This window comes from Vallitalea okinawensis (assembly GCF_002964605.1).
In the GTDB taxonomy this organism is placed as follows: domain Bacteria; phylum Bacillota; class Clostridia; order Lachnospirales; family PQDH01; genus Vallitalea_A; species Vallitalea_A okinawensis.
This window is the reverse complement of sequence record NZ_PQDH01000016.1, coordinates 1-57671: the sequence shown is the minus strand read 5'-3', so window position 1 is coordinate 57671 and position 57671 is coordinate 1. Positions and strand designations below refer to the sequence as shown.

General features: G+C 33.4%; 54 protein-coding genes (1 of these 54 running past the window's edge). 18 read left to right on the top strand and 36 right to left on the bottom strand.

Annotated features, from left to right (window positions below):
• The 10 genes from C1Y58_RS24165 to C1Y58_RS24120 all read left to right on the top strand — a co-directional run.
• Positions 1-171 carry the 3' portion of an NUDIX hydrolase gene (locus tag C1Y58_RS24165; protein WP_105619656.1) on the top strand. Its footprint begins 318 nt before the window's first position, so the window shows 171 of its 489 coding nt (coding positions 319-489); its start codon lies beyond the left edge, outside the window; it ends in the stop codon at positions 169-171.
• 391 nt (positions 172-562) lie between these two features.
• On the top strand, positions 563-721 hold the full coding sequence (locus C1Y58_RS27155) for a hypothetical protein (protein WP_330404502.1): 159 nt from the start codon (positions 563-565) through the stop codon (positions 719-721).
• Between the two features lie 505 nt (positions 722-1226).
• On the top strand, positions 1227-1718 hold the full coding sequence (locus C1Y58_RS24155) for a pyridoxamine 5-phosphate oxidase (RefSeq protein WP_105619654.1): 492 nt from the start codon (positions 1227-1229) through the stop codon (positions 1716-1718).
• A 364-nt stretch (positions 1719-2082) separates the two neighbouring features.
• Entirely contained in the window at positions 2083-2928 is an 846-nt protein-coding gene (locus C1Y58_RS24150) for an AraC family transcriptional regulator (RefSeq protein WP_105619652.1), read from the top strand.
• A gap of 716 nt (positions 2929-3644) precedes the next feature.
• Positions 3645-4223: a TetR/AcrR family transcriptional regulator gene (locus C1Y58_RS24145; protein WP_105619650.1), complete on the top strand. Its 579-nt coding sequence runs from the start codon at positions 3645-3647 to the stop codon at positions 4221-4223.
• A gap of 168 nt (positions 4224-4391) precedes the next feature.
• Positions 4392-5777, top strand: a complete 1386-nt coding sequence (locus C1Y58_RS24140) for an aldehyde dehydrogenase family protein (RefSeq protein WP_330404501.1) — start codon at positions 4392-4394, stop codon at positions 5775-5777.
• Between the two features lie 13 nt (positions 5778-5790).
• Positions 5791-6987 (top strand): NADH:flavin oxidoreductase, encoded by a 1197-nt coding sequence (locus C1Y58_RS24135; protein ID WP_105619648.1) that lies wholly within the window; start codon positions 5791-5793, stop codon positions 6985-6987.
• 292 nt (positions 6988-7279) lie between these two features.
• Positions 7280-7831 (top strand): hypothetical protein, encoded by a 552-nt coding sequence (locus C1Y58_RS24130; protein WP_105619646.1) that lies wholly within the window; start codon positions 7280-7282, stop codon positions 7829-7831.
• Between the two features lie 415 nt (positions 7832-8246).
• Positions 8247-9062: an oxidoreductase gene (locus tag C1Y58_RS24125; RefSeq protein WP_105619644.1), complete on the top strand. Its 816-nt coding sequence runs from the start codon at positions 8247-8249 to the stop codon at positions 9060-9062.
• Between the two features lie 2 nt (positions 9063-9064).
• A complete protein-coding gene (locus C1Y58_RS24120; RefSeq protein ID WP_105619642.1) occupies positions 9065-9772 on the top strand; it encodes an AraC family transcriptional regulator ligand-binding domain-containing protein in 708 nt (235 codons plus the stop codon).
• 554 nt (positions 9773-10326) lie between these two features.
• Here the strand turns inward: C1Y58_RS24120 and C1Y58_RS24115 are convergent.
• The 15 genes from C1Y58_RS24115 to C1Y58_RS24045 all read right to left on the bottom strand — a co-directional run bounded on the left by C1Y58_RS24115 (position 10327) and on the right by C1Y58_RS24045 (position 24662).
• The gene (locus C1Y58_RS24115; RefSeq protein WP_105619640.1) at positions 10327-11208 is read right to left on the bottom strand and encodes a cation diffusion facilitator family transporter; all 882 of its coding nucleotides are present in this window, start codon (positions 11206-11208) and stop codon (positions 10327-10329) included.
• Positions 11209-11544: 336 nt separating this feature from the next.
• Positions 11545-13110: a P-loop ATPase, Sll1717 family gene (locus C1Y58_RS24110; RefSeq protein ID WP_105619638.1), complete on the bottom strand. Its 1566-nt coding sequence runs from the start codon at positions 13108-13110 to the stop codon at positions 11545-11547.
• Positions 13111-13337: 227 nt separating this feature from the next.
• Entirely contained in the window at positions 13338-14186 is an 849-nt protein-coding gene (speB, locus tag C1Y58_RS24105) for an agmatinase (protein WP_105619636.1), read from the bottom strand.
• Positions 14173-15027 carry a polyamine aminopropyltransferase gene (gene speE / locus C1Y58_RS24100; protein WP_105619634.1) on the bottom strand — a complete coding sequence of 285 codons (855 nt, stop codon included), beginning with the start codon at positions 15025-15027 and terminating at the stop codon, positions 14173-14175. The genes speB and speE overlap by 14 nt, the downstream gene beginning before the upstream one ends.
• 25 nt (positions 15028-15052) lie before the next feature.
• Positions 15053-16498, bottom strand: coding sequence for an aminotransferase class I/II-fold pyridoxal phosphate-dependent enzyme (locus tag C1Y58_RS24095; protein ID WP_105619632.1), 1446 nt, complete (start codon positions 16496-16498; stop codon positions 15053-15055).
• Positions 16499-16569: 71 nt separating this feature from the next.
• A complete protein-coding gene (gene speD, locus C1Y58_RS24090) occupies positions 16570-17373 on the bottom strand; it encodes an adenosylmethionine decarboxylase (RefSeq protein ID WP_105619630.1) in 804 nt (267 codons plus the stop codon).
• Between the two features lie 294 nt (positions 17374-17667).
• Positions 17668-18597 (bottom strand): RluA family pseudouridine synthase, encoded by a 930-nt coding sequence (locus tag C1Y58_RS24085; RefSeq protein ID WP_105619628.1) that lies wholly within the window; start codon positions 18595-18597, stop codon positions 17668-17670.
• 17 nt (positions 18598-18614) lie between these two features.
• On the bottom strand, positions 18615-19127 hold the full coding sequence (locus C1Y58_RS24080; protein ID WP_105619626.1) for a signal peptidase II: 513 nt from the start codon (positions 19125-19127) through the stop codon (positions 18615-18617).
• A 62-nt stretch (positions 19128-19189) separates the two neighbouring features.
• Positions 19190-20284 carry a 3-dehydroquinate synthase gene (gene aroB, locus C1Y58_RS24075; protein ID WP_105619624.1) on the bottom strand — a complete coding sequence of 365 codons (1095 nt, stop codon included), beginning with the start codon at positions 20282-20284 and terminating at the stop codon, positions 19190-19192.
• A complete protein-coding gene (locus C1Y58_RS24070) occupies positions 20281-20826 on the bottom strand; it encodes a DivIVA domain-containing protein (RefSeq protein WP_105619622.1) in 546 nt (181 codons plus the stop codon). Before C1Y58_RS24070 ends, aroB begins: the two co-directional genes overlap by 4 nt.
• A 10-nt stretch (positions 20827-20836) precedes the next feature.
• Positions 20837-21634: a YlmH family RNA-binding protein gene (locus tag C1Y58_RS24065; RefSeq protein ID WP_105619620.1), complete on the bottom strand. Its 798-nt coding sequence runs from the start codon at positions 21632-21634 to the stop codon at positions 20837-20839.
• Between the two features lie 5 nt (positions 21635-21639).
• Positions 21640-21927 (bottom strand): YggT family protein, encoded by a 288-nt coding sequence (locus C1Y58_RS24060; protein WP_105619618.1) that lies wholly within the window; start codon positions 21925-21927, stop codon positions 21640-21642.
• A gap of 21 nt (positions 21928-21948) precedes the next feature.
• Positions 21949-22449, bottom strand: a complete 501-nt coding sequence (locus C1Y58_RS24055; RefSeq protein ID WP_105619616.1) for a cell division protein SepF — start codon at positions 22447-22449, stop codon at positions 21949-21951.
• Between the two features lie 24 nt (positions 22450-22473).
• Entirely contained in the window at positions 22474-23178 is a 705-nt protein-coding gene (locus C1Y58_RS24050) for a YggS family pyridoxal phosphate-dependent enzyme (protein WP_105619614.1), read from the bottom strand.
• Between the two features lie 5 nt (positions 23179-23183).
• The gene (locus C1Y58_RS24045) at positions 23184-24662 is read right to left on the bottom strand and encodes a biotin/lipoyl attachment domain-containing protein (RefSeq protein ID WP_105619612.1); all 1479 of its coding nucleotides are present in this window, start codon (positions 24660-24662) and stop codon (positions 23184-23186) included.
• A gap of 336 nt (positions 24663-24998) precedes the next feature.
• Between C1Y58_RS24045 and C1Y58_RS27115 the strand changes: the two genes are divergently transcribed.
• Positions 24999-26789 (top strand): carbohydrate-binding protein, encoded by a 1791-nt coding sequence (locus C1Y58_RS27115; protein WP_105619610.1) that lies wholly within the window; start codon positions 24999-25001, stop codon positions 26787-26789.
• Between the two features lie 175 nt (positions 26790-26964).
• On the opposite strand, the gene spoIVA is transcribed toward C1Y58_RS27115, so the two are convergent.
• From spoIVA to C1Y58_RS24025, 3 genes are all read right to left on the bottom strand, one after another.
• Entirely contained in the window at positions 26965-28446 is a 1482-nt protein-coding gene (spoIVA, locus tag C1Y58_RS24035; protein WP_105619608.1) for a stage IV sporulation protein A, read from the bottom strand.
• 161 nt (positions 28447-28607) lie between these two features.
• Positions 28608-29360, bottom strand: coding sequence for a (S)-benzoin forming benzil reductase (locus C1Y58_RS24030; protein ID WP_105619606.1), 753 nt, complete (start codon positions 29358-29360; stop codon positions 28608-28610).
• Positions 29361-29507: 147 nt separating this feature from the next.
• Positions 29508-29945, bottom strand: coding sequence for a C-GCAxxG-C-C family protein (locus C1Y58_RS24025; RefSeq protein ID WP_157950268.1), 438 nt, complete (start codon positions 29943-29945; stop codon positions 29508-29510).
• Positions 29946-30196: 251 nt separating this feature from the next.
• Here C1Y58_RS24025 and C1Y58_RS24020 point away from each other — a divergent pair, with 251 nt between their 5' ends.
• The 6 genes from C1Y58_RS24020 to glgA all read left to right on the top strand — a co-directional run bounded on the left by C1Y58_RS24020 (position 30197) and on the right by glgA (position 39214).
• Positions 30197-30871, top strand: a complete 675-nt coding sequence (locus tag C1Y58_RS24020; RefSeq protein ID WP_330404500.1) for a SanA/YdcF family protein — start codon at positions 30197-30199, stop codon at positions 30869-30871.
• Between the two features lie 337 nt (positions 30872-31208).
• Positions 31209-33092, top strand: coding sequence for a 1,4-alpha-glucan branching protein GlgB (glgB, locus tag C1Y58_RS24015; RefSeq protein WP_105619602.1), 1884 nt, complete (start codon positions 31209-31211; stop codon positions 33090-33092).
• Positions 33082-35466: a glycogen/starch/alpha-glucan phosphorylase gene (locus tag C1Y58_RS24010; RefSeq protein ID WP_105619600.1), complete on the top strand. Its 2385-nt coding sequence runs from the start codon at positions 33082-33084 to the stop codon at positions 35464-35466. Before glgB ends, C1Y58_RS24010 begins: the two co-directional genes overlap by 11 nt.
• Positions 35467-35519: 53 nt before the next feature.
• The gene (locus C1Y58_RS24005) at positions 35520-36644 is read left to right on the top strand and encodes a glucose-1-phosphate adenylyltransferase (RefSeq protein WP_105619598.1); all 1125 of its coding nucleotides are present in this window, start codon (positions 35520-35522) and stop codon (positions 36642-36644) included.
• 37 nt (positions 36645-36681) lie between these two features.
• The gene (gene glgD, locus C1Y58_RS24000) at positions 36682-37800 is read left to right on the top strand and encodes a glucose-1-phosphate adenylyltransferase subunit GlgD (protein WP_105619596.1); all 1119 of its coding nucleotides are present in this window, start codon (positions 36682-36684) and stop codon (positions 37798-37800) included.
• A 16-nt stretch (positions 37801-37816) separates the two neighbouring features.
• On the top strand, positions 37817-39214 hold the full coding sequence (gene glgA, locus C1Y58_RS23995) for a glycogen synthase GlgA (protein ID WP_105619595.1): 1398 nt from the start codon (positions 37817-37819) through the stop codon (positions 39212-39214).
• A gap of 60 nt (positions 39215-39274) precedes the next feature.
• Here the strand turns inward: glgA and C1Y58_RS23990 are convergent, their stop codons facing one another.
• From C1Y58_RS23990 to pgeF, 8 genes are all read right to left on the bottom strand, one after another.
• On the bottom strand, positions 39275-40513 hold the full coding sequence (locus tag C1Y58_RS23990) for an LCP family protein (RefSeq protein ID WP_105619593.1): 1239 nt from the start codon (positions 40511-40513) through the stop codon (positions 39275-39277).
• 186 nt (positions 40514-40699) lie between these two features.
• The gene (locus C1Y58_RS23985) at positions 40700-42037 is read right to left on the bottom strand and encodes an effector binding domain-containing protein (RefSeq protein ID WP_157950267.1); all 1338 of its coding nucleotides are present in this window, start codon (positions 42035-42037) and stop codon (positions 40700-40702) included.
• 55 nt (positions 42038-42092) lie between these two features.
• The gene (locus C1Y58_RS23980; protein ID WP_105619590.1) at positions 42093-43640 is read right to left on the bottom strand and encodes a hypothetical protein; all 1548 of its coding nucleotides are present in this window, start codon (positions 43638-43640) and stop codon (positions 42093-42095) included.
• Positions 43641-43780: 140 nt separating this feature from the next.
• Positions 43781-44821: an NAD(P)H-dependent glycerol-3-phosphate dehydrogenase gene (locus tag C1Y58_RS23975; protein WP_105619588.1), complete on the bottom strand. Its 1041-nt coding sequence runs from the start codon at positions 44819-44821 to the stop codon at positions 43781-43783.
• A 2-nt stretch (positions 44822-44823) separates the two neighbouring features.
• Positions 44824-45453, bottom strand: a complete 630-nt coding sequence (gene plsY / locus C1Y58_RS23970) for a glycerol-3-phosphate 1-O-acyltransferase PlsY (RefSeq protein WP_105619586.1) — start codon at positions 45451-45453, stop codon at positions 44824-44826.
• A 2-nt stretch (positions 45454-45455) separates the two neighbouring features.
• Entirely contained in the window at positions 45456-46778 is a 1323-nt protein-coding gene (gene der, locus C1Y58_RS23965; RefSeq protein WP_105619584.1) for a ribosome biogenesis GTPase Der, read from the bottom strand.
• A 44-nt stretch (positions 46779-46822) separates the two neighbouring features.
• Positions 46823-48136, bottom strand: coding sequence for a DUF512 domain-containing protein (locus C1Y58_RS23960; RefSeq protein WP_105619582.1), 1314 nt, complete (start codon positions 48134-48136; stop codon positions 46823-46825).
• Between the two features lie 16 nt (positions 48137-48152).
• Positions 48153-48983, bottom strand: a complete 831-nt coding sequence (gene pgeF / locus C1Y58_RS23955) for a peptidoglycan editing factor PgeF (RefSeq protein ID WP_105619581.1) — start codon at positions 48981-48983, stop codon at positions 48153-48155.
• A 218-nt stretch (positions 48984-49201) separates the two neighbouring features.
• On the opposite strand from pgeF, the gene C1Y58_RS23950 reads away from it, so the two are divergent.
• Positions 49202-50191 carry a hypothetical protein gene (locus tag C1Y58_RS23950; RefSeq protein ID WP_105619580.1) on the top strand — a complete coding sequence of 330 codons (990 nt, stop codon included), beginning with the start codon at positions 49202-49204 and terminating at the stop codon, positions 50189-50191.
• Between the two features lie 45 nt (positions 50192-50236).
• On the opposite strand, the gene C1Y58_RS23945 is transcribed toward C1Y58_RS23950, so the two are convergent.
• From C1Y58_RS23945 to C1Y58_RS23900, 10 genes are all read right to left on the bottom strand, one after another.
• The gene (locus tag C1Y58_RS23945; RefSeq protein ID WP_105619578.1) at positions 50237-50584 is read right to left on the bottom strand and encodes a YraN family protein; all 348 of its coding nucleotides are present in this window, start codon (positions 50582-50584) and stop codon (positions 50237-50239) included.
• A complete protein-coding gene (locus C1Y58_RS23940; protein ID WP_105619576.1) occupies positions 50562-50852 on the bottom strand; it encodes an EscU/YscU/HrcU family type III secretion system export apparatus switch protein in 291 nt (96 codons plus the stop codon). The genes C1Y58_RS23945 and C1Y58_RS23940 overlap by 23 nt, the downstream gene beginning before the upstream one ends.
• Positions 50853-50856: 4 nt before the next feature.
• Complete coding sequence (gene fliK, locus C1Y58_RS23935; protein WP_105619574.1) at positions 50857-52263, bottom strand: flagellar hook-length control protein FliK; 1407 nt, start codon at positions 52261-52263, stop codon at positions 50857-50859.
• Between the two features lie 24 nt (positions 52264-52287).
• Positions 52288-53052 (bottom strand): ribonuclease HII, encoded by a 765-nt coding sequence (locus C1Y58_RS23930; protein WP_207655816.1) that lies wholly within the window; start codon positions 53050-53052, stop codon positions 52288-52290.
• Between the two features lie 92 nt (positions 53053-53144).
• On the bottom strand, positions 53145-53813 hold the full coding sequence (locus C1Y58_RS23925) for a DUF4332 domain-containing protein (protein WP_105619570.1): 669 nt from the start codon (positions 53811-53813) through the stop codon (positions 53145-53147).
• Positions 53814-53842: 29 nt separating this feature from the next.
• The gene (locus C1Y58_RS23920) at positions 53843-54475 is read right to left on the bottom strand and encodes a hypothetical protein (protein ID WP_105619568.1); all 633 of its coding nucleotides are present in this window, start codon (positions 54473-54475) and stop codon (positions 53843-53845) included.
• A gap of 85 nt (positions 54476-54560) precedes the next feature.
• The gene (locus tag C1Y58_RS23915) at positions 54561-55277 is read right to left on the bottom strand and encodes an SDR family NAD(P)-dependent oxidoreductase (RefSeq protein WP_105619566.1); all 717 of its coding nucleotides are present in this window, start codon (positions 55275-55277) and stop codon (positions 54561-54563) included.
• Positions 55278-55402: 125 nt separating this feature from the next.
• On the bottom strand, positions 55403-56338 hold the full coding sequence (locus C1Y58_RS23910) for a phosphotransferase enzyme family protein (RefSeq protein ID WP_170311683.1): 936 nt from the start codon (positions 56336-56338) through the stop codon (positions 55403-55405).
• 37 nt (positions 56339-56375) lie between these two features.
• A complete protein-coding gene (locus C1Y58_RS23905; RefSeq protein ID WP_105619562.1) occupies positions 56376-57107 on the bottom strand; it encodes a class I SAM-dependent methyltransferase in 732 nt (243 codons plus the stop codon).
• Positions 57108-57267: 160 nt separating this feature from the next.
• A complete protein-coding gene (locus C1Y58_RS23900; RefSeq protein ID WP_105619560.1) occupies positions 57268-57594 on the bottom strand; it encodes a TraR/DksA family transcriptional regulator in 327 nt (108 codons plus the stop codon).
• Positions 57595-57671 lie beyond the last annotated feature (77 nt).

The window sequence follows — 57671 nt, the reverse complement described above, 5'->3', positions numbered from 1 at the left end:
GAGGAGACATCTGAAAGTTGTTGGATACCAAAACATGAAGTTTTAAATTATATCAAAGTACCTAATCTAGTTGAAAGATTCAAAACTTATTTGAACTTTAGTAGTGATGTTAAATATTTAGAATATATTACTAAGCCAGAGTATAACTTAAGACTCAAACGTTTTATATAGCTGCACTTAGTGTAGATAAATAGAATTATGTTGAAGAGTGATATCACTCCATCATCTAACAATGTGTTACCGCAAGGTTCGGGCAGGGTCGAAAAAACTCATGGGACTGCCAAGGGGTATTCCTATTGTCTTATGCCCTCACACATTCCTCAACCTAAGTCCATAGGAGCACTTGGCACATTAGCCCTTATCAGGGCATGAGCACCTTCGTTCTAAGATTGAGAAACGTCGCAAGTCTGGAACGTTCTCCGAAACTACATGCAATGGTAGCGACGTCCTGTCACGGATTGCAATAGCGAAGTTACGGAGGTTTGACTTCATATTTGAAGAATAATGAGCACATGAATTACCATGAACAATTTGACAAACCAGAATTTGTTTTGGGGTGTCTTTGGAGAAAACGGCGAACAAGAGATTGATTAAATTAGGTATGGAGGTAAATATGCAAGTAGGAGAAGTGCTTGACATACAAAACAATGTGGCATTGATTATAACCGAACGTATTATAGAACAGCGTGCTTACCATGACGCTTATAAAGATATAACATGAACTGACCGTTCATTAAATATCTAAATAGTAAATTTTTAACAAATTAGACGCAATTGATATAGCAAGAGAAATACCAGTATTTAACAAAAAACCTCGACAATCAATGGTATGGTTCAAAAGGTGGGTAAAGTACACAAGACAGAATATTTTTATTAAGTATTGAGGAAGCAGTGTGCCAATATTTCGGTGATAGAAGTTCAAAACGGCTAAATCCGAGGGAAAAATCAAAGATAATGGTTCGAAAGAACATACCAAAATAATAGCAAGCGAGTTGCCATGTATAAGAGTGGAATATGGTGGTGGTGGCTCAGTCGCCTAGGCGCGTTAATATAAAGGCTGTATACATCCACGGTGACAGTAATATAGGTATCCAATGAATCAATATATTGAAATGCACACATCAGCGAAGTCATGTGTAGAGGCGGTGTTCGCCTTGCTTTGTGGCTGAAGCTGTAAAATAATTCGCCATGCTATAATGACGAAAAATTTAGAGGAGGAGTTTAAGATGAGCAGATACGAAGAAGGATTAAGATTAATCGAAGAAAGTTGCGGTAACGGAAAAGATAATGTCATTGCTCTCTCAACCATCGCAATGGAACCGAGTGCTGACGGAATCCCCTATCCTTATGTCCGTGAAGTGGACGCTTATTATGAAGACGGTGTGTTTTATGTTACTACTTGGGCAAAATCAAATAGGATGCAGCAGATAGCTCAAAACAAAGAGGTCGCATTTGCGGTTTGTTTCGAAGGGATTTCCGGAAGTGGAGTTGGCGAAAACCTCGGATGGGTTTTAGATCCGAAAAATACTGAAATAAGGGCTAAACTTCGTAAAGCATTTATCGATTGGTACGACCAGGCAAACAATGAACAGGATGAAAACTGCATTATTTTGGCAATCCGCATAACAAGAGGTACGATATTTAGAGACCACGGTGCTGTGCATTACAATATGGACTTTGTGAATAAGTTAGAGATTGAAGAATGTAAAATAAGGTAATGAATTAAACGATATCTAAATTTTTAATAATATAGAACTTCTATTAAGTTTTCTTATTTTCCTATTGAATTGAATGACAAGCTAATTGGTGTATTTAAAATCGATTCATCTAATACTGATGGACCTTATGTACATAAAACTAGAGGATGTAGGGTAAGAAGAGGAAGTAATAACTCATATCCAACTAGAAGAGATTTTGATAACCTTTACAGTACTCAAGAAAAAGTAGAGCTTGAATTAATGGAAAACAACTTAGGAGCAGTATATTTATACTTGAAACTAAATACTACAACCTATAAATTCTTGCAAAAATAATCGGGTATTAACAATAAGAATTTATTATAATATGATTGAGGAGGTAAGTATGAATACTCTTGAAAATATGAAAAATGCTATTGATTATATAGAAGATAATCTCGTAGGTGATATTGAATACAAAAGGATTGCTCAGATTGCATTATGCTCTGAATATCACTTCCAACGCATGTTTGCTTTCATTGTAGGTGTGCCATTAAATGAATATATACGACGTCGCAGATTGACACTTGCTGGTTTTGATTTGCAGAATAGTGAAGAAAAGATTATTGATCTTGCTTTGAAGTATGGTTATAAATCACCTGATTCGTTTTCTCGTGCTTTTGTGGCTTTACATGGAATTACGCCTTCTAAAGCCAGAGTAAAAGGTATATCCTTAAAAGCTTACCCTCGTATAACAATTTCATTATCGTTAAAAGGAGTAGTTGAGATGAATTACAGAATTGAACAAAAAAGTGCTTTTTCTATTGTAGGTATTAAACAGAGATTTTCAAATATCGATGGATTAGGAGAGAATGTTGGTAAGATGTGGACTGAGACACCACAAGAAACTATAGGACAAATAGCAGAACTGGGAAATGGTTTAGTAGGTGTATATAGTGGTATGTATAAGGATAATACAACCGACTACTATATTGCTGCAATTACTGAAAAAGATGCCCCAAAAACACTATGCGAACTTAAAATACCATCTCTTACATGGGCAATATTTGAAATAACAGGTCCCATGCCTACAGCAATGGCAGAGATTTGGGGGCGAATTTTTTCAGAATGGTTTCCTACGTCCGGTTACGAACATGCAGAAGCTCCAGAAGTGGAGTGGTATTCAAAAGGTGATTTAACTGCGTCTGATTACAAAAGTGAAATATGGATACCTATTGTTAAAAGTAAATAAGGGTGTGATATCATATATCTGTCACAACCAAACAACTAAATAAAAAAAACTATTGATATAATGTCAGTAGTTTTTTTTATTTTGCTAAAAAAAGACTTGATATTTCTTAGCAGGTTTGAAAAGAGTAAATTTATTTTATTGAAGGAATCTTGATTGAAGGAATGGATATTTCAGAGATTCTGTTTACTAACTTGACACAAACATATGTACATACTTTTGTGTCATAAGATAATGACATAAATATATGTACATAATAAAAATTTTATAAATTTACAAGCCCCCTAAATTATACTTAAAATGTTTATTTAAATATAGGAGTAGAAATAGGGGGGGCCGAAGATTTACTTCAATTCACAATCATAACAGAAAAAATATCAACAAAACTATCTAACCTTGATTAAGTACTATATATCAGTCGTTATAGAGGTTTTGTCCAAAAAAATAATAAGCGACATTTCTGCAAAAACAACATTTCTAATTTCATTAGTTTTGTTGTTTTTTTATAATAATATTTAGCTATTAGATATGTTGATTTTAATACTGGTAGAATACTAATGGATTTTATGTCTGGATTAGAGGGTTCATTGATAAGCATCATTTAATAGAGTTGGCATCGTACGCTTTTTCTCAATATATCAATACCAATTTATAAATAAACAATTGACATCAAGCAAAAATCAATATATACTATAGTAAGTATTCACTAACCCGAGGAGGTGTGCAAAATTAGTACACGCGATAAACTAATATATGCAACAATGGAACTTGTCAATGAATTTGGATTTCATAATACGCCTACTTCAAAAATTGCCAAAAAAGCAGGATTTTCTGAAGCGACGATATACAAACATTTTTCCAACAAAAATGAATTAATAATTGCAACTTACTTAAAAATAAAATCAGATTTAACCAATGAGGTTTTTAAAGATACTGAACTTATTGTAGATGATATAAGTAAAACTAAAAGAATTTTATATAATTACTTGGATTACTTTTTAATTAATACCAATCAGCTTAAGTACTATCTACAATTTATAAACTCAAGTTATATGAACCAAATTGCATATGAAAAAGGAAAACAGCAGTTAGGTAATCTCATTGACCATATTAATCACGGTATTGCAAATAAATACTTTAAGGATATGCCACTGGCTCTCTACTATGCCTTTGTACATGTACCAATATTAGAAATCACCAGACTTGCTATTACAGATGAGCTCATACTAACGGAGGAGCTTAAAGAGCAAGTTGTCTCAAATATACTGAACTCAATTTTAATCAATAAAAATGCGTAGCAAAGTCATATAAATACTTATTCTATAAAAGTAATAGTGATAAGTATTTATTACGACTTATTATTTTTTGTTTAGTAGTAAGTAATTAATCACTTACATGAGATTATTAGCTGCTTGTACTATACACTAAGAGTAGTAATTAAGTATATATTTGAAAGGATGAAAAATGTGAATCTAGATAAAGAATTAATGATATTAAGAGAAATGAATGACTATTTTCATACTGGTGAAACAAGGAGTATTGAATTTAGAATTAAGCAGTTAAAAATACTACGAGAAGCTGTTCGAAAATATGAAGATAGAATTACTACTGCCATACAAAAAGATTTAGGTCGACCTAAAATAGAAAGCTATGAGATTGAAGTCGGGTGTGTTCTGGATAGTTTAAATTACATCATAAAAAACTTAAAAAAATGGAGTAAAGTTAAAAAGGTAAAAACACCTCTTCACCTTTACAGGTCAAAAAGTTATATTAAACCTGAACCATATGGAATCGCTTATATTATTGGACCTTTTAACTATCCTTTTAACTTATGCATCGAACCTCTAATAGGCGCTATATCAGCAGGTAATTGCTCTGTTATTACACCTTCTGAACAAACACCCGCCATTACAAAGGTTATAAAAGAATTAATCTCTGAAAATTTTTCTAACCGCTATATTCGTGTTGTTGAAGGTGGAAAAGAAGAAATTACGCGACTTATCCACTCACCATTTGATTATATCTTTTTTACAGGTAGCGTACCTGTAGGAAAAATAATAATGGAGGCTGCAAGCAAAAACTTAATACCAGTAACACTAGAGCTTGGTGGTAAGAGTCCTTGTATTATAGATAAGGATGCTAATATAAAGGTTGCTGCTGAAAGAATAGCTTGGGGTAAATTCTTCAATGCAGGTCAAACTTGTGTAGCTCCAGATTACTTACTCGTTCATGAATCAATAAAGGCTGAATTTATAGATGAAATGAAAAAAACTATTAGAAGATTTTATGGATCAGATATAAAGAAATCAAAAGATTTAACACGAATAGTCAACGAAAGACATACGAACAGATTAATTTCTATTATTGATAAAGATAAAGATAAAATAATTTTTGGAGGTAACTATGATTTAAAAGATCATTATATTGAGCCAACTTTAATCGATAATGTATGTTGGGAAGACGAATCCATGCTAGATGAAATATTCGGACCTATACTACCTATTATGCCATTTACTAATATAGATTCTGTTATTAATATGCTACATGATAGACCAAAACCATTAGCTTTATATATCTTCACAGAAAACAAAAAACTCCAAACGAAAGTACTCGAAGAAACAAGCTCAGGTGGTAGCTGTGTTAACGAAGTTGTTAACCATTTTGTAAATCCTCGTTTACCATTTGGAGGTGTTGGCAACTCTGGTATGAGTGCCTATCATGGTGAATTAAGCTTTAAAGTTTTCTCACATATGAAAAGCGTACTCAACAGATCAATTTCATTTAGAATGACTCTAACTTTACCTCCTTATAACTCTAAAAAATATAAACTTGTAAAAAAATTATTAAAATAAGGGAGTATTGTAGATGAGAAAAGACATATTCAGTCCTGTAAAAATCGCAGGACTAACCTTTAAAAATCATATCTTACGTTCTGGAACACATGAAGGTATGGCAGATGAATACGGTAGGCCAACTGAAAGTCTTAAAAAAACTTACCGTCGTCTTGCTGCAGGTGGTGTAGGGGGTATTATAACAGGTTATAGTGGTATAATGCAAAGAGGTAAGTCTGAAAATTACAATATGTTGATGATGGATAAGGATGAGCTTATTGATGATTATAAAGTTATTGTTGAGGAGGTTCATCAATACGGTGTGCCAATAATTCACCAACTTGCACATTGTGGTAATCAAACCTCTTCCAAAGTAACAGGAATGACTCCCATAGCCCCTTCCCCTATCAAAAATAAAGTCCATAATGATGATACACCTTTGGAAGCCACAGAACAGGAAATTGAAGATATTATTAATCATTTTGTATCTGCCACTAGACGTTCGGAACAAGCTGGGTTTGATGGTGTTCAACTCCATTTAGCTCATGGTTATTTATTAAGCTCTTTCTTATCTAAAAATACGAATCGACGTAAAGACAAATGGGGAGGAAGTCTAGAAAATCGCTATCGAATAGTTGATTTAATAATTACCAGAATAAAAAAAATAATGCCTTCTTACCCTGTTTTCGTGAAATTAAATGCTTATGACCATCGAAAAAATGGAATGAGAGAAGAAGAGGCAGTTCAAATCGCAAAAATGTTAGAGAAATCTGGGTGTGATGCTATTGAAGTATCCTGTGGTGTAGAAGAAGATGGACTGAATATGACTCGTGGCAATAGCCCCACCGAAGCTTTACTAGAGTATGGAACCAAGTACAAAAATAAAAGTACTTTGCAGAAAAAAGTATTAAAACCTATTATTAACAAAGTGTTGACACCTATTGAGCCTATTAGAAATTATAATGTAGATGCTGCTAAGTCTATAAAAAATGCTATCAACATTCCTGTTATTGTTGTCGGTGGTATTAGAACAAAGAGTGAGATTGAGAATATTATTGAGAATGATAAAGCAGATATGGTAGCAATGAGTAGACCATTTGTCCTAGAGCCCAATATTGTTTCAAAATTTAAAGAAGGTAAGCAAGATGAACCCAAGTGTATAAATTGTAACTACTGTATCATAGCCATTCAATCTCAACCATTACGTTGTTATTATGGAAAGATATTATAGCATATATTATACATCTCAAAGAATCTCCAACATAATAGATCATAAATTAGGTTGTGCTTTCTCTTGTAAAGGTTTAGCAACATGCTCTTTGTCCATAGGGTAATACTGCGTTCTTTTTCACTGGTGATCTTGAAGAGGAAGGCAAGTTAGCCTTACTTGATAAGTTATAAATATAATATATAAGGAGTTTTAATATGAATACGAATTTATTTTATTTGCTACCACAAATATTCGTTAACATTTCTGTTTTAATTATAGTGGTTATCTTACTTAGAAAGGAGGATGATGAAAAATGATGACAGGACATTATGCTACAGCACTTGTTGCGAAGGCAGAGAAAAGAGATATGCCTTTATGGTTACTACTCATATTAAGTCAATTCACAGATTTTTTATTTAATCTACTTAGTCTTTTAGGGATTGAACCCATTGTGGATTCAGATGGTCCATTAGGCTTTTTCGTAGAAATGACATATAGTCATGATATTGTTCCTTTTTTATTTCAGGTAAGTATAATTGCACTCATTATTCAACTGGCATATAAGAGAAAAGACTTTACACTGTGGGCAATTATAATGGTTTCATTCCATCTTATATTAGATATCTTCTCTGGCTTTAAGCATCATATATTAGGACCTAATACACTAAGTTATACCTTCGGTAATTATATAACTAATCCTGTAAGCGCTTTTGTTATTGAACTTATAGTTACAGCTGCATGTTTACTTTATTTTATGTACGCTAATAGAAGAGATGGTGTTAGGTATTCCAAAACAAAGTATGCTTTGCTATCAATAACATTGATACTACCTATTGTTTTATCAATCGTTGTTGTGACGATGTAGAAAGATAAAAGTATAGATCGACATTGTTAGTATGATGTATGAAGCATATACAATCATAGGTGATTAAAAACTATAAAACCACAAAGGTATCTCTAATAACCATCCCTTGTGAAGTGATAGAATCATCTATATCACACAAGGGATGACATGCAGTGTAGAAATATATAAATGCTGGTGACGATTTATCAGTTCTAGGATATGGATGTATGCATTTGCCCTTTAAATATTCTAATAAGAAGTAAATTGAAAAATACCCATCAGGAGCTTAATAACAGGCTGCTGAATGCACATCTATTATATGGTGGATAAATTGATAAATACTGGCTAGAACATAATAGTGGTGAAGTTAATTAATTAATTATTTAAGCTATAATACTATAAGTTCACGATTAAATCAATTAGAGGAGGAACAGATATGAGTAAAAAAGTAGCTTTAGTGACTGGCGCAAGTAGTGGAATTGGATTTGATGCAGCAATTGACCTTAAAGACAAAGGATTCATCGTATATGGTGCAGCTAGAAGAATGGAGAAGTTAAAGGCACTAGAAAGTAAAGGTGTTAAAATCATTCAACTGGATGTAACGAATGAAGAGTCCATGACCAATTGTGTTGAGAAAATTACTAAAATGGAAGGAAGAATTGATGTATTAGTAAATAATGCAGGCTATGGATCATTTGGAGCTATTGAAGATGTTCCAATGGAAGAAGCAAGAAGACAAATAGAAGTTAATATTTTTGGACTTGCAAGAATGACCCAATTAGTGTTACCTTATATGCGAAGAAATAAATTTGGAAGAATTATTAACATCTCATCAATGGGTGGGAAAATGTACTCATCCTTTGGTGGATGGTATCATGCTACAAAGTTTGCTGTAGAGGCACTTAGTGATTGTATGCGTATGGAAGTTAAAGAGTTTGGTATTGATGTTGTTTTGATTGAACCAGGTATAATTAAGACAGACTGGGGAACTATAGCAGCAGATAACCTAGAAAAAGCTTCAATGAGCGGTGCTTATCGAAAGAGAGCATCAAAAGCAGCAGCTTCTATGAGAAAAAATTATGGTGGGAAAAATCCTTCTAATCCTAAAATTATTGCAAATGCCATTGTAAAAGGAGCTACAGCTAATAAGCCTAAGACAAGATATTTAATTGGTTTTGGTGCCAAACCTATGGTATTCTTAAGAAGAATTTTATCAGACAGAATGTTTGACAATATCATGGAGAGAATGTAGAGATGGATGGATTCAATAATTTTTCTTTAGTCAATGAATTATATAAGGCATCTTTTGAATCTCTTGGTTTGAATATGGAACTAATCTTTAAGAAATCTGATATCCCAATAAATGCAATGGAAACAGATAGCTACGTCATTTCAAAGAAGCAATGCACTCTATTTATGAAGAACATCGATGACATGATAAATGACCAACAGATTATTCAATATAGCAATATTGATCGAGTAAAGATGTTTGTTCCACCATTATTCGCAGCTATGTGCTCAAAGAACGGGAAACACTGCTTTGAAAGGATATCTAAGTATAAGAAATTGATAGGACCCATGTTATTAAAAATAGAGGTGGATAATGAAAAGTTAAGTCTGAAGTATGAATATGAAGATGAAAGCTTTAAATTACCAAGGTTTACTGTATTAAGCGAGCAAGTCCTCATGGTCAATCTCATACGTAAAGCAACTGGATTGCATATTAAGCCTATTAAAGTTGCTTCTCGTCATAACTATGGTGATGGTGTTTTTGAAGAATATTTTGGTATTAAACCTAGTAAATCAGAAATTAATATTTTAGAGTTCCGTTTAAAGGATGCCCTAGAACCCTTTCTTACAGATAATAATGTTATGTGGAGCTATTTTGAACCAGAACTTACAAAACGCATCAAGGAAATAGAGACAGATAAATCTATTTCAGCAAAAGTTAGATTTATGTGATTACTGTTGGAGACAAACTGACTATCTAAAGCCTATATTATACAGTGGCTAATTTGAGTTCGTTTGGGCTTCTAAGTTAAAATCCTTATGGGGTTAACATATTGTGTATACTTAAAAAATATTTTATCTGGGAAGAGATATTGCGTATCGATTCCAAAACATTATTGATGGTTGCATATTTAATTTTAATATAGCTGATGTAATGAATCCTAAGGTTTATAAAAAAAATATGTTAATTCTTATAGATTTTAAAAAGAGTAACTTCAATATTTATTGCGATAGAAAAAGATAAGTGGTGATGCACCATTTATTTTTTTTTGCAAAATTTGAAGTAAATTTTAGATATGATACTATGGCTTATTAAATGATTACAAGCTTCCCGATAATTCACTTCATATATTTATCTTGGAAATATGAAAAAATACAAGTAAAAGTAGGGATCCCGAAGATTTACTTCAAAAACTCCCTAAGAATTACTTCAATTAACAATTAACATGTTTATTTAGTTTTATCTATTATATTTAGCTTTGTTTAACTATGCGCGAAACACAAGTTTAATGAAATGTATAGTCAAAATAAGGGTTTACATGTACTGTACAATGTTTAATGCTTTTATTAATCTTTTCTATCTCCTGATGCACTTCTTCAGCAATATCATGTGCATCTTTTATATTTAAGTTAGGATCTACAGCAATTTCAATTTCTACATATATTTTATTGACATGATATCTGGTTTTTAGATCATCAATATGTTTGATGCCATCTATATTGTTCAATTTACTATTTATGGAATTTATAATCATTTCATTTGCCGATTTATCAATAACTTCGTTGGCTGATTGTATATAAATATCTATGGCAACTTTAATGATAATGATGCTGATTATTAATGTCACCAATGTCTCTATAATATACAGTTCAAATAACCTAACTGAGATAATTCCAATTAAAGCTGCTATAGATGACAATGCATCTGTTCTATGATGCCACGCATCGGCAATAAGCATTGGACTGTTTATACCTTTCCCATAATACATTGTATACCAATACATAACTTCTTTAATAATAATGGATATTAAGGCAAAATAAATAGTATATGTAGACGGCATCATATAATTGTTTGCTAAAAAGGTATCAATGGCTTCTATAGCTATAAAAACAGCTGTTAACAGTAAAATGGTTGATAATATAATGGCTATAATAGACTCAATTTTTTCATGCCCATATGGATGGCATTCATCAGCTTCTTTATTTGCCAATTTGAATCCGATAATGACACCAATAGTTGTTATAGAGTCAGAAAAAGAATGTAAACCGTCAGCTACTAGAACGTGACTATGACCTATAATTCCTCCAGCTACCTTAATGATACATAAGGTACTGTTTAAAAACAGCGTAATAAGTGAGACCCTCTTCCCCACCACTTCTCGATTCATAACAACCCTCTTCTCAATAAATAATATATAGATATACTATTCATTAAAAAATCAATATGTTCAAGAAATAAGATGATAGAAATCACTATCAAATGATAATATAACTCGATATCACATACCTCTCCACCAACAGAATACTAGATACTAAATTTAAAATTAAGTTAAAATACTGTAATGAAATATCTTTGTAATGAATATACTATGAATAGGTCTGCTAAAAAAAGGAGATACTCTTATACGTGAAGGTCAGAGAACCTGTAAATGATATTAGGTCATGAAAGAACCTGTAGTAAGAGGAAGCAAATATGCTTCCTCTTTTTGTACACCTAGATACTATTATTTTAATTGAAGTACTGGCTGTAATCCTTTATGAACGATTAACTTTTCGCTAATAAGGCATTCTCTAGAATGATGCTTGAATAAGAATTGATAATCTTTCTCTGTCGCTTTACGATAGCTAAGAATTCTATCATCTTTAAGAACTTTATTTCCAATTACGCTGAACTCGTAAAGTATGAGAATAGATTCTTTTATATCATCTATGGTATTATATTTCAAACTGTTTACTTCAAAATACTCTTGGATCTGATTTATATAGAATGATTTTCTTCTGAAGTTACGCAGTAGCATAAAGATTTCATTGATAAATTCACCATCAAAGTAGATTGCCATTTCATTTTGTATCTCACTGAACAACCATCTTGAGTATTGTAATCGTGTATTACGAAAGTACTTCTCTTTAAATGTTGCAGCTTCGCCATAACGAAACTTTATTATGTTTAAGTATTTTATGGCTTCTCTCGGTCGCCCTCTACCCATGCTTAATAAGTAGTCAGTAGGTGTCATTCCCATAATATGATAGTCGAAGAGTTCGTAATACAATTGCTTTTTACTTATATCTTTATATACAAGTTGGGTATTTTTTATTTTGGTTAAAATTAAATCCATCATTGGATGTAAATAGTTATGTTTTGAGCTTGTCCAGTCCAATTCAACCACTGAGTCAGCTATTTTATTTAAGTTAGAGGAATAAGGTTGAAGTTTATTAATAATATCTGAACGGATAATGGTAATAATTTTGATGTTAAGATGAGATAGTTTAAGATTTAGTTTAGAACAAGTATTTATAAGGCTTATAACTAGGCTTCGATAGAATTTATTATCATGTATATTCGTGTTTTCAACGTTATCAATTTCATCATAGAATAAGGTGATGTCCTGGGTGTTTTTTTCAGCAACCTGATAAAACATCTCTCTCAAAGGTTCTATAAGGTTAAAGCATTCATTTCTAGCAATATGCTTCTTTGTATCTAGTGTATGTCCATGTGCTAAGCCTGATTTAGCAATTCCAGCGGCAATTTCTGCTGAAATATTATTAGCAACAGTCTCTTCAATAATACAATCAAGTACTTGATTCAAACCCTCGTCCCAATCTTTCAAGGCATTAATGAAGCGATATAGCTGATTAATAGGAACGCTTTTAAACAACTTCTCTATGAATGTAATGTCTTTAATCAGTATACTACTTAATTGATATAAGATAATCCATTCCCAAAACAACTCTAAATCTTCAGAAGAAATATCTGTATGACAATAAATTGTCTCTATTTTCTTCCTCAATTTAAAAGCATCGATTGTGTTGATAACTTCACAGGTGCAATTTTCACAATCATCTGCAAGTCTCTTGAAGTAATAGGCTAAGTAAGTCTTTCCACAACCTTTCCATCCGAGAATATAATAATAATCAGGATTTTTTACTTGTTCTACTATGTCATTGAGTTCATAAAATAAAGCCATAAGATCGCCTTTGGAAGCTTCTTTAGATCCGTCTACATCTCCTAGGTATAATTTTTTCAGTGGGACGTGGGGCAACGATCCCTTTTCACCTTTATTAGTGTCCATAGTGCTACATCCTCTCCTAAATGTATTATGGCTATGTAATTATATGGTTATTATACTATTTTTGCCGTTATTTAGCAATATTTTAACATAGAATTAACATTAGCTTCATATTAGTAACTATAATGTGATATTTGATAAACACAGTACTTTACGACAAAAAAAGCAGTATACATATGAGGTTCATATCTACACTGCTCTGACTCTACTTTATATATAAGAATATCAACTTATAGAATAGCTAAAACAAGTTCTCTTAAAACTTTGCAAGCAACAGCTGTTGACACGCCTGTTTGATCATAATGAGGTGATAATTCAACTATATCAGCACCAACAATATTTAATCCTTCGAATACTTGTATAGCTTTAAGTAGTTCCTTGAAGGTAACTCCACCAGCTTCAGGAGTACCAGTACCAGGAAAGATTGAAGGATCTAATACATCTAAATCAATCGTAATATAGACTGGATTTTCACCGATAGAGCTAATCAAATCTTCTACTCCATCTATATTAAACTTTTGCATATACACATGTTCTTTTGCCCAATTAAATTCTTCCCTCTCACCAGAACGAATACCAAACTGATAGATCTTATTATCGCCAACTAAATCCCATATGCGTCGCATAACAGTAGCATGAGAAAGTTTCTCCCCCAAGTAATCTTGTCTCAAATCTGCATGTGCATCTAAATGAATAATCTTAAGATCCTTATACTTATCAAATACCGCTTTAACAGCTGGATATGATACTAAATGTTCGCCACCAATCATAAAAGGAATTTTTTTATGATTGATTAAAGTTCTTGTATAGTTTTCAATAACCTTTAAAATTTCATCTCTATTACCAAATGGAAAATCAAGATCACCAGCATCGTGAAGTTTATAGTCCTCTAGATCCTTTTCAAGATAAGGACTATATGTTTCAATACCATCTGATTCTAAACGCATGACATTAGGACCAAACCTTGTACCAGGACGAAATGATGTAGTGCCATCAAAAGGTGCTCCAAAGATAACTAGTTTTGCCTCATCAAAACTTTCATCAAATCCAATAAAGTTACCAATTTTATTCAGAGACATCTTCTAGCATCTCCTTAACAAAAGTTGGTAAAGCAAAACACCCTATATGAAGATCTTCATTATAGTATTTAGTTTTAAGAGCAAACTTTCGCCATTCATCAAATTTCACGTCCTCTATAGGGTCTAATGCTTTTGATGCAAAACCAAACAGCCAGTGTCCTGATGGATAAGTAGGCATATGAAATTGATATACTTTACTGATAGGGAACAAATCCTTAATTTTTTTATGTGCACGTTTCATTTCCCTAGCGTCTCTTTCATAGTATGGACTTTCGTGCTGATTAATAAGGATTCCATTATCAGTAAGCGCTTTATAACAATTTGTGTAGAATGATACCGAAAATAATCCTTCACCAGGACCAATGGGGTCCGTCGAATCAACTAAAATTAAATCATACTTGTTTTCGATACCCTCTAAGAATTTAATTCCATCTTCGAAGTATAAGTTAACGCGTTCATCTGTAAGTTGAGAAGAAGTGAGCGGTAAATATTTTTGACATGCTCTAACAACCATTTCATCAATCTCTACCATATCTATTTTTTCAATCGTTTTGTAACGTGTTAATTCACGAACCGTACCACCGTCACCACCACCAATAACTAATACATTCTTGATATATGGGTTGACTGCCAAGGGAATATGTGAAATCATATCATGATAAACAAATTCATCTTTTTCATTTACCATCATTAGTCCATCTAGGGTAAAAAAAGTTCCGAATTCTTCAGACTTAAAAAAGTCTATCTTTTGGAAAGGACTTTCTTGATGACATATCTGTTCCTTAACTTTAATTCGAAATTCAACTGTATCTGTATGTTGCTCTGCATACCATAGTTCCATACTTCTTCCTCCTAAGTACCTATTATTAGGCAAGTATATTAATATATTCGATATTAGGGTCTGCTAACCCTGTGATCAAAGTCTTTTCTTTCTTTAAAAACTGTAAGTACTCTACCATCTCTAACTCTATTCTTTCACCTGGCGATACGATAGGAATCCCTGGCGGGTATGTCATCACCGATTCTCCACTAATTTTGCCGACAGCATTCTCAATTGGAACTGCCACAGTATGCGAATAAAACGCATTTCGCGGCGATACAACCACCTTCGGATTAATAAGATTAATCTTAGTCCCAATGATATGGTCACTGGCATACCGTTTTTTAATATCCTTGAGGGCTTTAATCAACTCTTCTATATGATCCTCGTAGTCACCTAGGCTTAAAATTGCAAGTATATTATGAGTATCTCCAAATTCCACTTGTATATTATACTCATCTCGTAGCAAATCATAAACATGAAGTCCTGTTAAACCAATACCAGATACCTTTATACCTAGTTTTGTCATATCCATCCCATGGACACCATTCTTGCCAATTAGCTTCTCATCTAAAGCATAGTAGCCACCAATTGCATTAATCTTTTTACGAGCATATTGACTGAGTTCTATTAGCTCCACCATACGCTGTTTACCTTGGAGTATTAAATTCTTTCGTGCAACATCTAAACTAGCCATTAGGATATAAGATGCACTGGTAGTCTGTGTCAGATTAAGCATAGTTTTAACTTGATCATGTGTGATTAAGCCTTCTTTTAGCAGTAATGCTGAACTTTGGGTTAACGAGCCACCTGTCTTATGTAAACTAACAGCAGACATATCTGCACCAACTTCCATAGCAGATAGAGGCAATTTATCATGAAACCCCAGATGTGAGCCATGGGCTTCATCTACTATGACAGCAATACCTTTCTTATGGGCGTAATCAACTATTCTTTTTAAATCAGAAACCATCCCATAGTAGGTAGGGTTGATTATAAAAACAGCTTTTGCACTAGGATGTTTATCAATGCAATCTTTAACATTCTCGAAGGATACACCATTTGCAATACCAAGTTTTTCATCAACACATGGTTGTACATATATGGGTATTGCTCCACTTAAAATAAGTCCATTGATTGCAGATTTGTGTACATTACGAGGTATAATGATTTTATCTCCTGGTGAACATGTAGACATAATCATCGCTTGTACACCAAAGGACGTGCCATTTACAAGAAAATACGCATAGTCTGCGCCGAATGCTTCTGCCATTAACTCTTCTGCTTCTTTGATTACCCCTGTTGGGTTACTAATATAATCCAAGGGCTTCATTGAATTGACATCACATTCTAGCAATGCCTTTCCAAAATATTCTACGAGTTCTTGATTACCACGACCTTGTTTATGACCTGGTACATCATAAGGAATCAGATGGCTGTTACGAACCTCTTGTAGCGCTGTAAAAAGGGGTGTAGACTCTTGTCTATTCAATTCAACACCTTCATTCTTTATCTATTGAAATTAAGCTCAGCTTCAAGTCTCAATATTATCTCGACTATATTTTACTCAAAATTTCTTCCATAAAATATTTCATCCATCTCAAGTCGGATCAATGACGATATATGGCTCTTCTCTTCATCTGTTAGATCACTAGCTTGAATATTAAACAAATAATCATCCAATTTAAAATTCTTTAACTGCATTTTTGTGTGAAATATTTTCTCTTGATAAACATTTGTATCAATCATATTATAGTTCTGCTTAATTTCTTCTGGTATATAATCTTGAATTGATGTTATTTTATGATCAATAAAATGCTTTGTTCCGTCTGTATCCCTTGTAAAACCCCTCACTTTGTAATCAACTGTAATAATATCAGAATCAAAACTATTAATAAGAGCCTCTAGAGCTTTTAGTGGAGAAATTTCCCCACAAGTAGATACATCAATATCTACTCTGAATGTACTTAATCCTGAGTAAGGATGGCTCTCTGGATAAGTATGCACTGTTAGATGACTTTTGTCTAAATGGGCTACAACAGTATCAGGAATTGGTGTGATAATACCTTTGTTGCAGCTTTGATCTATAGCAAATAAGGGTACTTCTTCTTCACTTATTAAAATTGTTACACTTGCTCCTTGTGGGTCATAGTCCTGTTTTGAGATATTTAAAATACTAGCGCCAATGGTGTTAGTAACGTCTCTTAAAATATTGGTTAATCGTTCAGAATTATATTGCTCATCAATATATTCGATATAACTTTTCCTGTCTTCTACAGTCTTAGCATAGCATATGTCATATATATTAAAACTTAATGATTTCGTTAAATTATTAAACCCATATAATCTCAATTTTTGATTTTGCAATTAAATATCCCCCTTCCATGATGAAATGTTTAGTATTACTAAACTTCTAATTTACTATTGCTAATAAATTTATAAAGCAAATGGCTCCATATGTCAATAAATGATTTTGACCTGTATCAATGAAATTCATTGATTAGCTCTAATTATATCTGATTTTCACATGTTTGCTTCTATTATCGCCTCTTTATAATTATTCAATATTGTTTATTTGAATAATATTCTATAATTGCACTTAATTATTATCTTTTCCATCTTAAACTATAATAATCTGTAAAGAAAAAAATCTCTTTGTGTTTAAAGAGATTCTTCTAGTTTATTCAATACTTTATTAAAATGGTCAGGTAATTTAGAATCAAACTCCATATATTCTTTTGTTGTAGGATGAACAAAACCTACAATTTTAGCATGTAGGAGCTGACCTTTTAAATTAAATTTCTTATTCCACTTTGATGCTGGACCATAGACTTCATCTCCAAGCAACGGATGGTTAATAGATGCCATGTGTACACGAATCTGGTGCGTACGTCCTGTTTCTAATTTCAATTCCACCAAAGTAAAGTTTCCATAACGACTCAATACTCTATAATGGGTTATTGCATCTTTACCATTTTTAAAATTGATTGCCATCTTTTTACGATGTATTGGATGTCTTCCAATAGGACCTTCTATTGTACCATGATCCTCTTTAAGATTATGATATACAATAGCATAGTACTTTCTAGTTACAGAGTGTTCTTTTAACTGCTGAGCTATGTCCTGATGAGCACTGTCGTTCTTACATACCATTAAAAGCCCGGAAGTATCTTTATCAATTCGATGAACAATACCCGGTCGTTTCACTCCGTTTATACCTGAAAGACTATCACTAAAATGATAAAGTAGTGCATTTACTAGAGTACCGCTGAAATGACCTGGTGCTGGATGTACCACCATCCCTTGTGGCTTATTCACAACTGCAATATCCTGATCCTCATAGATCATCTCTAATGGAATATTTTCTGGTTCAATATTCAGCACTTCTGGTTCCGGAATCTCTACATAAATACAATCATCCAAACGACATTTATAATTTGCCTTCGTACTCTTATCATTAACTAATACCTTGTCTTTCTTAATCAATTTCTGTATATATGACCTGGATAAGTCGTTTAGCTGTAAACTTAAGAATTGATCAATTCTCTTGCCTATAGCTTCATCATTAATATTGAATTCATAATTAAACATGGTATTCCCCTTCTGTACTAATCTTCAAGTAAGTCTTCTCGATACTTTGTAAAGATAAGAAGTGCAAACAGAATCGTTCCTACAACAACATAACAGTCAGCAACATTGAATACCGGAAAATCGATAAGTTTGAAATAGAAAAAATCAACTACAAAACCTTCATTTAGTCGTTCTAATAAATTACCATTTGAAACACCTCTATAAACTCTATCAATAAAGTTCCCAATAGCGCCTGCTGTTATAAGAATGAAGCAAAATTTAAGCGGTTTATATTTTTGATCTGCAAGTACTTTGAAATAGTAATATAAGATAACAGCAATAATAACAACTGTAATAATGACAAAGAAAGCTTGCCTACCCTGCATCATACCAAAAGCTGCACCTCTGTTTTCTACATAAGTTAATTCAAATACATCAGGAATAATGGGTATGGCTGGTTGATCTTTTAAATGATTAATTGCCAGTAACTTAGTAAATTGATCTATTCCAATGAGAATCCCTGTTGATATTAAAAAGATTAAAGCTCTCATGTTATACTCCTCCCAGTGTTTCTACACGAGTTATAAAACTACCTGACATAAGTAAAGACGTGCTAAGCCACGCCTTTTAAGTATTTTAATGCATCCATAATAAGTTTATTTTGAATATCAGATGTAGTATAAACACTACCAATTCCTTTACTCAAAATAAATTTGACTTTACCTTCTTTCACCTTTTTATCATGAAATAATGCTTTATAAACTTTATCCATATCTAAATCAGAAAGTGTAGAAGGCAAATTAAAGTAACTAATCAGTGATTTGGCTTCTAATAATGTTTCTTCTATAATATACCCTAGTTCATAGGACATATACAGCGCACCTATCATCCCTAAAGCAACACATTCGCCATGTAAATAGTCAAAATGATAGACGGATTCAATAGCATGCCCTAGTGTATGGCCAAAATTAAGGATTTCACGTAATCCCATTTCTTTCTCATCAATTGAAACAACATTAGCTTTTATAGCACAAGACTCTTTAACCATTTTTGTTAATGCTTCATTGTTTAAATCTTTAATGGCCTCTTTTTTCTCCACGAGAAACTTATAATAACTCTCATCTTGAATGATTCCATGCTTAATAACTTCAGCCATCCCAGCATTAAACTCTTTAACGGGTAGTGTCCTGAGTGTACTTAAATTAGTATACACAAAATGAGGTTGATAAAAAGCACCAATCATGTTTTTGTAACCCATAAAATCATAACCAGTCTTTCCACCTACAGCACTATCAACTTGTGCCAGCAAGGATGTTGGAATTTGAATATAACCCATTCCTCTCATATAGGTTGCGGCTACAAACCCTGTTAGATCGCCAACAACACCACCACCTAGAGCTAATAAACAACAATGTCGATCAAATTCATTTTCCACTAACTGTGTGTATAATTGTTGAATTGTATTAAAGTTCTTACTTTTTTCACCAGCTTGGAATGAAAAGACAAAACAATTAAAGCCTTTTAATACTTCTAATAAGTTCTTTAATTGATGTTCTTTAACGTTGGAGTCTGTAATGATCCCTATTTTTCTTGAATGACCATAACCATGTTCTTTAAGCAATTCAGGTATCATATCAAAAGATTTTTCAATATAGATTTTATAAGGATTATGTCCAGTATTTACTGGTAATACATGTTTTATACTCATAATCTTTCTCCATCATCTAAACTATACAAAGGAAGTTCTTCTGGCTTTTGTTTTGTAGCAGCTACTTCCGCTTCCTCAAAAGAAGATAATTTATTTATATGATCAGTTTCTCTATCGAGTATTTCCAATTGAGCTTTGAAAATTCGGCTGATCTCGATTTTAACAGCATCATACTGCTTTTGCAATGCCGTAATTTGCTGGTTCATCTCGAATAAGCTATTACGAGCATCATCAAGTTGCTGTTTAGCACGAATTTCAGCTTCTCTCTCAATGGCATCAGCTTTTTTATAGGCAGCAGATTTTACATCACTTGCAGATTTTTCAGCTGAAACCAAGGTATCCTGAAGGGTTTTTTCCATTGTTTTATAATACTGTATACCGTCATTCAAAACAGTTATTTTATCTTTTAATTCTATATTTTCTTTATAAACTCGCTCATAACTCATAAGCACCTTACCTAAAAACTTATCTACTTCTTTGCTGTCATAACCTATTGCCGTTTTTTTAAACTTCTGATTTTCTATATCTAAAGGTGTTAGCATGTAAATCCTCCTAACAATAACGGTGTATGGTCACATGAATCCGTTCTTTTTTTGTCATTCGACCTATATGATGTATCTTCATCTTTCCAAAGCCTCTAACACTTATTCGGTCACCAGCTTGAATACTTTTACTACTACTTGTAACATTAACCCAGTTAACAAATGCTTTACCACCTTTTATATAACCAGTGGCATCTGATCGAGACATTGAAAACCCTCTACTGATTAATGCATCTAAGCGTAAAGAAGATACCGTCACATTTATTTCTTTGAATTTGGGTTGTGGTAATTTTATATCATGATTAAAAAGAACTTCTGTCGATACAGAAATTCTCCCTACTGCATGAAGACTTATTTCTATGAATTCACTTATGTCTTCTTTAGCGAAGACATAAGCGTTATTTTCTTCATCAATGATTAAGTCACCAATCTTATCTCTTCTCAAACCAAGTCCTAGTATAGCACCTAGAAAATCACGATGATTTATTTTACTCTTTGTAAACTTATTAAGTTTTGGGGTAATTTTTATTATATTATGTTTATCATCTATATCGCTATATAATTCCTTATAAAAACACAAATAACATCTCTCTGCATCATCATAGCCACCAATCACCTTTATACCCATATCTACATCTTTAGTAAGTGACTGTATCAAGGCTATTTTTTGACGATCTAAAAAATCAGTATAAGCAGGAATATTTCTCTTATATGCTAATAAGCATTGATCCAAAGCTTTCGCGATCAATGCCCTATCATCGTCACTAAGATGTTCACATTTTTGTAATAGTTCACGCTTATTAATCATCATTTTCACCAACGAACTAAGACATTGATAACAATAAAGTTAATAGCCTCTAATAACATGAATGCAACGATTGGTGAAAAATCTACCATCATATTCCCTTTACCGAATATGGAACGCTCCATTAGTTTGCGAACTGGTCCTAAAATAGGGTCTGTCAAACGACGAACTATATTGACAATTGGATTGTCATATCCTAATGGTAACCAAGATAAGAACGCATTAGCTATTATTAAGAATTCTAATATCCTTATAAATATACCTACAGTAGCAACAATACTTGATGTTAATTCCATAGCTGATACCTCCTAAAGGTATTATACTTTCTTCCATGGTAAAATAATACCATTTGTTTCTAATTCCTCTTTAATATCAATATCACCAGCAAAATCAACATTATCGGGCGCTATAATATAAATATTATTTGTCACTCTTTGAATATTGCCTGTTAAAGCATAACATGCACCACATACAAAATCAGTGATACGTTGTGCAATTGCATGATCAACATTTTCTAGATTAATCACAACAGGCTTCTTTTCGACAATATGGCGACAAATTTCTTTCGCTTCTTCGAAGGTAGCAGGATTTGTCACGACAACTTCCATTTGGATATTGGTATGTATATTGACGATTTTTGAACTCTTACCATCCTTATTTCCTTTAGCCTTCTTGACAGCAGATGAGCTAAAGGCTGAAACATTGCTATAGCCTACATCATCGGTATCATCCTCTATCTCTTCTATTTCTTCATACTCTTCTTCTTCATATTCTACTAAACCAAATGCATTAAACATCTTGTCCACAAATTTACTCATGTAATCCTCCTTCCAAGTTAATCATTATCTTTTTTTACTATAATCTCTTGCTCCGAAAATACCTGTCCCAATCCGAACTAAAGTTGACCCTTCTTCAATTGCCACCTCATAATCGTTTGTCATTCCCATGGACAGTATTTCCATATATATATTATCAATGTTTTTATGTTTGATGTCAACAAATAATTGGCGCATCATTGAAAAATATTGTCTATTTTCTTCAGGATCGACAACAAAAGGTGCAATGGTCATTAATCCCATTACCCTAATATTTTTCAAATTTTTAATTTCTAACAAAAAAGATTCTAACTCAGTAACAGTTAAACCAAACTTAGATTTCTCTAATGCAGGATTGAGTTGAACAAGTACAGGAACAATTACATCTTTTTTCTTTGCTTCTTCATCGATTTTTTCAGCTAATCGAACGCTATCTACAGAATGTATCAATTTTACTTTATCAACGATATATTTCACTTTATTACGTTGTAAATGACCAATCATATGAATTGCTGCTTGACCATTGAAATAATCATATTTATCCCTAATTTCTTGTACCTTATTCTCACCTACTTCATCAATACCCCAATCTAAAGCTGGCTGAATTTTATCTGTATTTAAGGTTTTAGTTACTGCTAACAAAGTTATATCTTCTGCACATCGCCCTGATTTCTTTGCTGCATTTTCAATTTTATTTACAATAGCGTCTAAGTTTTCTTTGATATATTCCATTTAACTCACTCCTCATTATTCAGTAGAATTCTGTCATATGTGCGTACACCATAAGATGTATTGTTTGCTATGATAGCATATTCATCATTCTGATAAATAACTTCTACAACTCTAAATTCTTCATAACCTTTATTAACGACATAAACACCAGGAATCGTAATCGAATAATTGACACGATAATCCGAAGCTTCACTGGCTTCCTTTTGGTCCGGAATTAACAAATCGTTATATTGTATAAGTGATTTACTTCTTTCGATATATGCGTAATCTTGATCGGTATAAACGATATCAATTTGAATAAATTCATCTTCCTCTACACCTCTACGTATAACACCTTTAATACCATTGCTTTTAAGTATGTAGCTATAGGGTATTCCAAGGAGTTCATTATCTTTGAAACAGGAATTCGGTATTTTTATACCTTCTATACTAACTTCATCAATAGTAACGTCAACGATACGGTGATTCAAATAATCATGTATACGATCATTAAAGGCAAGTGTCGCTTTATAGCCTTTTTTATCTGAGCCATATTCAATAAGCTGCCCCCGTATAGGGATGTCCTCATTGATGCTTACTTCAATTCTATCACCTATTTCGTAGTCCCATGGTTCTTCCATAAAAATAGTTAAGTACCAGTCTTGAGAAGATATAAATTTATAAACCAATGTATCCTTAGAGATTTCGTGGGGTTCAAGACGAATATCACTATTAGTATTCTCATACTCCTCTAGAAAATCTCTTGTCATATTCTGATATTGTAGCGCTTCGTATCCATCATAACTATAGCTGATGATACCACTTTGGTCATTGACAATCAGTTGATGAGTGCTTTGTAACTGTTTTTCATAGCCCTCTTTTGAAGCTATCATTTCATTAAGTGCTTTATTATTTTCAACGATATATGTCTCATAGCGTTCATAAAGTAAACCATCTAATTCTTTTGATAAGTCATAAACTTCATCAAACATCTTACTTTCGTTAAGGGTGACATAATTTTTTAACAGCACTTCTATATCTTTATTAATCGCTATCAATTCATCATTATATTTAATTGTATCTAACGCACCTGAGCTGGTTAAGATTTCGTTGTTGACATCTTCAATCTTTGTATCAATGATGGTTCCATAGTATTGATCACTAATGCGAGCAACAACGCTATTGGTAGGTATTTTTTCTCCTTCAATATATAAATATTCAATGTAGCCAGATAGATTCGTACTCACTACATTTTCATTCCGAGTAATGACGCCAGGTACTGATGTTATCTCATTAATGTTTCCACTCACTGCAGTGACATAGGTTAGTTCTTCTAGCGTTAAAAAATTAATTAAAGCATAACTCAAATAAACAACTATAAAAAGAATCGTCATTATAGCAATGAAACGATCTTTTTTAAGCTTCTTTTTAACAACTTTCTTTTTCCTTTTCTGCATTTCTTCTGTATTGTAAACTGAGAAATTCCTTCGTCTTTGGTCTGCCAACGTAACTCCTCCAAAAAAAGCCATTTTCTATATTATTTCAATATTTAATAAACCAAAATGTTTTTAAACTTAAATAAGTGGCACTAATTACCTTTGTACTAATAATACAATGAAAGACTAAAAGAAATCAAGAAAAAAAGGACAACTTTATTGGAATCATTATTAAAACCTCCTCAATATATTAGTAATAAAGAGATTTTACATAATTATCTATTGGTGATCTTATTTGGCACCGTCGTTGCATCAATATTTCTTTAAATCAACATATTGTGTGTTAAGAATTCATTCATATGATCTATGTAAAACTCTGAAAAAGTAGTTATTAGGAGGTATAGAATGTTTCGTCCTTTTTATTATGAGAAGAATAAAAAAACGGGGAAGAAGAATTTAATGAGACATATGAGACAAAACATTCCAACATGGAATTCATCCATTGCATACTGGGGTGGCGATCGAGTAATTTATAATGGTAAAACCTATGAAGCTAAATGGTGGACTCAAGGAGACATCCCTGGGAAACCTGTTCAGCATGAATGGGATACTCCCTGGAAAGCTGTCGGTCAGTCAACCGCTCCAACAGAACCTGAACCAGAAGAACCTACACCAATTGTTGACTTAGCTGATGTACCAGAACCAGTTCCTAAAGAGAATATACTTTATCCGGATTATTCTGGTGTAGATGTTGGGCAAGGTATCCAATGGCCAAAAGCTGTCTTCGCTCCTTACGTAGATGCAACAGGTTGGCCACCACTGACATTTGCCAATCTGGCCAATGAGTTGATGATACCTTATTTTAATCTTGGCTTTATTGTTGCTGAGAATGATTCGTCTTATCTACCAACTTGGGGGACTTACTATGCTGCAGGGGATGGACCATTAAATGAGCAAATTAAACTGATTAGAGAAATGGGTGGTGATGTTAGTGTATCATTTGGTGGTCTTTCCAATGTACCTATTCATGTCACTGCACCAAATGCCAACATATTAAAAGAGCAATATAAAGCATTTATTAAAGCCTATGGATTAACTAGAGTAGACTTTGATATCGAAGGTCAATGGCTCAGTGATACACCTTCATTGAAACGGAACAGTGAAGCATTAAAATTATTACAAGATGAATTAATCGACGAGGGTTATCCACTTGAAATATGGTTCACTTTACCTGTCCTTCCTTCTGGTTTAACACCTTTAGGAATAGACGTCCTTCGATACGCACTAGATGAAGATGTAACAATCAATGGTGTCAATATTATGACCATGGACTATGGCGAAGCTGTTGCACCTAATCCAGAAAACAACATGGGTGACTATGGTATTGCAGCAGCAGAAAGTCTCCTTAATCAATTAAAATTTATCTATGCAGATTATGGTATGACTTTATCCGATGAGGAGCTTTATAGCATGATAGGGATGACACCAATGATTGGTATGAATGATATAACCACAGAAGTCTTTTACCAGGAAGATGCTAGAGAAACCCTTGACTATGCTAATAATAAAAATCTGGGAATGCTCTCCATGTGGTCATTAAACCGTGATAAAGAATGTCCAGGAGGGGAAACAAATTATGTCTCTATAACATGCAGTTCAGTCTTACAAAAGCCATATGAATTTAGCAAAATCTTTAACGAGTACAATGATCTTAGAAACTTTGATCCAGATCTTATTGGTCCACCTGAGGAGATGAATGAAATACCTGATATTGTTGACTTAACAGATGTGACTTATGCAGAATGGTCACCAACCCAAATCTATGTGGCTGGAGATCGAGTCATTTATAATGATAACATCTACGAGGCTAAATGGTGGACCCAAGGTGATAATCCAGGTCAACCAGTTAAGAACGAATGGGATACCCCATGGAGTCCAGTAATAACTGATATTGAAATTCCGTCCATCATGGATGAGGAACTCCCCTTTTTAGAAGAACTGATTGATACAGAAACGGATGAAGTAGAAATACTTCCTCAAACCTATCCAGAATGGTCAGCTAAGCAAATCTATGTAGCTGGAGATAGGGTAGAATATGAGGGTAAAATATTTGAAGCTAAATGGTGGACTCAAGGTGATGATCCTTCTGCAGTCGTTAAATATCCTTGGGAATCACCTTGGGAACGGATAGGATAATCGATTATAAATAAAAAAGCGTTGCTACATTGGTTAATTCCAATAGCATACGCTTTTTTTACATTATAGGAAGGTCGTATAACTCAATCCATTAACCGAAAACCGTTAATGGATTTCAAGGAAACTTTCCTACCAAACATGTTGCTGTGCAAACGTAACAGAGCTAATTTTGCTCCTATAACAAAATGCAAATCAAACCATTACTGTTTTCGTTGATTAATCTCTGAAGTGTTTCTTGAAGTTTAGCTTGTGCTTCATCAGGCATCTTATAAAGTTTGTTTTGCAGTCCTTCATTAACTAAACTCTCAAGACTTCTACCAAATATTTCAGTCTGCCATACACTTGATGGATCACTATCAATCTCAGCAAGTATTCTTTCCATAAACTCTTGACTTTGCTCTTCAGTTCCGACAATAGGCGCAACCTCTGCCTGAATATCAGCTCTGATCAAATGAATACTAGGTGCACTTGCAGTAAATTTAATACCGTAACGACCACCTTGTTTAATAACTTCTGGGGTATCTAACTTTAATTCATCCATTAATGGATTAACAACACCATAACCTTTTTGCATAACTTCATTCAAAGCAAAGGCAACTTTATCATACTCAGTCTTGGCTGATGCTAATTTCTTAATAAGTGATATCAACTTGTGTTCAGAATTAATTTCGATACCAGTTGTTTCACTCAGAACATCGTAGAATAAGTGATCTTGTAAAGCAACTTCTACATCTGATACACCATTAGACATATCAATCTTATCAATATGAACTTTTTTTACATGATCGCTATCATTAAAGGTATTGACATAATTATCAACATCACGTAACTTAACAAGATCTCCAATCCCATCTCTGATAATACTCAATAAATCACTCTTCAACCAGTGATCGATTGTCAGTGATTCTGTCCATTTAGGTAATGAAATATTGATCTCACGAAGTGGGAACTCTTGTAATAAGTTTTCTGTAATATTGTTAACATCATCCATTCTCATTTGTTTACAGTTTAATGTTAACACTGGTACTTCATACTTTTCTCTTAACTCCCTATTCAATGCAATGGTGTCTTCATCATAGGGTCGACTACTGTTTAATACAACAACAAAAGGCTTATTAAGGCTCTTTAACTCATTGATCACACGTTCTTCAGATTCTAAATAGTTATCTCTTTCGATATCTGTTATACTTCCATCTGTCGTGACAACAACGCCGACTGTTGAGTGGTCTTGGATAACTTTTCTTGTTCCTAATTCTGCTGCATCTGTAAATGGTATTTCATGATCAAACCAAGGCGTTTTAACCATTCTCTCAGACTCTTCTTCTAAATGCCCCATAGCAGTTGGTACCATATAGCCAACACAGTCTATCATAATAGATCTAAAGGAAACATTATTATCAAGCTGTACTGTTACAGCTTCATTAGGAATAAATTTTGGTTCAGTAGTCATAATTGTTTTTCCTGCACTGCTTTGTGGCAGTTCATCAATGGTACGCATCTTTTGATGGTCATCAGAGATATTAGGAATAATGAGCATATCCATGAAATTCTTAATGAAGGTACTTTTACCTGTCCGTACCGGTCCGACTACACCTATGTATATATCCCCATTGGTCCTTGATGCAATATCTTGATAGAGGTTAAATCCATCTGCCATTTCTACTCTTCCCCCTTATGTATAGTTGGATACACTATAATATATTTTGAAAATCAATAAATTATTCATAAGATAGTACAAAATATCATGATAATGTAAACTTCCTACCTTTAAGAAAGAAATAGCAGCTATAAAATCATATAGCTGCTAGAAAGTACCTTTTAAACTAATTCTTTAATATCTACCACACTTCCTGAAGTTATATCTTGTTGCATCAATAATATTAACTGCTTAGCGACAAACTCAGGAGTACGTAAAAGCTCTTGTTCTTTGAAATTCTTAAATTCTTCTACTCTTATGAAATTCTCTTCTTCAACGTTTCTTATTTGCTGCTGCATGGTGGTATCCATAATTCCTGGTGAAAAACCTAAAATATGAACTGGATTGACTGTGTTTTTCTGTTCCTCAGCAACACACTTTGTAAACATATCTAAAGCAGCTTTCCCACTACAATAATTACTCCACCCGTAGAATGGTTTATTAGCAGCTCCAGAAGTTATGTTGATGATCCGTTTACGCACATCTGCTTTTTTTGTAAAATCGATAAACATGGATGAAAGCATCATAGGAGCACCTAGATTGACAGCTAAATGTTGATCAATCTCAGTATATGTACAGGATTCAACCCTCTTAATTGGATGAATCATAGCTGCATTGTTGATGAGTGTTATAGACTTAGCTTGATTCATATCAATTTTATTAACAATTTCTTTAAAAGTATATTGTAGACCATTGTGATCTTGAAGATCTTGAATATAATAGTTTAACTCAACATCTTTCGAATAAGCTGCACCAATAAGCTGATTATTCTTTTGTCTAGAAATACAGAAAAGATAATGATCGTCTTCTAATAAACTTCTAGCTATTGCTTCACCTAGACCTTTTGATGTACCTGTAATGATGTAATAATGCATATTAAACCTCCAATGACTATATATACTGACCTATACATTGCAGATATTTTTTCCTTAGTTCAATATATATAACTTAATTTATAAGATGAATAGTTCTAAATAATTACTGGATTTATAGTAATTATTTAATTCAACTTATATAATAGATTAACTGTCTAAAACTTCTTCTAAATATTCTATCGTAAATTCTATGTATCGTGGACACTTTGTTTCAAACAAACCAAGTTTAAGAGCTTCATCTTTACCTTCAGGTGTCGATGTATCACAGCCTAATAGTTCTTTGCAGTGAAGTGTACCAAATTCTTTGATAAATGCATCTTGTAAATCCTTAGCATAGGTTTTGGCAATCTGTTTTTGCTCTTGTGCTTCATTACTTACATAACCATGATTAAGACCTAGGACCATTAATGCTCCTGTCACAACACCACAAATATGTCCTTTTGCCATTCCTCCTCCAAAGCAAGAGGCTATTTTTAGAGCTGAGTGAGCATCTAAACCATGCTCTTCACAGTATTTAACTAGGACAGTTTGACAACAATTATAGCCACTAGTAAATATTTCTTTTGAATCATTTTGATTGTTCATCATCGCACTCCACTCTCTTTCTTCTGAACCTTCTCATCAGGTTTGATATTCCAGAAAAACCTGTAGATTGCTTCCTTATAATCTACTTTATTTTATCATTTAATTGATATAAGTTCAATTAAATAATATAGGCACTCTTTTATCTACATGTCATTTAAATGTAAAGTAAATATAATTCCATTTTCTATAGATCATCTAGACGTTTTCGATGTAATCATATATAATTTTATATAGAAAAAGGTTGGAAGGTGGTGAACGAAATAAAAAAAAGATTGAAAAAGATTATTCTTAGTCTATTCGTCCTCTTTGTTCTAGGTATTGGTACATACCTAACTATTAATTTAATTATGATCAATGAAGCTAACAAGTATATCATTGATATCGAAGATGACATGAATGTAGACGCAATAATGGTTCTTGGTGCATTTGTATATACTGATGGTCGATTATCCACTATGCTTGAAGATCGGATGATTATCGGTCTAGATGCCTATGACAATGGTATGTCAGATAAATTACTCTTAAGTGGTGATCATGGACAAAAGAACTATGATGAAGTTAATTCTATGAAAAGTTACGCTGAAGAAGAAGGCGTCCCGACTGAGCAAATATTTATGGACCATGCTGGTTTCAGTACTTATGAAAGTATGTATCGTGCTAAGGAAATTTTTGATGTGGATAGTATAATCATTATTACTCAGGACTATCATCTCAAACGAGCTGTATATATAGCACGACAGATGGGTATAGAAGCATATGGCATTCCTTCAGATCGATACATCTATCCTAAGATGGCTTATTATAAATTTAGAGAATCACTTGCACGTTTGAAAGACTTTGCCTATGTTAATATCCTTAAACCAGAACCAACTTATTTAGGTGATGTCATCCCTATCTCTGGAGACGGCAAAGCAACACATGATTAATTGACTACAAAGATAATATCAACCAATTTATATAATTTAAAGATGAATCTCCTATCTGTAATTTCTAACAGACAGGAGATTTTTTTATACTTCACTTCTTTTTTTTATGTCAAAATGACAGGATCTTTATCCCTTTCTTTTTCTATCCCTACTTCAAATGTATAAAAACTAGCCATTTGCCTTTCATAATTGTATGAATTTACCTATACTAAATATTTATTCTAAATTCTTGTCCAATTATTCATAGATTTGATTAATATTTTGTATATTCCCTTTATATATATTTAGTAAGGGGATTTCTCTTATTACTCAATCCAAAGAGAAAGGAGGTATCATTATGGATTATCTTCAAGAATTTGAGGAAGACATATACCTTTTTAATCACGGCAAGTCCTATAAAAGCTATTATATTTTAGGTGCACATCCCTATGAAAAAGGCGATATCGTCGGTTGTCGCTTCGCAGTATGGGCACCAAATGCTGATCGTATTGAAGTCATTGGTGATTTTAACCGTTGGAAAGGTGAAAATCATTTTCTGACAGAACTTGGATCGACTGGTGTCTGGATTGGATTTTTTGAGAATATAAAAGTAGGCACTCCATACAAGTATAAGATTTTTACAGGTAACACTATTCTCTATAAATCTGACCCTTTTGGATTTTCAGCTGAAAAAAGACCTTTAACAGCGTCTATCATTCATGGTCTTAATAAATTCCAATGGGATGATCAGTTATGGATTAATCAAAGGAAAGAAGCTGCACCCTATAATCAACCTATCAATATTTACGAAGTTCATTTAGGCTCATGGAAACTTGAAGGAGAAGACTTTCTAGACTTTTACGCCATAACAAATGAGCTGATTCCTTATGTCAAAGAAATGGGATATACGCATATAGAGCTCCTTCCAATTATGGAACATCCCTTTGACGGCTCATGGGGTTATCAACAAACAGGCTATTTTGCATTATCAGGTCGATACGGTGCTTTAGAAGGCTTTAAGCACTTTGTTAATCAATGCCACCTTAATAATGTGGGCGTTTTTATCGATTGGGTTCCTGGTCATTTCTGTAAGGATGCACACGGGTTGCACCTCTTTGATGGCACATGGCTCTATGGCGTAATTGATCATCCACAATGGGGTACTGTTAACTTTGATTTTTCTAGAAAAGAAGTTGTTAGTTTTCTACTATCAAATGCTTATTATTGGTTGGAACAATTTCATGTAGATGGCTTGCGGGTAGACGGTGTAACAAATATGCTCTATAAAGATTTTGACTATCAAGATGCATCATCATTAGATTGCAAGTTCCTTGACGACAACATATGCAATATTCATGCTGTTGCTTTCCTTCGTTCATTGAATGAAATAATCTTTAGAGATTTTCCAGGAATATTAATGATGGCAGAAGAATCAACGACATGGCCTTTGGTTACATCCCCTACGAATCATGATGGATTAGGTTTCAACTATAAGTGGGATATGGGTTGGATGAATGATACCCTTCATTACATGGAGACTTCACCTGAATTTCGAAAAGAAGAACATCATCGTATTACTTTCTCTATGCACTATGCGTTTTCTGAAAACTTTATATGTTCTTTATCCCACGATGAAGTCGTTCATGGAAAGAAATCGTTAATTAATAAGATGCCAGGGGGTTACGAAGAGAAGTTTAGCAATCTTCGGCTTCTCTACTGTTATATGATGTTTCATCCAGGAAAAAAACTACTTTTTATGGGTGGAGAATTTGCTCAGTTCATTGAATGGAGGTACGGTGAATCTCTGGATTGGCACCTTTTAGATTATCCAACACATAAAGCATTTCATCATTTTGTTAAAGAACTGAATCATTTATATATATCTCAACCTGCACTATGGGAAATAGATCACAGTTGGGAAGGTTTCCAATGGATTGAAGTTGATGATAAGGAACGAAGTTGTTATACCTTTCTTCGCAAAGGACTCACTGATCAGTTATTGATCTGCATCAATTTTTCAAAAAATCAATATAAAGATTACGAGATGAATTTGCCTGATAAATATGATATCCAGTTATTATTTACTACAGAGAAAGATCTAAAGGACTGCCAATGGGAAGTTATCTCTAAGATTTTTATTATGGAAATGAATCCTTTAAGTTGTTATTGTTTTCAACTAACCCCACTTCAAACTAAGGATTTTTCAACTATTCCTAAGGAGGTTTCAAAACATGATTACTAGTATTAATGACTTTAAACAGCTGTACCTGGATCTGTATGCAAAAGTAATTGGCGACCAGATGGAAGAAGGACAAGTGTATGATCATTATAATGTGTTAACACGTCTTATTATGGATGAAATCAATGCTAAATGGGCTCAAAGTAAATCCCACCAAAGGGTTCATCAAGATAAACAGGTCTTCTATTTCTCTATTGAATATCTCATCGGAAAGATGTTGCGTCAATATTTAATCGACTTAGGACTTCTTGATCTAACCATAGAAGGGCTTGAGGAAATGGGGATTGATTTTGAGCAAATCGAAAAATTTGAAGCAGAACCCGGGCTGGGCAATGGTGGTTTAGGACGCTTAGCTGCCTGTCTAATGTCCTCAATGACTTTCAAAGGAATTCCTGCTATTGGAATGGGTATTCGCTATCGCCATGGTCTTTTTACTCAAAAGATTATTGATGGTTATCAAATAGAATTACCTGATCACTGGCTCCAATATAACTACCCTTTTGAATTAAGGAAAGAACGTCACTATGAAAAAGTTAAATTCTATGGCAAGGTTAATGTACTCGAAGAAAATGGTCGTTTAACTTTTCAACATACGGACTACCAAGTTGTAAAAGCAGTACCCTATGACATACCTGTATTAGGCTATAACCAAGAGTCACAAGTTAATAAACTTCGATTATGGAATGCAGAACCATTAGAAAGCTTTGATTTAGAATCTTTCAATCAAGGCGATTTTTTGGAAGCTGTTAAATATCAGTCTTATGTAGAAGCTATCAGTCAAGTGCTCTATCCTAATGATAATAATCAAGAAGGTCGACTATTAAGACTGAAACAAGAATACTTTTTTGTCTCTTCTGGTATTCAAAACATACTTCGGGATTATAAGAAATATAATAATAATTCTGTAGTTGGTATTGAAGATAAGATTTGTATCCACATCAATGATACCCATCCTTCTCTTGCTATACCAGAACTTATGCGCTTATTTATCGACGAAGAAGACCTAAGTTGGGAAGAAAGCTGGCTTAAAACAACAACGATGGTCTCTTATACAAATCATACTATAATGCCAGAATCCATGGAATGCTGGTCCAAAGATATGCTTAAAGAATTATTACCCCGTATTTACATGATTATTGAGGAAATTCACCATCGACACAATGTCAATACGCCACCTATTATTGCAGATCATCAAGTCAACATGGCTAATCTTGCAGTTACAGGAAGCTACTCTATTAATGGTGTTGCAAAGATTCATACAGTCCTACTCAAAAGACACGTTCTCAAGTCCTTTTACAGTACAATGCCTGATAAATTCAATAATAAAACAAACGGTGTGGATCATAGACGTTTCTTATTGCAAGCTAATCCTATTTTGAGTTCTGTCATAACTGATACAATAGGTTCAAATTGGATAAAAGAACCTCAAAATCTCAACCGACTGCTTAACCACCAGTATGATTCAGAGTTTCGTCAACAGGTTGCAAAGGCAAAACTGCTTAATAAAAAAGCTTTAGCAAACTATATACATGAGCAAACTGGTATACATGTTAACCCAAACTCTATTTTTGATATTCAAGTAAAGCGCATCCATGCCTATAAACGTCAGCTGCTTAATGCACTACATATTATGTACCTTTACAATCAGTTAATGGAGAATCCAAATCTAGATATACACCCTAGGACCTTTATATTTTCCGGTAAGGCTGCACCTGGGTATGCACTAGCTAAAGCTATAATCAAACTGATTCATGAGGTAGCTTGTAAAGTGAATAATGAACCATTATTACAGGATAAGATCAAGGTCGTATTCTTGGATAACTTTAATGTTGGTCTTGCAGAAAAAATTTACCCTGCTGCTGATATTAGTGAGCAAATATCTACAGCCAGTAAAGAAGCCTCTGGAACTGGAAATATGAAATTTATGATGAATGGTGCACTTACCTTAGCAACACTTGATGGCGCTAACATTGAGATTCGTGAACAAGTGGGTGATCAGAATATCTTCATCTTTGGATTAAGTCCTAAGGAAGTACTCCATTACTACAAAAATGATGATTATAATCCTTATGAAGTTTACCAAAATGATGTTCGCCTCAAACAGCTTATGAGTCAGCTTACAAACGGCTTCTTCAGTAATTGTAAACTGGAATTACAAAGCATTTACGACTCTATACTTGGTAATAACGATGAGTTCTTTGTTTTAAAAGACTTTAGTTCCTATGTGGATACACAACAAGCTATTAATTATTGTTACCAAGATCAACAGCGTTGGCTCACCATGGTCATTAACAACATCGCAAGATCTGGAATTTTTTCTTCAGATCGTACTGTTGCAGACTATGCTAAAGGAATATGGCATACCAAAATGGATTAATGTCTTACAAAAGTAAGAATAAAAAACTATTATGTAGAATTAAGGAGGATTCGATGAAAGGTAAAGAATGTGTAACAATGCTTTTAGCTGGCGGTCAAGGTAGCCGTCTCGGGGGATTAACTCGAGATGTTGCAAAACCAGCTGTTGCCTTTGGAGGTAAATATAGAATTATTGATTTTGCCCTAAGTAACTGTTTTTATTCAGGTATGGATACTGTAGGTGTCTTAACACAGTATAAGCCCCTATTACTCAATAGCTATATAGGAACAGGTTCATCTTGGGCATTGGATGCTGTGAATGCAGGAGTAACTATCCTCCCCCCTTATGTAACACGTGCAGGTGGTTATTGGTACAAAGGAACTGCTGATGCAGTGTATCAAAATATTGAGTATATAGATTTCTATGACCCAGAATACGTACTGATTATATCAGGGGATCAAATTTATAGAATGGATTATTCAAAACTAATTAATTTTCATAAAGACAAAGGTGCTGATGTAACTATTAGTGTTATTGAAGTTCCATGGGAAGAAGCTCATCGTTTTGGAGTTCTCATAACTGATGACCAAGATCAAATTGTTGAATTTGAAGAAAAGCCTGATAATCCTAGCAGCAACAAAGCTTCAATGGGTATCTATGTATTTAATTGGTCTCTTCTAAAGGATGCTCTTCTAAGAGATCATTTCAATGAAAATAGCGCCAACGACTTTGGTAAGAACATCATGCCAACGCTTTTAGGCGAAGGTAAAAACATGTTTGCATATTGTTATGAGGGTTATTGGCGTGATGTAGGAACTATTGAAAGTTATTACGAAGCTAATATGGACTTATTGAAAGATCAGCCGCCAATGGATTTATATAATGAAGACTTCAAGATAAATTCTAATAATTTAAATGTTGAGCCTCATTTTATTACTAGCAATGGTAAGGTTGTCAATAGTTTAATATGTGATGGTTCCATTATTAAAGGTCATATAAGTAATTCGATTATTGGAAATAACGTTATTATAGAAAAAGACGCTTATGTTAAAGATTCCATTATACTTAATGATTGTCATATAAGTTCTGGAGCCCAATTACATAAAACCATTATTGGCGAAAATGTAACCATTAGTGAACATAAAAAGTTAGGTAATGATGAAAATAATGCCTTAGAAGTTGTTTTTAAAGATATATAAGACGTCTATTGAATAAGTCTAAAAGGAGGTTGAAAGAATGATTGACGCCTTAGGTGTTATCACAAATAAACCGGATCATTTGATCCTAGAAGAATTAACTAAATACCGCAACATTAATACCCTACCCATTGGTGGTAAATATAAATTGATTGACTTTCCGCTTTCAAATATGGTTAATACAGGAATGAAAAAAATTGGTGTTATTGGCAACCATCGTTATAAATCTTTAGTTGAGCATTTGGGAACAGGTCAGGAATGGTCTTTAAATAGAAAGAATAAAGGGTTATCTGTTTTACATGGTGCTAATTATCTATTCTTCGATGAATTTCCAACCATAAACTTGATGGATTTTCATGCAAATATTGAGTTTTTTGAGCAAACTAGTCGCAATAGTATTATTATCTCAAGTAGTCATGTTATTAGTAAAGTGGATTACGATAAAGTTCTTGAAGAACATCGCCAACAAGGTGCAGATATTACGTTAATTTATAGCCCCGAGGTGGATGTTTGCTCTACCAAAGATGACCTTTACCTTAATCTTGATGCATCTAATAGCTGGGTTGCTGGTATTTCAGAAGACCCATCTACAGATCATAAAGGTGTATTCTTAGATATGCTCATCATCAATCGCCAACTATTGCTCAAACTCATTGAGGAATGTGATCGTCATAATTTAAATTGGGACCTCATGAAACTACTCCAATACAATACTGGACGTTTTAAAATATCAGCTTATCCATATAAGGGGTATTTTTGCAAAATATCATCCGTCAGTCAATACTTTAAATGCAGCATGGATTTCTTAAATCCTGTTATTAAAAAAGAAATCTTCAATGAAGAGCATAAAATTCATACAAATGTAAAAGATAATCATCCAACCCGTTATGGGTATACAGGTGAAGTCAATAATTCTCTTATAGCCAGTGGTTGTTTACTCGAAGGACAGATTAATTCAAGTATCATCTTTAGAAAAGTTCATGTTCAATCCGACAGTCAGATCAAAAGAAGTATCATCATGGATCGATGTCAGATAGGGCGACATGTCCATTTAGAGAATGTCATTATTGATAGAAATGTTACTATTAAAGACCATATTGTTTTAAAAGGTCGCGAAGATGCTCCTATCGTAATAGGTAAAGGTCGTATCATCGGATAAAGGAGGAAAATGTACAATGCGTGTATTATTCGCAGCCTCAGAAGGGGCACCTTATATAAAAAGTGGTGGTTTAGGCGATGTAATCGGTGACTTACCTAAAGCTTTAAAAAACCTTGGTTCAGATGTACAGGTAATCTTACCAAAATACGGGAACATGGACGAAAAATATATGAAAGACATGACCTATATAACTCATTTCAAAGTACCAGTTGCATGGCGGCAACAGTATTGCGGCCTCTTCAGTTATGAAGATGAAAATGGCATTATATTTTATTTTATAGATAATGAACATTACTTTAATCGACCACTTATCTATGGCTATGGAGATGAGGTAGAACGTTATGCATTTTTTAGTAGGGCTGTACTAGAATGTTTAAATTATATTGACTTTTATCCTGATATACTTCATTGTCATGATTGGCAAACAGCGTTGGTTCCAGTCTATTTAAAAGAATTTTATCAAGAGTATCAATCTATAAGGACAGTTTTCACTATTCATAATCTAAAGTATCAAGGAAGATGTGCAGGACATGATTTAGAGGATGTACTTGGATTACCCTATAGTTTCCATCGTAATAATGCTTTTGAATTCCATGGGGATGTAAATCTGCTAAAAGCTGCTCTTTATTACAGTGACTATATTACCACAGTTAGTTCCACCTACGCCCATGAAATTCAGCATGCATTTTATGGCGAAGAACTAGAAGGTGTTATTCAAGAAATCTCGCTTCAGAATAAACTTAAAGGTATACTTAACGGTATAGATTATCACCGCTTCTCTTCATGTAAAGATTTGCAGGAAAAAGCCTATTTAAAAGATCAACTTCAGAAAGAACTCGGATTAAATGAAGAAAAAGACACCCCTATTGTGGCTATTATTTCTCGCCTAGTCGAGCAAAAAGGGCTGGATCTTGTCCGCCATGTTATACATGAAATACTGGATCTCCCCATACAATTAGTCATTCTAGGGCTCGGTGATTATAATTATGAAAACTTATTTAGAGAAATGGAATATCGCTATCCCAAAAAATGCCGTGCTCTTATTACCTTTGATACTGACTTAGCCAATAGAATCTATGGGGGTTCAGACATCTTACTTATGCCATCACTTTTTGAACCATGTGGCTTAGCTCAATTAATTGCTATGAAATACGGCTGCATTCCTCTAGTGAGAAAAACAGGTGGTTTAGCGGATACAGTAAAAGCATTTAACCCTGAAACATTAGAGGGTACTGGATTAAGTTTTGATAATTATAATGCTCATGATCTCCTATTTACCTTAGAGTATGCAGTTTATCTATATAACCAAAAGGATGCTTGGCGGCAACTTTTTATCAATGCCACTCATGAAGATTTCTCATGGCATCAATCAGCTGTGCAATATAACCAACTTTATCATACTCTACTATCATAAAACTAAGTTGACATACTAAAAAACCACTCTTCTTCAACAAGAGTGGTTTCATTATGCCATTTACTCTTCTAATCCCCCAAGGATAATAACAATATCAGACCCCTCAGGTATTTGCTCCGGAGCTACTATTACCTCTGATAAAGTGAAATAACTCCTTAAATCATACCCCATACCTTCTTCTTTAACAATAATCTGTGTCTTTTGATGAAAACTTCCGTTTGAGTTATCTAATCCACCAATATGATAACCTTTTTCTGTTAGAATATCACGGTACTTCGTGGCTAAACCTGTTTTTCCAGTACCATTTAATATGGTGATCACACTATCTTTGCTGTCACTAACAAAACTATTGTCATCACTTAACCTTTGATGAACAAATTCATAGACCGTTGTTTCATCCGTGTATATAAAATACCATATGCCATCTATTTTATCGGTTATACCAGGTATCGTATAAAAATCTATTCTGTTCAAGTCCAGATGTTCATAATATTTCAAATAACTGATGGCATCAAGTATACCTATATCTGTTTCAACTATATCATAGACGACACGCAATAATTGCTCTACCTGCTTTATGCTATTAATATTCAAAAGAGCTTCTGCACAACTTTGTATCAGATACTGCTGAATTTCTATACGTGCTAAATCACTATAAGATGATCGATACCTAACCAACTGCTCAGCTTGGGCACCATTTAAATGTTGATAACCCTCTTTGAGATGGATGTATAAGTTTTGAAATGGATCTTCGTAATTCATATCCATAGGAACGTATAAATCAATACCTCCAAGAGCATCAATCACTTGATCAAAAGAATCAGTATCAACGGTGACATAATGATCGATAGGAATACCAACTATCTGTTCCATAGCATCTATGGTATACAAGATTGGATCTTCTAATCCTGCTCCCTTAACACGCCAGTATAAATCTGTTAATTTCATGGTTTGAGGCGCCCATAGTCCCTCATTAATTCTATTATGTAATTCATCTGAAACTGTTATTTTCGTGTCTCTGGGTATAGCAAATACATCAATGTTATATGTTTCAGTATTAAATACCCCTACCATCATAACATCAGTAAGTCCTCCACTGGCATCCTTCCCGATGATTGCTCCTGTTATATAGAGTGGATCGTTATTCTGCTCGTATACAACCTCTTCTTCAACCACTTTTTCCTCAACAATAATGGGTTGTTTTGAAGGTGGGTTTTCATTACTTTCTTGATGACTCCAAATAAATGCAATCGATGTAACTGCAACTATAACTATAAATATAATTCCAAATTTCTTCATCCAATAACCTCCAAAGGAATTTCACGATTATAATCCAACGACAATGAATATTATACATCAGTTACTATATTTTAACAATATAAAAAACTTGCATTATCGAGTAAAAAGAGTAAAAAAAATAAACATATGACATATCATATGTTTATTTTTCAAATGAAGTTGAGCCTATTGAAGATGCTTAGTATGCTACCTATTAGTTCTATTAAAAGGCCAGAAGCTTCGTCTACCTGGTAGTTCTCTGCTTTGATTATTAGGCTGTCTATTATTAGGCATTCCTCCACCTTGATAATTATGCTGCATACCTCCTGGCTGATACCCATGCATACCGTTCATTGGATGGTTCCTCATGTTCATTGAAGTATTTGGTGGTAAACTACCCATTGGATTATTTTTTAAATCCATCTGAGGAGGATGATAAATTCCTGGAGGATTATTACTTATGCTCCTTTGTGGATTTGCAGGCATCCCTCTTTGGAATTCATTTCTCATATTCCTTTGAGGTTGGTTATTAGCCCTCTTCCCAAAAAGAAAGTTTCTCAAATTTGCTTGAAAATTTGGTAGAATACCTCCTTGAGGATTTCCCATGTTCATTTGTTGTGTAGGTTGCGGTTGCATACCTACTTGGGGATTTCCCATATTCATCTGTTGACTAGGTTGCGGTTGCATACCTCCTTGGGGATTTCCCATGTTCATCTGTTGATTAGGTTGCGGTTGCATACCTCCTTGGGGATTTCCCATATTCATTTGTTGATTAGGTTGCGGTTGCATACCTCCTTGGGGATTTCCCATGTTCATCTGTTGATTAGGTTGCGGTTGCATACCTCCTTGGGGATTTCCCATATTCATCTGTTGACTAGGTTGTGGTTGCATACCAGCCTGTTGATTATTCCTATTATTCATTTGTTGATTAGATTGCATACCAACCTGTTGAGCATTTTGCCGTGCAGGTTGCTGATTATTCCTCGCAGTATTCTGTCGACCTTGACTGTTATTTTGCCGGCCATTGTTTTGTTGATTGTTTCTCCTGCCAGCCTGTCTATTATTCTCATTAACTACAGGATAATAAAGATCAATATAAGATGTATCCCCTTGAGTAACTATTTCTTCAAGAGAATAATGACCTTCACTTGGTCTAAACTCTGTTGTACGAACCCAATTTTGAAGAATCTGCCAACCTAATGGTATTGTTTGAAGAGGATCTTCGAAAGGATCTTTTATGCGCATAACTGCATATTGATCACTTTTTATAGTTGTTATGGTAACATCATCCGATGCTTTCACATTTTGAGGTACCGTCACCATCAGTTGATAGCCTCGTATACCCTGAGTGCCCTCTTCAGTCGATACTGGTACGTTAAAGCCAAAAGCTCTTGTATTATTGTCTTTGACTATTCCCATCTTTTCAAACCAATTTTGCATGTAATCTATCGCATCATCTTCAGGGCAGAAACTTTTCGCTTGATAGGTGGCAACATTCATATCAGGTAGGGTTACTAAATGGACTTCGCTATATTTTTCTTCCATCGCCATTCCCCCTTTATATATAAATACGCATTTGGAGGAAAGAAGATGACATATTCTAATGCATTATTTGTTCATCTTCACGTAATAATGCATATTCTTCACTTGTTAGAAAGTCTCGTGAATTCAGATACTGTGGGATAGCTTGTTCTTCACCATCAATAATAATTTTTGCAAATTTATTTTTGATAATTAGTTCATAGATCTTCTGGTCCTTTTTAAGTCTTCCTAAAACACGATAATGTATCTTTAAGTCTTCACTTAATTGAGGAATATCGAATAGTGATAAGAGTCTTTTACATTTTCCTTTAAATGCTCTTTCAGGATCAAGACCTACTATCTCTTCATTATCAAAAATAAAATCTATATGAAAGATATCATCTTTAATATAAAGATCTGTCTGACAAAACTCATTAATGTACTGACGATATTGATTGCCTCTAGAAATTCTGGAAAACTCCTCCAACTCATCTATAAAGGTTAAAAACTGCGACACATGGGACAGATCTTGTATTCTAAAACCATCACTTGTATGATCGCTTATAGCCTTTAAAATATCTTGTTTTGAAGCTAAGTTAGCATAGTGATTCATATCGATGATTATCTGGTCATCTTTATCATGTATAAAATTCATTGTCTTAAAAGTTCTAAGTGTTGTCATCAGCAAATAGGCACTCATAATGCCATGCTGATAACTTTCAAAATCACAGGAATATCTCAATCTTTGAGCTGGTATCTGCTTAAGAGAATGTTTAATGACTAGGTGTTTGAGACTATCACCTTTAAGTAGTTCTTTTTTAGCTAAAAAGATTGCCTCCGTATCATCCATATCTGGATTAACATCATATCTTATACGACCGCCATCCTCATCTGTGAAATTTAAGCTAGTATGTATATCATCTCCTATGAAATCGATAAAAGTCTTAATGAATTGAACTTGCTCATTATTGTATTTAAAATCAAACTCGCTGAATGACTTAATAGAGAAATTTGGTAGTATTTTACCTATAGATGAATTAATTCTATTTATCTTTTTAATAGGATATCCTAAATCATGTGTTAGCGCTGTGATACAATGAACAGCTTGCTCCATACTCATATATTTCTCTAGAGCTTCAAATGTTTCTTTTCCTTCTTTACCTACTTTCTTTATAATTTCCTCATCTTTCATTAGGTAACCAAGCAAATGCAGAAAATGATTGGTTTCATCTCTATCCTTTCTCACAATCTTATAAAATTCATCTTTATTATAAATATATTCCCCTAAGAAATATACCCACAGACAATGTAAGGTGTGGTCTCTGTAAAAGGAATCTGTAGCAAATATTAACTCTTCAAATTCGACAAATTTATCGAAATAATCAAATAATTCATCATATCCTGACTTATCTGGATGAATAAAACTCATGGCAGCTTCAAAGAGTATTTTCCATAATTCTTTGGCGACACCAATACGATTATGTATCTGCTCTTCTTGCTTTAGTTGATTAATACAGTTTCTAACTTCTTTTTTTACATGTGGCTTTCCTTTCATAAACTCAACTTGATCATCTTCCATCAAATTCAAATAATAATTAAGTACTACTTCTTCATTAATTCTGGACATGATTTTCTCCCCTTTATCGTATATAGTTTAGTATATTTTTAATCTTATCTTTTTTATGTATAATCATAGCTATTATACCAGTATAAAGCTTAATGGTCAAAAAAAGCTGGTCTTTTAACCAGCTTTTATACTTTAAAATTCTATTTCATTTTCCATTCAATAAATTCTTCAGTCATTAAATCATAGGAAAGGTGTTCACCTTTCTTGTGACGAAGCATTAATTCTTTCACGGCTGTATGAGCATCTTTGCCCTCGAATAAGACTTGATTTATCTTTTCAACGATTGGCATTTCAACCTTATATTCCTTAGCAAATGCTAAAGCAGCCTGAGCCGTATGCACACCTTCAACTACCATATGGACTTCATCCAGAGTTTCCTCTAATGACTTACCTTTACCAAGAAGGATTCCTGCACGACGATTCCTACTGTGCATGCTGGTGCAAGTTACTATTAAATCTCCAACTCCAGATAAACCATTGAATGTATGAAAATCTGCCCCCATTGCAATACCTAGACGAGAGATTTCAGCGATACCTCTTGTCATAAGAGCTGCTTTGGTATTATCACCGTATCCTAGTCCATCAGAAGCACCAGCTGCTAAGGCAATAACATTTTTAAGTGCTCCACCTAGCTCAACACCAACTAAATCTGGATTCGTATACACTCTAAAATAATCACTCATAAAGAGATCTTGTACAACAACCGCTGCAGCTTTTGATTTCGAAGAAGCTGCACATGTAGTTGGAATCTTACGAGCTACTTCTTCAGCATGACTAGGTCCAGATAAAACTGCAACTTGATTATTAGGTAATATTTCTTCAATAACTTGCGATAAAGTTTTTAATGTTTCTTTTTCAAGACCTTTCGCTACATTAATTATTTCTTGATCAGGGCGAATAAAATCCTTAAACAATTCCAATGATTGTCTTAAATAGCTTGATGGTATAGCTACAACAATGATATCACTTTCTGTTAATAATGCAGCATAGTCATTTGTTGCTTTAACGCCTTTTGGAATGTCTATGTCTGGAAGATACTCTGTATTCTTATGGTTCTCATTTATATCCTTACATTCACTCTCACTATAGGACCAAATAGTTACGTTGTGACCGTTATTATGTAGCAAGATTGCTAGAGCAATACCCCAGCCACCTGAACCCATGATAGCTATGTTCTTCATAATTATTCATCTCCTACTTTTTTCTTTGAACGTTGACCAAGTTTAGATTCTGTTCCAGATAATAATCTTTTAATGTTAGCACGATGTCTTATAAATGCAAAAATCGTTATAAGAAGCCCAATACCGACAATTTCAAAATAATTAGCATATCCATTATAGAAGATGGCAAACAAAATCGGAACACTGGCTGTTAATAAAAGAGCTCCTAATGATACATAGCGGGTTATTAGCAAAGTCACTATGAGAATACCTGCGACAATTAGACCAACAACCCAGTCAACAGCTAAAATGGTACCAATAGTAGCAGCTATTCCTTTTCCTCCTTTAAACTTAAGGAAGAATGGCCAATTATGTCCCATAATAACTCCTATACCAGCATATAAAGATGCCAATAAACTCATATCTGGAAACAATGTCCTACAAACAACTACAGCAATAACCGCTTTCAATAAATCGCCTAAGAAAGTGATGATACCAGCTTTCCAACCTAAAACCCTTATAACATTTGTCGTTCCAGCATTACCACTACCAAAATTTCTTATATCTATATTATTAGCTATTTTCCCTAAAAAGAAAGCAGTTTGTAAACATCCAAACAAATACCCAATCCCTAAACTTATAAGTCTAAACATACCTATTCCTTCCCTTTCCTTTCTCTAACGATAAAACGTATAGGTGTTCCTTTAAAACCGAAGGCTTCTCTTAGTTGATTCTCAATATACCTTCTATATGAAAAATGCATTAGTTGACGATCGTTTACAAAGAGAACAAAGGTCGGTGGTTTAACAGATACTTGTGTCATATAGTAAATCTTTAGTCGCTTACCTTTATCTGAAGGTGGTTGATTCATTGCCATAGCTTCGTAAAGGATATCATTCAATAAACCTGTTGACACACGCAAGGCATGATTTTGAGAAACCATCTCTATAGTTTCAAATAACTTATTAACTCTAAGACCTGTCTTAGCAGAAATAAACATCATTGGTGCATAAGTCATGAAGCTGAAAGTTTCACCTAAGTCATTCATATAACGATACATGGTCTTATCATCTTTTTCAATAGCATCCCATTTATTCACAACAATGATAGAAGCTTTACCTCTTTCATGAGCAATACCAGCAATCTTAGCATCTTGCTCTGTAACACCCTTTTCTGCATCAATAAGGATAACCGCGACTCCTGCTCTTTCTATTGCTGATACAGAACGAACAATACTGTATTTCTCTATATCTTCTTTGATTTTACTCTTTCTTCGTATCCCAGCAGTATCAATGAAAACAAATTCTTTACCATCAACAGTAACAGGCGTATCAATTGCATCACGAGTAGTTCCAGCTATATCAGACACGATAACTCTATTCTCACCAAGAATTTTATTAATAAGTGAAGATTTCCCTACATTTGGTTTACCAATAATGGCTACCTTTAAAATATCATCGTCCTCTTCCTTGATTTCATCCTGATCAAAATTCTTAACTACTTCGTCCAACATATCCCCTAAACCAAGCATCTGCTCTGCAGAGATTGGGAAAGGATCGCCTAGCCCTAGATTATAAAACTCATAAACTTCATAGGACATTTTATTACGATCATCGATTTTGTTAACAGCCAGTACAACAGGTTTCTTAGCTTTTCTTAACATTGTAGCTACTTCTGCGTCGGTATCAGTAAGACCTGTTTTACCGTCAACAATAAATAAAATAACTGATGCTGTTTCTATAGCTATTTCTGCTTGTTTACGCATATGACTAAGTATTAAATCATCACTATCAGGTTCAATACCACCGGTATCAATTAATGTGAAATTATAGTTAAGCCATTCTACATCTGCATAAATCCTATCTCTAGTAACGCCAGGCGTATCTTCTACAATAGAAATACGTTCCCCAGCTAATCGGTTAAATAATGTTGATTTTCCAACATTAGGTCTACCAACTACTGCAACAATTGGTTTCATGTACATTCTCCTTTGATTTCTTCTAGTCTCTTATACTATCTTATCTATGACTTCTCTAGTATTGCTTCAATCAGATCCTTACCAGATGTTTCAACAATACGAACTGATGTTTTTAGTTCATCTTCAATTTCTTTAACTGTTATATCATCTAATAATATCTCTTCTTCTGCTTTTAGTAGATTACTTGGTAATAGAAGCTCATCTCCAAGGTCAATACCTTTCAATTGCTCTATGATATCACTACCAGTTAGTAAACCTGATACAGTTATTCGATCACCAAAAAATTTATTCTTAATACCGATAACTTTTAAATCTACATTTGGAAACTTCTCTTTTAGTTGAGAAGCACAATGATTAATAATAGATAGTGGTAATAATGATGTAGCTATAGTTAACTTTTTAGAAATTTCAGTATTGGATTTCAGTTTTTTAAAACTTGATTCAAATTCATCCATAAAGAGCCTAACCATACCTACTCCATTTTCTAACTGTAAATAGCCATCATACCGTTCTTCCTCTGGTATTGGTCTCTCTGATAAAATATAAAACTCATCTGAAGCGTGGATAAAATGTTTACCAGTCTCTTCACTGATCTTCTTTTGCCAACTTTCAATTAAGTCTACAACTGCTATAGCATCATCTTTTGAAAATGGTTCTAGATTATATAATCCTTCACGGTATTTTGATATACCCACAGGTACTACTGATACACTCTGCATATGAGGAATAAAGTCTGATAATTCTCGAATACTTCGATTGAGTTCTTCACCATCGTTAACACCTTTGCAAAGAACAATCTGACCATTTAATGTAATCCCTGCATCGGCTAATCGTTGAATATATTCTAGGACCTGCCCTGCAAATTTATTATTAAGCATCTTTTTACGTAGTTCTGGATTGGTTGTGTGGACTGATACATTGATTGGTGACATTCTATATTTGATAATGCGTTGAATATCATCCTCTTTCATATTCGTCAATGTAATATAATTACCTTTTAAGAAGGATAGTCGTGAATCATCATCTTTAAAATATAAAGTCTTACGCATGCCCTTAGGCATTTGATCTATAAAACAAAAAATGCATTTATTTCTGCATGATTTATAGTTATCCATCAAGTCAGCTTCAAACTTAATACCAAGATCTTCATTATAATCTTTTTCAATTTCAAATATCCATTCCTCACCATTAGGTTTTAAGAAGGATACTTCTATATATTCTTCTTCTATAAAGAAGTAATAGTCAAAAACATCTTTTATTTCTTTTCCGTTTATAGAAAGTAATCGGTCACCTGCTTCGATCTCTAACTCTTCCGCAATACTCCCTTTTACGACTTTTGTTATAATATGTTCTGTCATCAGTATTCCCCTTACGTTACTTTAATTGGATAATTGCAGCTAGAGAGCCTCTCATCCCATGATGTCCTCTATGTGAATAGAAGTGATCAAGATGACACTTCGTGCATAAATCCGTTATAAGAATATTATCTTCAAGGATGCCTTCTTTTATTAAAGTAAGTTTATTAGCCGACCATAAATCTATCATATATTTGCCATTTTGTCTAGGCATAATCAAGTATTTTTCCTCATCAGGGAATGCTTTTTTAAATTCATTAACAACTTCCTCTCCTACTTCAAAGCAACAAGAACCAATGGAAGGACCAATACCAATTAGAATATCCTTCATGTCAGAGCCATAGGATTCTTGCATAACTGTAACCATTTTCGCCCCAATTTTTTGCACCGTACCTCGCCATCCTGCATGAGCAAGGGCTACTACTTCTTTAACTTGATCAAGGAAAAAAAGCGGAACACAGTCTGCATAAAAAGTAATAAGTGGAATTCCCTTTTCATTTGTTATTAATCCATCAATCTCCTTGATATCACTATCCAATCGGTAGCCTTTCCCCATATCTTGAGATGTAACGTGATATATTTGATCTTTGTGAACTTGTTGAGAGAATACAAGATCATTTTCATCGACTTCAATAGCTTTACAGATGATTTGATAATTTTCTCTTACGTTCTCTTCTTCATCTCCTCTGGAAAAACCAAGATTTAAGGATTGATAAATGCCATGACTAACACCACCATGTTTGGTTGTAAAACAGTGTTTTGTTTTGCCTGTTGCATCGAAATGTGGAAATGTCAGCCACTTGAGCTTTTCTTTACTATGAATTTGAAGTGTATTGGAATGTAATTGCATCAGTTCACCATCCCTCAATTTACAATATTACTTCACATGAAAATTTAGCCATACTTATATATATCATATATTGTTTCCTTTAATTCTTCAAGTCTTTTGTTATGGATACACCATCACTTAGAGTGATACTCACATGTCATAAAAGCTTCATTTGTAAGCACTGGTAATTCATGTTATAATATGCAAGGAATATTCTAAAAAATAAGGATGATGGATGTATGAAAGAAAAAATTATATTAGTTGGAATAGGACTTATCTTATTATTTCAACTCGTTATCATGATTAATCAACATAACTCTAAAGCCAACATTGAAAGACTCAATTTAAGAATTGATCAAATAAGTGATACTGTCACCTATACAGGTTATGATATTGAAAATAGTTTATACAGTCTTCAAGATTCAATTTATGAAGAAATGGCAAATTACAATGAAGAACTAACTAAGTACAATAGTTATATTACTACTTTACAAGAGAATGTTGAAGATGTGACTGATGAAGAAAACCTAGATTTAGCTCCTGTAGTTGAAGACTTATTGTTAAATCCTGAAGAAAATATCACTGTAGACATATCTACTTATCTGGAAAAGAATCAACCCTATTTAAAATTTCAGGTCACTTTCTCAGGAGAACTAGATGCTTTAATAACTAACCCCAAAATTAAACTCTTAAATGAAAGCTCTGGCTCATATATACTGAATGCCTTAGAGCAAGAAGGTAACACCTATGCGTGCAGTTTTAAGTTATTAAAAGATACTTCATACAGTTATTCTGTCTTAGGTGTTATACGTAATAAAACCTTAAATACAGAATTGAAATCTGTCAATCCTGTTTATCTCTATCAATATGAAAACTTTACATATGAGGCTAACCTTTATGACAGCCAATTATCAATTCTACTCGGATTGGAGACAAGTCCACCTGCACTGGAAGCTTTGCGTGTTCAAAACATGACATTTAAAATATTGGATGAAAATAATAATTTATTAGATACACTTGATATGGATTCCTTGTGTAAAGAACGCTTTGATATGGCTTATAAGGAAATTCCAATTGAGAAATTACTTGTATTAATCGCTGCAGGAGAATTCAAATTCGATCAAGATATAAATCACATGAAAGTTGTTCCAGGAAAAATCGAAATTATAATAACCTATGGAACTGATGACGTAATAACTAAAAAAATCGATATTAAACAGATTGACTAAAAAGAAACCAAGTTAAGAGGTCATTCAACTTAGCTTGGTTTCTTTTTATACTTGAAAAGCATCTACTATATGCTCTATCTGGTCACCTAGTATTTCTATGACATCAAAACGAAAGTTACTCTCTAGCTGATAGGAACTAATGTACCATAGGGCTGTTTTATAAATTTTTTGGCGCTTATAACCATTGACCGCTTCTCTTGGATAGCCGTACCGAATACTCTTTCTATACTTCACTTCAACGAAAACAAATGTATTATCATCCATTGCTATGAGGTCTATTTCACCATAAGGACATCGATAGTTTTTAACTTTTATAGTATAACCTTTTGCAAGGAGATAGTTTAAAGCTCTTTTTTCACCTTCATCCCCTTTAACCTTCTTGTTTACTTTCATTAATTCTACCCTCTAACTCATCTAAATCATTAACAAATACTAATATTTCAGCCACAACTTGATAGAGTTCTTTAGGGATTTCATTCCCGATGTCTAATTTTATGAGTTCATCAGTCAACTTCTTGTCTTCATAGATAGGTACATTTGATTTTTCTGCAGTTTCAAGTATGTTTTCTGCTACTATCCCCTTACCTTTGGCCAATACAGCAGGCGCATAACTAATATTGGGATCATATTGAATAGCTACGGCTTTTTTATGTTTCTTCATAGTATCACACTCTCATATCAAAAGAAAATCGGGGATCCTGACTTTGTTCTTTCTCATCTTCTTCAAATAAATCAAAAGATTTCTCAAATAAACGAATCCTATAATGTTGCAGTTGGTAACCACTACTCTGCAGTTGATTAGACAGTTGATTAATTTTATTCTCAACTAACGTTTTAATATGTTTGTTTTCAACACCGATTTGGCAGGATAGTTTCTTATCATCTACATTAAGATAACATTCAAAATGACCTAAAAATGCTGTATCTAAAGTGATTAAAGCGGTCCTAGTATCATTTTGTTCTTTACCTGTGCCACCCTTCTTATCTTCAAAGATCATCAGATTACCTTGAGTCAAACCATTACTCATTTGTAAAGGAATATTAAGTACCGTCATGTTTTGATTGACTTGCTGTAATACTTGCAATTGATCTTTTACCTGAATGACCTGTTGTTCCAGTTCTTTACCTTCATTCATGTTACTAAGGGACTTATTTGCAGTATTCATTACATCTTCTATTTTTTCATAAACTTCTGCTATATTCTCTTTTGTTAAAACATTATCTACTTTAATAAAGAACTCTTTAATCAGCAGTTCCTTAATTAATAACTGATTAACTTGTTCTTTTGCTTGTGCTTCTGGTACATTTGCTTCAATTAACTGCTCTACCTCATCAAAAGTTAATTCTCTATTGATTGGTAGTGATTCAATAAAGGGCTTTATTACCTTTTCATTGAGTAATGGTAATTTTGATTGAAGTGATTGAACTGCTGAAGGTATATTTTTATTCTGAACAGGTAAAAATTCTTTAACCAGATCTGAACGCTGTTCTTTAGGCAGATGCGCAATTTTATCAATCATAACCTCTAATTGTTCAGATAAATGGGCTTTATTACCTACCAAATGATCTAATAATTGAACGTTTTTATCATTAATCTGAAGGTTCTGCTTCAACATAAAAAGCACTTTATTGAGAGGTATTTGGTTCTGGTTAACATGACGATTAATAGTCTGTACAAAGTTTTTGTTAATAGGTAACTTTTGATCAACGAGTTTAAAGATCATGTTCATATTTTCTTTTGTCAGTGGTATACCTGCTTCTTTAAGGGCATGTTGAGCTACTGCTTCTTTACCTTGTTGTAAGTTACCCTCCGGCTTGATGACAATTTGTCCATTATCTGAAGATTGGACTTTAAAAGATAACTTTTGGCCCATCTTTAATTCTACGTTACTGCCCAATCGAGCATTTAACATTGTTCCATTCAACATTTTTAATAAAATTTGATCTTTAGTAATATTTTCAACGACACCCTTAAATACATCACCTGGTTGAAGTTGCAGTATCCCCTTCTGTGTATTGTTGATGTTCGTCTGTTGATGAATTTTTGCAAAATAATCCTGAGTTATTTGCACCTTATCACCTCGTTTAATCAGGCTTTAATCAATTAAGTTAGTGACAAAACTCTTCCTATGTATCGGACATAACCCGTACTTCTTAATTGCTTCTATATGCTCTTTCGTTCCATAGCCTTTATTCCTTTTGAAATTATACTGTGGAAAGAGTTCATGATAATCTTCCATCATTCTATCCCGAGACACTTTTGCCACTATACTAGCCGCAGCTATAGATATACTCTTTGAATCCCCTTTAATAATAGCTTCTTGAGGTATTGTTATATCAGGAATAGTAACAGCATCTACCAAAAGTTGATCAGGTTTAACAGACATTTGGTCGATAGAACTACGCATAGCTTCATAGGTAGCTTGTAGAATATTAATCTCATCAATGGTTTTCACGTCGATGATTCCTATTCTATAATCCACAGCACTTTGTGTAATCGCTTCAAAAAATGCTTCCCTCTTGACCTCAGATAATTTTTTTGAATCGTCTAATCCTAATATTGGTTGCTCATCTAATATAACCACAGCACTAACAACTGGTCCAGCTAAGGGACCTCTACCAACTTCGTCAATACCTGCTATATACTCTTTTCCTTGGCCTTGAAATGAATTTTCATAGATACTCATTTCTTCAAATTTCTCTATTAATTGTTGATGCTTAGCAAGCTTATTGTTGTACTTTTTCAATAGGTTCTGTACACCTGCTCTTTCATCATCATAATAGAGTCTCATTTCTTCATGTAATTCATCTATATGAACATTGCTTAAGTATAAATCTATTGCTTTGATAGACTGTGCCATGATTGACCTCCTAATATGTATATCGTCAAGACATTAGTTAATTATAAATGCTATCCTAGAAAAATTCAAGAAGTGATATCTCATAATGCTTATCAACAGATATCACAGTCTAATTTTTCTGTAAAACGTCGACAGTAATCTATACAGTCTATACCCAGAGTAGCTTTAGTTGTTCCTTCTATCTTGTTGAGTTCATTGATCGATACAAGAATTGATTGTGAAGATGTTACATTATAATCATGTACACTTCTTACACCGATTTTATAGAGGCTTTTGGCATAATCTACCCCTACACCGTTAATTCTTAACAAGTCAACGATTCTTAAACCGTATTCTATGCTTTCAAATGGAATTTGGATGCTCTCTGATAACTCAACTCTATTCTTTTCACTTATAAACGCTTCATAATAATGCTTAGTATTCTTAATTTTCTTAGTGGCCAACTTAGTTAACTCACCTTCAGTAAATATGCTTAACTTAGTTAATGGCATTGTTTTAACTTTATAGCTGTTGACCATTTGATTAAGGATAATAAGGTATTCTTGATCTATTCCATATGCTTCTGCAACTGAAAGATAATTTTTTTTATTCTTAAGTAAGTCTTGTATATCCAGTAAGTTGCTTAGACCTTTATTCTCTAGCTTCAGTAAATTACTGTTCATATGATGTAAAATTCCCTTTTGTGATGGTAAAAGATGCACAGTATTCATTATTTCTTCAAATTCTCTTATTGTTATCTGATCTAAAGGTATAGAATACATAATCTCCTCCTAAATTTATCATGAGTATATCATTTTCTTTTATTAACAGTAATCTTCGTAATAATTGCTAAACATATAATGAGTAGAACTAAAGGTAAAATCAGCTTGTTTCTAGGCATTTTAGCATTTTCAACATCTACCGCGTCCAATTGTTCAACTTTATTTGAAGTAACCTGGTACACATCTTCTGTAGGGGTCTCCATAGCCATATTCTCGTTAGAATTCTTATCTAATCTCGCCTGTGCAGCAAAATACTCACCATCATTAATATATTCTTCATAGCGTTTTACCATATCATATTTTTCGCTTATTAACTCTAATGACTGATAATCACTTGAAGTTGCTTTAAAAAGCCAATTCCTATCTATCTCTTTATCCTTTAAGAGAACTACCACAAGGTGGTCGCCAACTGTTGGTACGTCACTAGTACCATAATAGACTTCAATAGGATCGATTGTAAGGACTTCTTCAGTTATTTCACCCATCATTATCGTTATTGGTTGAAGGGTACATGTTTCCTGGTTTAAATCAACAAGCTCGCCTATAAAAAGAGCCTTTTGCTCTCCATTCATTAAAGCTTCTGGTATATCGCCAGCATGGACAACAGACAGGCCAAACATTATTGTCATGATTATCAGAAGGATTTTACTACCTCTATTCATTTGCATATCACCTCCGTGAATGATATTAGATTATCTTCTTATATTATAATTATGTATTCGGTATATAGATAGAGAAGTAATTGGATTAAATTTTATAATATAGCCACTCTGGTATTATTCTCATTAACCAAGCTATAAGCCTCCATCTCTTTGTTACAACAGCTTTCTCTTTCCCTTTTTTGATTACTTCAAGTATTTGCTTAGCAGCTACCTCTACAGGCGCAACCCAAAATGCTTTATCGCCCTGCCCCATGGCTGTGTCTACAAAACCAGGCTTAATATCAATAACTTTTATATCCATTTTCTCTTTTTTTGCTTTACATCTTAGTCCTTCTAAATAGTTAGATAGATAAGATTTTGTAGCACCATACGCCGGACTATAAGAACTTCCTCTAATACCAGCAATAGATGAGATTCCAACTATGCAACCACTCTTTTGCTTAGAAAAATATCGGTAAGCTACATTAGCTATAGAAGTGAATCCTAGAGCATTGACTTCTATGGTTTGCTTCTCTATACCCCAATCCAATTCAAGGTTGACATGCCCATATCCAGAGTTGATTACAATAAGATCTAGACCACCAAGTTCTTTTATTAATTCTTCTAACTCTTTCATCGCTTCTTCAGTCTTAGATATATCCATCTTTTTTACATGTACCTTATTTTCGTACTTATCTTTTAACTCTTCAAGTAATGGAACCCTTCTTGCAGTGATCCCAACGGTATAATCATCATCTATAAGTTGTATGGCAACTTCTCTACCTATCCCACTGCTTGCACCTATAACAATAGCTTTTTTCATCGATAAACCTCCATCTAGTATATATTGAACAAATGCAAGCATTTTTCATTAGTTCAATATATATTCCGTAATTGTTAATATGAAACGTTCTAAAAATCAACTAAATCTATATCTTATGAGTTGAATTAACTATCAACACATATGAAACAACTATTAATCCGTACTTTATTGTTATATAGCCAATTAAAAAGATCCAATGCATCATCGGCACTTTTATAATCTTTTATATCGATAAAATACGCCGCACATATAAGCTCAATACATATAAAGAAATACCATGCAGATTCTTTTTCTATCGGTAAAAGAGGTGACTTTTCCTCATAGGAACCAGTGAAACCTCTGACCGCTTCAAGCCATACATTTTGTAATCCCTCTTCTCTAAAGTCTTCATAAAAGAAACTTAGCAACATGTAACAAATATCAAAGATTCTGTACCCAATTGTTGCTAAATCAAAGTCGATTAACCCTGACCATTCACCATTTTCAAAGAGTATATTTCCACCGTGGGGATCTCTATGTATATGTTGCTTTGGTACATTAGTGAAATAATATACCACCTCTTCTCTTAACTGATTGAGCTTCTCTTGAATGGATGCATCATCATAATGCTTTAATAATGTTGGTAATGCCCAATCATAGATTTGCTTATCAAACTTCATGTCCCTAATAGTCTCATTATCACCTTTGTAATCAGCAAGTGCTAAATGTATTTGAGCTAATACGTTGCTGTGCTGAAATATGATATTCCTATCATCTTTTTTCAAGTTATATATTATATGTTCACCCTCTAAAGCTTTGTATAAGCTTAAACATTCTCCTTCATATTCAACAAAACATTCACCTTTATCAGATAGCCTTGGAACTGAAACAGGTACCCCCTTCTTTTTTAAGTGTTGTATAAAATGAGTTTCTGCTAACACTCTTTTCTTATTCGACTTATTCTTAAGAATAAAGCTTGTTCCATCTTCACAATTAACCCTATAAACATTATCTTGAATTTTCTTCAATTCCTTAACATCTTTTATATTCCAAAACTTAAGTACCTCATGATTCACATTCATATGTTTCACCTCTAGATTCAAATTTCTATCCCCTAACTTACTCATGTTCTTTCCTATATAATAGGAACAACTGCTTTTGCATATCAATTCCAATCTTTCGCATTCTATTTTTTAATGAATCAACTTCATTTAATAATTGCTTGTATTCTTGAGTATGAGCGACTTCATCAACCTTTTTATCTAAAGCATGATCAATTGAAAGCAAACTCTCCTCCCCTACCCCTTTATAACAATCATCATCGTATTCATTCTCTTCTAAAAGTGATAAGTGATTGCCATTAAAGAATTCCTTTACTTCTTCTTTGGATAAAGTAAAATTATGTATTTTCCCTTGTAACTTATCAACTTTTACAAAGAAATCTGATAAATATCTATCTGTTAGTTGAGTCTCAGTCAAATCGTCGTGTATCATCTCATTGATAACGAATAACCCATCTTCTTTCAATACTCGATATACTTCTCTAATCACTTTGTCTACATTTTCAAAATGATGTAAAGAATTTGATATTGTGATTAAATCAAACTCCTCATCTAAAAATGGAAGCTTAGCCCCATCAGCTAACAATAATGTTACTTCTTCATCTTTCAGCTTTTCTCTAGCAATATGAAGTATTTCCTTTGTGACATCACATCCAATTGCACGATTATAAGATTTTATATTCGCCAATAAAGCTTTTAAAAAAACGCCATTCCCTGTTCCAATATCTAAAACCTTATTACATTCTAAACCTAATAGTAAGGGACTATTCTGGATGATATCTTTATACATTGTATACTGCCTCCTTTATCATTAAACAGCGATACAGATTAATGGTAACTTAGGTTACCGTTACACACTATTATACATCAATAACTATATTTACTCAATAATCCCATTATCTAACTAATGGAGTTATAAATAAATAAAAACCTATGCCTTTAGACATAGGTTAACTGTTCTTACTCTTATACTGGTTAACAATATTGATAAACTCTGCTTTTGGTTGAATACTCTCTATAAATACTTGCATGAAATCTCTCTCTTCTGCTATCGATTGTATGGATAAAGCTTTAAAGACTTCTGGTACTTGTTCGTTCAAATACTCTTTTATCACTTTTTCAGGTGAAACCACTTTTTTATTACGATCTTTATACTTTTCATTAAAGCAGCTCTTACACACTTTTTTATAACCTGTTTTTGCTCGTCTATCTATTGGAAAATCCTCTAACACTTTTTCTTCATGACATTCTATGCAAATTTGAAACTCTTCGTTCATTACTCACACCTACTTTTATAATTAAATAATAAATATATCATAATATATATTTTATCTCATTTATATAATATATCATA

What these genes read in the sequence shown, in the direction of transcription:
- C1Y58_RS24155 (WP_105619654.1), top strand. Translation starts at nt 1,227, where the DNA reads ATGAGCAGATACGAAGAAGGATTAAGATTAATCGAAGAAAGTTGCGGT.
- C1Y58_RS24150 (WP_105619652.1), top strand. Translation starts at nt 2,083, where the DNA reads ATGAATACTCTTGAAAATATGAAAAATGCTATTGATTATATAGAAGAT.
- C1Y58_RS24135 (WP_105619648.1), top strand. Translation starts at nt 5,791, where the DNA reads ATGAGAAAAGACATATTCAGTCCTGTAAAAATCGCAGGACTAACCTTT.
- C1Y58_RS24130 (WP_105619646.1), top strand. Translation starts at nt 7,280, where the DNA reads ATGATGACAGGACATTATGCTACAGCACTTGTTGCGAAGGCAGAGAAA.
- C1Y58_RS24125 (WP_105619644.1), top strand. Translation starts at nt 8,247, where the DNA reads ATGAGTAAAAAAGTAGCTTTAGTGACTGGCGCAAGTAGTGGAATTGGA.
- C1Y58_RS24120 (WP_105619642.1), top strand. Translation starts at nt 9,065, where the DNA reads ATGGATGGATTCAATAATTTTTCTTTAGTCAATGAATTATATAAGGCA.
- C1Y58_RS24115 (WP_105619640.1), bottom strand. Translation starts at nt 11,208, where the DNA reads ATGAATCGAGAAGTGGTGGGGAAGAGGGTCTCACTTATTACGCTGTTT.
- C1Y58_RS24110 (WP_105619638.1), bottom strand. Translation starts at nt 13,110, where the DNA reads ATGGACACTAATAAAGGTGAAAAGGGATCGTTGCCCCACGTCCCACTG.
- speB (WP_105619636.1), bottom strand. Translation starts at nt 14,186, where the DNA reads ATGTCTCTGAATAAAATTGGTAACTTTATTGGATTTGATGAAAGTTTT.
- speE (WP_105619634.1), bottom strand. Translation starts at nt 15,027, where the DNA reads ATGGAACTATGGTATGCAGAGCAACATACAGATACAGTTGAATTTCGA.
- C1Y58_RS24085 (WP_105619628.1), bottom strand. Translation starts at nt 18,597, where the DNA reads ATGTTTAATTATGAATTCAATATTAATGATGAAGCTATAGGCAAGAGA.
- C1Y58_RS24080 (WP_105619626.1), bottom strand. Translation starts at nt 19,127, where the DNA reads ATGAGAGCTTTAATCTTTTTAATATCAACAGGGATTCTCATTGGAATA.
- aroB (WP_105619624.1), bottom strand. Translation starts at nt 20,284, where the DNA reads ATGAGTATAAAACATGTATTACCAGTAAATACTGGACATAATCCTTAT.
- C1Y58_RS24070 (WP_105619622.1), bottom strand. Translation starts at nt 20,826, where the DNA reads ATGCTAACACCTTTAGATATAGAAAATCAGAAGTTTAAAAAAACGGCA.
- C1Y58_RS24065 (WP_105619620.1), bottom strand. Translation starts at nt 21,634, where the DNA reads ATGATTAATAAGCGTGAACTATTACAAAAATGTGAACATCTTAGTGAC.
- C1Y58_RS24060 (WP_105619618.1), bottom strand. Translation starts at nt 21,927, where the DNA reads ATGGAATTAACATCAAGTATTGTTGCTACTGTAGGTATATTTATAAGG.
- C1Y58_RS24055 (WP_105619616.1), bottom strand. Translation starts at nt 22,449, where the DNA reads ATGAGTAAATTTGTGGACAAGATGTTTAATGCATTTGGTTTAGTAGAA.
- C1Y58_RS24050 (WP_105619614.1), bottom strand. Translation starts at nt 23,178, where the DNA reads ATGGAATATATCAAAGAAAACTTAGACGCTATTGTAAATAAAATTGAA.
- C1Y58_RS27115 (WP_105619610.1), top strand. Translation starts at nt 24,999, where the DNA reads ATGTTTCGTCCTTTTTATTATGAGAAGAATAAAAAAACGGGGAAGAAG.
- spoIVA (WP_105619608.1), bottom strand. Translation starts at nt 28,446, where the DNA reads ATGGCAGATGGATTTAACCTCTATCAAGATATTGCATCAAGGACCAAT.
- C1Y58_RS24030 (WP_105619606.1), bottom strand. Translation starts at nt 29,360, where the DNA reads ATGCATTATTACATCATTACAGGTACATCAAAAGGTCTAGGTGAAGCA.
- C1Y58_RS24025 (WP_157950268.1), bottom strand. Translation starts at nt 29,945, where the DNA reads ATGAACAATCAAAATGATTCAAAAGAAATATTTACTAGTGGCTATAAT.
- glgB (WP_105619602.1), top strand. Translation starts at nt 31,209, where the DNA reads ATGGATTATCTTCAAGAATTTGAGGAAGACATATACCTTTTTAATCAC.
- C1Y58_RS24010 (WP_105619600.1), top strand. Translation starts at nt 33,082, where the DNA reads ATGATTACTAGTATTAATGACTTTAAACAGCTGTACCTGGATCTGTAT.
- C1Y58_RS24005 (WP_105619598.1), top strand. Translation starts at nt 35,520, where the DNA reads ATGAAAGGTAAAGAATGTGTAACAATGCTTTTAGCTGGCGGTCAAGGT.
- glgD (WP_105619596.1), top strand. Translation starts at nt 36,682, where the DNA reads ATGATTGACGCCTTAGGTGTTATCACAAATAAACCGGATCATTTGATC.
- glgA (WP_105619595.1), top strand. Translation starts at nt 37,817, where the DNA reads ATGCGTGTATTATTCGCAGCCTCAGAAGGGGCACCTTATATAAAAAGT.
- C1Y58_RS23990 (WP_105619593.1), bottom strand. Translation starts at nt 40,513, where the DNA reads ATGAAGAAATTTGGAATTATATTTATAGTTATAGTTGCAGTTACATCG.
- C1Y58_RS23985 (WP_157950267.1), bottom strand. Translation starts at nt 42,037, where the DNA reads ATGGAAGAAAAATATAGCGAAGTCCATTTAGTAACCCTACCTGATATG.
- C1Y58_RS23980 (WP_105619590.1), bottom strand. Translation starts at nt 43,640, where the DNA reads ATGTCCAGAATTAATGAAGAAGTAGTACTTAATTATTATTTGAATTTG.
- C1Y58_RS23975 (WP_105619588.1), bottom strand. Translation starts at nt 44,821, where the DNA reads ATGAAGAACATAGCTATCATGGGTTCAGGTGGCTGGGGTATTGCTCTA.
- plsY (WP_105619586.1), bottom strand. Translation starts at nt 45,453, where the DNA reads ATGTTTAGACTTATAAGTTTAGGGATTGGGTATTTGTTTGGATGTTTA.
- der (WP_105619584.1), bottom strand. Translation starts at nt 46,778, where the DNA reads ATGAAACCAATTGTTGCAGTAGTTGGTAGACCTAATGTTGGAAAATCA.
- C1Y58_RS23960 (WP_105619582.1), bottom strand. Translation starts at nt 48,136, where the DNA reads ATGACAGAACATATTATAACAAAAGTCGTAAAAGGGAGTATTGCGGAA.
- pgeF (WP_105619581.1), bottom strand. Translation starts at nt 48,983, where the DNA reads ATGCAATTACATTCCAATACACTTCAAATTCATAGTAAAGAAAAGCTC.
- C1Y58_RS23950 (WP_105619580.1), top strand. Translation starts at nt 49,202, where the DNA reads ATGAAAGAAAAAATTATATTAGTTGGAATAGGACTTATCTTATTATTT.
- C1Y58_RS23945 (WP_105619578.1), bottom strand. Translation starts at nt 50,584, where the DNA reads ATGAAAGTAAACAAGAAGGTTAAAGGGGATGAAGGTGAAAAAAGAGCT.
- C1Y58_RS23940 (WP_105619576.1), bottom strand. Translation starts at nt 50,852, where the DNA reads ATGAAGAAACATAAAAAAGCCGTAGCTATTCAATATGATCCCAATATT.
- C1Y58_RS23930 (WP_207655816.1), bottom strand. Translation starts at nt 53,052, where the DNA reads ATGGCACAGTCTATCAAAGCAATAGATTTATACTTAAGCAATGTTCAT.
- C1Y58_RS23925 (WP_105619570.1), bottom strand. Translation starts at nt 53,813, where the DNA reads ATGTATTCTATACCTTTAGATCAGATAACAATAAGAGAATTTGAAGAA.
- C1Y58_RS23920 (WP_105619568.1), bottom strand. Translation starts at nt 54,475, where the DNA reads ATGAATAGAGGTAGTAAAATCCTTCTGATAATCATGACAATAATGTTT.
- C1Y58_RS23915 (WP_105619566.1), bottom strand. Translation starts at nt 55,277, where the DNA reads ATGAAAAAAGCTATTGTTATAGGTGCAAGCAGTGGGATAGGTAGAGAA.
- C1Y58_RS23910 (WP_170311683.1), bottom strand. Translation starts at nt 56,338, where the DNA reads ATGAATGTGAATCATGAGGTACTTAAGTTTTGGAATATAAAAGATGTT.
- C1Y58_RS23905 (WP_105619562.1), bottom strand. Translation starts at nt 57,107, where the DNA reads ATGTATAAAGATATCATCCAGAATAGTCCCTTACTATTAGGTTTAGAA.
- C1Y58_RS23900 (WP_105619560.1), bottom strand. Translation starts at nt 57,594, where the DNA reads ATGAACGAAGAGTTTCAAATTTGCATAGAATGTCATGAAGAAAAAGTG.